The 57,671-nt window shown below is 56.3% G+C and carries 46 protein-coding genes and 3 pseudogenes (1 of these 49 running past the window's edge); 26 read left to right on the top strand and 23 right to left on the bottom strand.

Annotation, left to right across the window (positions count from 1 at the left end):
* Nucleotides 1–10: 10 nt before the first annotated feature.
* Complete coding sequence (locus tag ACR0J4_RS04290) at nt 11–1,363, top strand: aminotransferase class III-fold pyridoxal phosphate-dependent enzyme (protein WP_170642448.1); 1,353 nt, start codon at nt 11–13, stop codon at nt 1,361–1,363.
* Nucleotides 1,364–1,399: 36 nt separating this feature from the next.
* Here the strand turns inward: ACR0J4_RS04290 and hpaR are convergent, their stop codons facing one another.
* On the bottom strand, nt 1,400–1,840 hold the full coding sequence (gene hpaR, locus ACR0J4_RS04285) for a homoprotocatechuate degradation operon regulator HpaR (protein WP_170642445.1): 441 nt from the start codon (nt 1,838–1,840) through the stop codon (nt 1,400–1,402).
* A 105-nt stretch (nt 1,841–1,945) separates the two neighbouring features.
* Between hpaR and ACR0J4_RS04280 the strand changes: the two genes are divergently transcribed.
* The 12 genes and pseudogenes from ACR0J4_RS04280 (at nt 1,946) to ACR0J4_RS04225 (ending at nt 15,905) form a co-directional block, all read left to right on the top strand.
* Nucleotides 1,946–2,344: a 5-carboxymethyl-2-hydroxymuconate Delta-isomerase gene (locus tag ACR0J4_RS04280; RefSeq protein ID WP_170642443.1), complete on the top strand. Its 399-nt coding sequence runs from the start codon at nt 1,946–1,948 to the stop codon at nt 2,342–2,344.
* A gap of 3 nt (nt 2,345–2,347) precedes the next feature.
* Nucleotides 2,348–3,856 (top strand): 5-carboxymethyl-2-hydroxymuconate semialdehyde dehydrogenase, encoded by a 1,509-nt coding sequence (gene hpaE / locus ACR0J4_RS04275; RefSeq protein ID WP_170642441.1) that lies wholly within the window; start codon nt 2,348–2,350, stop codon nt 3,854–3,856.
* Nucleotides 3,857–4,012: 156 nt separating this feature from the next.
* Nucleotides 4,013–4,855: a 3,4-dihydroxyphenylacetate 2,3-dioxygenase gene (gene hpaD, locus ACR0J4_RS04270; protein WP_170380896.1), complete on the top strand. Its 843-nt coding sequence runs from the start codon at nt 4,013–4,015 to the stop codon at nt 4,853–4,855.
* Nucleotides 4,856–4,879: 24 nt separating this feature from the next.
* Nucleotides 4,880–6,361 carry an NAD-dependent succinate-semialdehyde dehydrogenase gene (locus ACR0J4_RS04265; protein ID WP_480668307.1) on the top strand — a complete coding sequence of 494 codons (1,482 nt, stop codon included), beginning with the start codon at nt 4,880–4,882 and terminating at the stop codon, nt 6,359–6,361.
* Between the two features lie 3 nt (nt 6,362–6,364).
* Complete coding sequence (locus tag ACR0J4_RS04260) at nt 6,365–7,762, top strand: pyridoxal-dependent decarboxylase (RefSeq protein ID WP_170642439.1); 1,398 nt, start codon at nt 6,365–6,367, stop codon at nt 7,760–7,762.
* Nucleotides 7,759–8,613 (top strand): fumarylacetoacetate hydrolase family protein, encoded by an 855-nt coding sequence (locus ACR0J4_RS04255; RefSeq protein ID WP_170642437.1) that lies wholly within the window; start codon nt 7,759–7,761, stop codon nt 8,611–8,613. Before ACR0J4_RS04260 ends, ACR0J4_RS04255 begins: the two co-directional genes overlap by 4 nt.
* A complete protein-coding gene (gene hpaH, locus ACR0J4_RS04250) occupies nt 8,610–9,410 on the top strand; it encodes a 2-oxo-hept-4-ene-1,7-dioate hydratase (RefSeq protein WP_170642435.1) in 801 nt (266 codons plus the stop codon). The genes ACR0J4_RS04255 and hpaH overlap by 4 nt, the downstream gene beginning before the upstream one ends.
* A gap of 14 nt (nt 9,411–9,424) precedes the next feature.
* A complete protein-coding gene (locus ACR0J4_RS04245; RefSeq protein ID WP_170642433.1) occupies nt 9,425–10,480 on the top strand; it encodes an aldolase/citrate lyase family protein in 1,056 nt (351 codons plus the stop codon).
* A 13-nt stretch (nt 10,481–10,493) separates the two neighbouring features.
* A complete protein-coding gene (locus ACR0J4_RS04240; RefSeq protein ID WP_170642431.1) occupies nt 10,494–11,231 on the top strand; it encodes a metallophosphoesterase family protein in 738 nt (245 codons plus the stop codon).
* Nucleotides 11,232–11,353: 122 nt separating this feature from the next.
* Nucleotides 11,354–12,016: pseudogene (locus ACR0J4_RS04235) on the top strand (IS6 family transposase).
* Between the two features lie 661 nt (nt 12,017–12,677).
* On the top strand, nt 12,678–14,891 hold the full coding sequence (locus ACR0J4_RS04230) for a hypothetical protein (RefSeq protein WP_170556500.1): 2,214 nt from the start codon (nt 12,678–12,680) through the stop codon (nt 14,889–14,891).
* Nucleotides 14,892–14,909: 18 nt separating this feature from the next.
* Nucleotides 14,910–15,905 carry a hypothetical protein gene (locus ACR0J4_RS04225; protein WP_170556501.1) on the top strand — a complete coding sequence of 332 codons (996 nt, stop codon included), beginning with the start codon at nt 14,910–14,912 and terminating at the stop codon, nt 15,903–15,905.
* Between the two features lie 29 nt (nt 15,906–15,934).
* On the opposite strand, the gene ACR0J4_RS04220 is transcribed toward ACR0J4_RS04225, so the two are convergent.
* The 5 genes from ACR0J4_RS04220 to ACR0J4_RS04200 all read right to left on the bottom strand — a co-directional run bounded on the left by ACR0J4_RS04220 (nt 15,935) and on the right by ACR0J4_RS04200 (nt 23,826).
* The gene (locus ACR0J4_RS04220; protein WP_170556502.1) at nt 15,935–17,395 is read right to left on the bottom strand and encodes a hypothetical protein; all 1,461 of its coding nucleotides are present in this window, start codon (nt 17,393–17,395) and stop codon (nt 15,935–15,937) included.
* 5 nt (nt 17,396–17,400) lie between these two features.
* Nucleotides 17,401–18,429: a caspase family protein gene (locus ACR0J4_RS04215; protein WP_170642429.1), complete on the bottom strand. Its 1,029-nt coding sequence runs from the start codon at nt 18,427–18,429 to the stop codon at nt 17,401–17,403.
* Between the two features lie 27 nt (nt 18,430–18,456).
* The gene (locus ACR0J4_RS04210; RefSeq protein WP_170642427.1) at nt 18,457–20,706 is read right to left on the bottom strand and encodes a GDSL-type esterase/lipase family protein; all 2,250 of its coding nucleotides are present in this window, start codon (nt 20,704–20,706) and stop codon (nt 18,457–18,459) included.
* A 10-nt stretch (nt 20,707–20,716) separates the two neighbouring features.
* Nucleotides 20,717–22,522, bottom strand: a complete 1,806-nt coding sequence (locus ACR0J4_RS04205; protein WP_170642425.1) for a peroxidase family protein — start codon at nt 22,520–22,522, stop codon at nt 20,717–20,719.
* Nucleotides 22,523–22,806: 284 nt separating this feature from the next.
* Nucleotides 22,807–23,826 (bottom strand): hypothetical protein, encoded by a 1,020-nt coding sequence (locus ACR0J4_RS04200; RefSeq protein WP_170556506.1) that lies wholly within the window; start codon nt 23,824–23,826, stop codon nt 22,807–22,809.
* Between the two features lie 235 nt (nt 23,827–24,061).
* On the opposite strand from ACR0J4_RS04200, the gene ACR0J4_RS04195 reads away from it, so the two are divergent.
* From ACR0J4_RS04195 to ACR0J4_RS04165, 7 genes and pseudogenes are all read left to right on the top strand, one after another.
* Nucleotides 24,062–24,778, top strand: a complete 717-nt coding sequence (locus ACR0J4_RS04195) for a hypothetical protein (RefSeq protein ID WP_170642423.1) — start codon at nt 24,062–24,064, stop codon at nt 24,776–24,778.
* Nucleotides 24,760–25,662 (top strand): hypothetical protein, encoded by a 903-nt coding sequence (locus ACR0J4_RS04190; protein WP_170642421.1) that lies wholly within the window; start codon nt 24,760–24,762, stop codon nt 25,660–25,662. The genes ACR0J4_RS04195 and ACR0J4_RS04190 overlap by 19 nt, the downstream gene beginning before the upstream one ends.
* On the top strand, nt 25,662–27,083 hold the full coding sequence (locus tag ACR0J4_RS04185) for a hypothetical protein (protein ID WP_170642419.1): 1,422 nt from the start codon (nt 25,662–25,664) through the stop codon (nt 27,081–27,083). The genes ACR0J4_RS04190 and ACR0J4_RS04185 overlap by 1 nt, the downstream gene beginning before the upstream one ends.
* A gap of 162 nt (nt 27,084–27,245) precedes the next feature.
* Nucleotides 27,246–28,976 carry a thiamine pyrophosphate-binding protein gene (locus tag ACR0J4_RS04180; RefSeq protein WP_170642417.1) on the top strand — a complete coding sequence of 577 codons (1,731 nt, stop codon included), beginning with the start codon at nt 27,246–27,248 and terminating at the stop codon, nt 28,974–28,976.
* A 13-nt stretch (nt 28,977–28,989) separates the two neighbouring features.
* Complete coding sequence (locus ACR0J4_RS04175) at nt 28,990–31,815, top strand: peroxidase family protein (protein WP_170642415.1); 2,826 nt, start codon at nt 28,990–28,992, stop codon at nt 31,813–31,815.
* A 1-nt stretch (nt 31,816) separates the two neighbouring features.
* Nucleotides 31,817–33,193, top strand: coding sequence for a hypothetical protein (locus ACR0J4_RS04170; protein WP_170556512.1), 1,377 nt, complete (start codon nt 31,817–31,819; stop codon nt 33,191–33,193).
* A gap of 341 nt (nt 33,194–33,534) precedes the next feature.
* Nucleotides 33,535–34,179: pseudogene (locus ACR0J4_RS04165) on the top strand (IS6 family transposase).
* Between the two features lie 133 nt (nt 34,180–34,312).
* Here ACR0J4_RS04165 and ACR0J4_RS04160 read toward each other — a convergent pair.
* From ACR0J4_RS04160 to ACR0J4_RS04150, 3 genes are read right to left on the bottom strand one after another with little or no spacing between them, the layout of a single operon-like run.
* On the bottom strand, nt 34,313–35,401 hold the full coding sequence (locus ACR0J4_RS04160; protein ID WP_170642411.1) for an adenylate/guanylate cyclase domain-containing response regulator: 1,089 nt from the start codon (nt 35,399–35,401) through the stop codon (nt 34,313–34,315).
* An 8-nt stretch (nt 35,402–35,409) separates the two neighbouring features.
* Nucleotides 35,410–35,781 (bottom strand): response regulator, encoded by a 372-nt coding sequence (locus tag ACR0J4_RS04155; protein WP_170556514.1) that lies wholly within the window; start codon nt 35,779–35,781, stop codon nt 35,410–35,412.
* A 2-nt stretch (nt 35,782–35,783) separates the two neighbouring features.
* Nucleotides 35,784–37,361 (bottom strand): sensor histidine kinase, encoded by a 1,578-nt coding sequence (locus ACR0J4_RS04150; protein WP_170642409.1) that lies wholly within the window; start codon nt 37,359–37,361, stop codon nt 35,784–35,786.
* Between the two features lie 346 nt (nt 37,362–37,707).
* Between ACR0J4_RS04150 and ACR0J4_RS04145 the strand changes: the two genes are divergently transcribed.
* The 4 genes from ACR0J4_RS04145 (at nt 37,708) to ACR0J4_RS04130 (ending at nt 41,119) form a co-directional block, all read left to right on the top strand.
* On the top strand, nt 37,708–38,091 hold the full coding sequence (locus ACR0J4_RS04145; protein WP_480668306.1) for a hypothetical protein: 384 nt from the start codon (nt 37,708–37,710) through the stop codon (nt 38,089–38,091).
* A 123-nt stretch (nt 38,092–38,214) separates the two neighbouring features.
* Nucleotides 38,215–39,315 (top strand): mandelate racemase/muconate lactonizing enzyme family protein, encoded by a 1,101-nt coding sequence (locus ACR0J4_RS04140; protein WP_170642407.1) that lies wholly within the window; start codon nt 38,215–38,217, stop codon nt 39,313–39,315.
* Nucleotides 39,312–40,352, top strand: coding sequence for an alcohol dehydrogenase catalytic domain-containing protein (locus ACR0J4_RS04135; RefSeq protein WP_170642405.1), 1,041 nt, complete (start codon nt 39,312–39,314; stop codon nt 40,350–40,352). The genes ACR0J4_RS04140 and ACR0J4_RS04135 overlap by 4 nt, the downstream gene beginning before the upstream one ends.
* Nucleotides 40,349–41,119: an SDR family oxidoreductase gene (locus tag ACR0J4_RS04130; protein ID WP_170642403.1), complete on the top strand. Its 771-nt coding sequence runs from the start codon at nt 40,349–40,351 to the stop codon at nt 41,117–41,119. Before ACR0J4_RS04135 ends, ACR0J4_RS04130 begins: the two co-directional genes overlap by 4 nt.
* A gap of 30 nt (nt 41,120–41,149) precedes the next feature.
* On the opposite strand, the gene ACR0J4_RS04125 is transcribed toward ACR0J4_RS04130, so the two are convergent.
* The 7 genes from ACR0J4_RS04125 to ACR0J4_RS04095 all read right to left on the bottom strand — a co-directional run bounded on the left by ACR0J4_RS04125 (nt 41,150) and on the right by ACR0J4_RS04095 (nt 47,913).
* Complete coding sequence (locus ACR0J4_RS04125) at nt 41,150–41,569, bottom strand: secondary thiamine-phosphate synthase enzyme YjbQ (RefSeq protein WP_170642401.1); 420 nt, start codon at nt 41,567–41,569, stop codon at nt 41,150–41,152.
* 112 nt (nt 41,570–41,681) lie between these two features.
* Nucleotides 41,682–42,545 carry a sugar phosphate isomerase/epimerase family protein gene (locus ACR0J4_RS04120; protein ID WP_170642399.1) on the bottom strand — a complete coding sequence of 288 codons (864 nt, stop codon included), beginning with the start codon at nt 42,543–42,545 and terminating at the stop codon, nt 41,682–41,684.
* Nucleotides 42,546–42,556: 11 nt separating this feature from the next.
* Nucleotides 42,557–43,447, bottom strand: a complete 891-nt coding sequence (locus tag ACR0J4_RS04115) for an NAD(P)-dependent oxidoreductase (RefSeq protein ID WP_170642397.1) — start codon at nt 43,445–43,447, stop codon at nt 42,557–42,559.
* 224 nt (nt 43,448–43,671) lie between these two features.
* On the bottom strand, nt 43,672–44,853 hold the full coding sequence (uxuA, locus tag ACR0J4_RS04110) for a mannonate dehydratase (RefSeq protein ID WP_170642395.1): 1,182 nt from the start codon (nt 44,851–44,853) through the stop codon (nt 43,672–43,674).
* Nucleotides 44,850–45,902, bottom strand: coding sequence for a Gfo/Idh/MocA family protein (locus tag ACR0J4_RS04105; RefSeq protein ID WP_170642393.1), 1,053 nt, complete (start codon nt 45,900–45,902; stop codon nt 44,850–44,852). Before ACR0J4_RS04105 ends, uxuA begins: the two co-directional genes overlap by 4 nt.
* Nucleotides 45,899–46,900: a Gfo/Idh/MocA family protein gene (locus tag ACR0J4_RS04100; RefSeq protein WP_170642391.1), complete on the bottom strand. Its 1,002-nt coding sequence runs from the start codon at nt 46,898–46,900 to the stop codon at nt 45,899–45,901. The genes ACR0J4_RS04105 and ACR0J4_RS04100 overlap by 4 nt, the downstream gene beginning before the upstream one ends.
* Nucleotides 46,897–47,913, bottom strand: coding sequence for a Gfo/Idh/MocA family protein (locus ACR0J4_RS04095; protein ID WP_170642389.1), 1,017 nt, complete (start codon nt 47,911–47,913; stop codon nt 46,897–46,899). Before ACR0J4_RS04095 ends, ACR0J4_RS04100 begins: the two co-directional genes overlap by 4 nt.
* Before the next feature lie 123 nt (nt 47,914–48,036).
* Between ACR0J4_RS04095 and uxaC the strand changes: the two genes are divergently transcribed.
* Nucleotides 48,037–49,380, top strand: a complete 1,344-nt coding sequence (uxaC, locus tag ACR0J4_RS04090) for a glucuronate isomerase (RefSeq protein WP_170642522.1) — start codon at nt 48,037–48,039, stop codon at nt 49,378–49,380.
* The gene (locus ACR0J4_RS04085) at nt 49,381–50,577 is read left to right on the top strand and encodes a mannitol dehydrogenase family protein (RefSeq protein ID WP_170642387.1); all 1,197 of its coding nucleotides are present in this window, start codon (nt 49,381–49,383) and stop codon (nt 50,575–50,577) included.
* On the opposite strand, the gene ACR0J4_RS04080 is transcribed toward ACR0J4_RS04085, so the two are convergent.
* The 7 genes and pseudogenes from ACR0J4_RS04080 to ACR0J4_RS04050 all read right to left on the bottom strand — a co-directional run.
* Complete coding sequence (locus tag ACR0J4_RS04080; RefSeq protein WP_170551864.1) at nt 50,564–51,427, bottom strand: sugar kinase; 864 nt, start codon at nt 51,425–51,427, stop codon at nt 50,564–50,566. The two genes, ACR0J4_RS04085 and ACR0J4_RS04080, sit on opposite strands and share 14 nt — an antisense overlap.
* A complete protein-coding gene (locus ACR0J4_RS04075) occupies nt 51,424–52,305 on the bottom strand; it encodes a DMT family transporter (RefSeq protein WP_170551861.1) in 882 nt (293 codons plus the stop codon). Before ACR0J4_RS04075 ends, ACR0J4_RS04080 begins: the two co-directional genes overlap by 4 nt.
* Nucleotides 52,306–52,308: 3 nt before the next feature.
* Nucleotides 52,309–53,232, bottom strand: a pseudogene (locus tag ACR0J4_RS04070) (NAD(P)-dependent oxidoreductase); the annotation flags it as partial.
* Between the two features lie 102 nt (nt 53,233–53,334).
* Nucleotides 53,335–54,339 carry a Gfo/Idh/MocA family protein gene (locus tag ACR0J4_RS04065; protein WP_170642383.1) on the bottom strand — a complete coding sequence of 335 codons (1,005 nt, stop codon included), beginning with the start codon at nt 54,337–54,339 and terminating at the stop codon, nt 53,335–53,337.
* Nucleotides 54,336–55,838, bottom strand: coding sequence for an altronate dehydratase family protein (locus ACR0J4_RS04060; RefSeq protein ID WP_170642381.1), 1,503 nt, complete (start codon nt 55,836–55,838; stop codon nt 54,336–54,338). Before ACR0J4_RS04060 ends, ACR0J4_RS04065 begins: the two co-directional genes overlap by 4 nt.
* Before the next feature lie 24 nt (nt 55,839–55,862).
* Nucleotides 55,863–56,813, bottom strand: a complete 951-nt coding sequence (locus tag ACR0J4_RS04055) for a phytanoyl-CoA dioxygenase family protein (RefSeq protein WP_170551848.1) — start codon at nt 56,811–56,813, stop codon at nt 55,863–55,865.
* 10 nt (nt 56,814–56,823) lie between these two features.
* A protein-coding gene (locus ACR0J4_RS04050) for a TRAP transporter large permease subunit (RefSeq protein ID WP_170642379.1) crosses the window boundary here: on the bottom strand, nt 56,824–57,671 show its 3' portion. 775 nt of this gene lie beyond the right edge of the window; 848 of the gene's 1,623 nt are visible here — the last part of the coding sequence; its start codon lies beyond the right edge, outside the window; its stop codon occupies nt 56,824–56,826.

The raw sequence follows: 57,671 nt of genomic DNA, 5'->3' as shown, positions 1-57,671 counted from the left end.
GACCCGAGAAATGAAAGACTCGAACTTTCTCAAAGAAAACAACGCGCGTTACTTCTGGCACCCGATGGCGCATCCCGCCGACAGTCAGAAGAATCCGCCCACGATTCTGAACGGCGGCGAGGGTGTCAGTATTGTCGATGTCGATGGTCACAAGGCGCTGGATGCGGTCGGGGGGCTATGGAACGTCAATCTGGGCTATTCCTGCGAGCCGGTAAAGCAGGCCATCGCAGATCAGCTGAATGCGCTGCCCTATTATTCGACCTTCCGTGGCACTAGCAACGACAAGGCAATCGAGCTGTCTTATGAACTGGCGCAGTTTTTTGAGCCCGACGGCCTGACCCGCGCTTTCTTTACCTCGGGTGGCTCGGATTCGGTTGAGATCGCGCTGAAAATGGCGCGGCAGTACCACAAGGTGCGCGGCGAGGCCGGGCGCACAAAATTCATCAGCCTGAAACAGGGCTATCACGGCACCCATTTCGCCGCCGCTTCGGTCAATGGCAATCAGAAGTTCCGCGCGGCCTATGAGCCGATGATGCCGGGCTGTTTCCATGTTCCCGCGCCGTGGACCTATTGCAATCCGTTCGACGAGACCGACCCTGAGCGTCTGGCGCAGCTTTGCGTCAAAGCGCTTGAGGCCGAGATTTCATTCCAGGGCGCGAACACGGTTGCGGCTTTCATCATGGAACCGGTCCTTGGGGCAGGGGGTGTAATCCCGCCGCACAAGAGTTTCATGCCGATGGTGCGCGAGGTCTGCTCGAAACACGGCATTCTGCTGATCTCGGACGAGATCATCACCGCTTTTGGGCGTACCGGCAGTGAAAGCGGCGCACGGCATTGGCGGGTGCAGCCCGACATCATGACCACGGCCAAAGCCATTACCAATGGTTACTTCCCGTTTGGGGCGGCGATGATTTCGGGTACTGTTGCCGAGGTGTTTGAAAATGACACCACGGGCATGGCGTCGGTGGATCAGGGCTATACCTATTCCGGTCACCCGGTTGGGGCTGCAGCAGCGCTGGCCGCGCTGTCCGAGATCAAGCGCCTGCGCGTCTGGGAAAACGCCGCCTCGCGCGGGGATGAGCTGTTTGCGGGGCTGCAAAAACTGGCCGAGAAATACGACGTGATCGGAGATGTGCGCGGCGGCGAGGGGCTGATGTGTGCGCTGGAACTGGTCTCGGATCGCTCGACCAAGGCACCCATCGCGAAGCACCTGCCGCTGCAGGTTCAGAAAGCGGCTTATGAAGACGGTGTGATGGTGCGTGTGTCCGGCAACAATATCATCCTGTCTCCGCCGCTGATCATCACATCAGAGGACGTGGCCAAGATCCTGTCTGCGCTGGATACCGGTCTGGCGACGCTTTAAACGTCACTTACTAGACTTCGCCCGTCCCGGGCGGGGTCAGACTTTAACCGCCTGCAACTCTTCAAGCAGGTCCAGAAGTTGGTTCAGCTTATCGCGGCCCATCTGCGCTTCGATATTGTTTGAGATCGCCAGCGACGTGGCAAGGTTGTCTTCCAGAACCGCGCGGCCGGCATCGGTGATCCGAACCATGGTGCGGCGCTTGTCTTGCTTGTCTTGGCGACGGGTGATCTGGCCATCGGTCTCCATCGTGCGCAGAATGCGGGTGAGGCTGGGCAGCAGAAGGCAGGCCTCGTGGGCAATTGCGCTTTGCTCAACCTCGCCCAGCTCGTCCAAAACCCTCAGGATGCGCCACTTCTGTTCGGTGAGCTGAATGTCATGAAGCATATCCCGGATCGGTGCCATGACGGTTTCCCGTGCGCGCAGCAGCGCAATCGGAAGAGATCGGGCGGTACTTTTTGTGTGGCTTTGCGTGTTCATGCGGCCTTCTAAATCGCCAATTCCGAAATTGCAAAGATTAACAAGGCAAGTTCTTGACAGTGAGATCACAAAAAAGTAAACATGTTAACCAATAAGGGAGGACACATGCCACATTTTCACGTCGAGTATTCCGGGAACCTAGAGGACAAGGTCGACATGGGTGGCTTGTGTGAGTGCATCCGAGCAACGGCCGCTGAGATTGACACCTTTCCGATGCCGGGAATTCGTGTCCGCGCTGTGCGGGTCGATCATTTTGCAATTGCAGACGGTAATCCGGCGCATGGCTTTCTCGATATCTCGATCCGCCTACGCGCCGGTCGGTCTAACGACGTAAAACAGGATGCCACGCAGCGTATTTTTGAGGCGGTCAAAGCGTATCTGGCACCTGCCTTCGAACAATATTCGATCGCGCTCTCGCTTGAGATGCGCGACATCGACCCGAAGCTTTCGCCCAAGACTGGTACGATCCGCGATCACCTTGGCGCCACCACGCAGGAGACCTGACCCATGAGCGCACTGGACACCAACATCGAAAAACTGGCGGGCTTTTTGGCGCAGTTCAAAGAGGCAGGCATAAAGAACCGTATCGCGGGTGAAGATGCCGCCGGGTCCGCTGGCGTATTTCAGTCTACCTCGCCAGTCGACAAGTCTGTGATCTGTGATGTTGCACACGGTACCGCAGATGACATCGACGCCGCGGCCGAAGCAGCCCATGCCGCCTTTGCAGAGTGGCGCGATATGCCTGCCAGCGAACGCCGCCTCATTCTGCTGAACGTGGCTGATGCCATCGAGTCGCGTGCCGAAGAAATTGCGCTGTGCGAATGCTGGGACACGGGTCAGACCCTGCGATTTATGTCCAAGGCGGCTCTGCGCGGAGCCGAGAATTTTCGCTATTTTGCAGATCAGGTGGTGCAAGCGCGGGACGGCCAGCATCTGAAATCGCCCACCCTGATGAATGTCACCACCCGCGTTCCGATTGGGCCGGTGGGCGTGATCACCCCGTGGAACACGCCGTTCATGCTTTCGACTTGGAAGATCGCGCCCGCTCTGGCTGCAGGCTGCACCGTGGTTCACAAACCCGCCGAGGATTCGCCCCTGTCAGCCCGCTTGCTGGTCGAAATCGCCGAAGAGGCCGGATTGCCCAAAGGTGTACTGAACACTGTGAACGGCTTTGGCCCCGACGCGGGTAAGGCGTTGACCGAGCACCCTATGATCAAGGCCATCGCCTTTGTCGGTGAAAGCCGCACAGGTAGCATCATCACCAAACAGGGCGCGGACACGCTGAAGCGGATGCATCTGGAACTTGGCGGCAAGAACCCGGTCATCGTGTTCGACGACGCCGATCTGGACCGCGCTTTGGATGCCGTGATCTTCATGATCTACTCGATCAATGGCGAGCGTTGTACGTCATCCTCGCGACTGCTGGTGCAAGACAGTATCAAGGAAGAGTTCGAAGCCAAGCTGATCGAACGTGTGAACAACATCAAGGTTGGCCACCCTCTGGATCCGGCAACCGAAATCGGTCCGCTGGTGACGGAAGAGCACTACAACAAGGTGACCAGTTATTTCGATATCGCCAAAGAAGACGGCGCGACTGTCGCAGCCGGTGGTGTGAAGCTGGGCGACGAAGGGTACTTCATCCGTCCGACCCTGTTCACCAATGCCACCAATCAGATGCGCATCGCGCGCGAAGAAATTTTTGGCCCCGTCCTGACCTCGATCCCGTTCTCGACCGAAGAAGAAGCTCTGCGGATGGCCAATGACACGCCTTATGGTCTGACCGGTTATGTCTGGACCAACGACCTGACGCGGGCGCTGCGCTTTACCGACAAGCTTGAAGCCGGAATGATCTGGGTGAACTCGGAAAACGTGCGCCACCTGCCGACGCCATTTGGTGGCGTCAAAGCTTCCGGCATCGGGCGCGACGGCGGCGACTGGTCGTTCGAGTTTTATATGGAACAAAAGCACATTGGCTTTGCAACCGGTCAACACAAGATCATGCAATTGGGGAAGTAAATTAGCGGCACTGTCACCATTAGGCGGGGACAAAGCTAGGATAGACAAAAACGCGCAGAAAACTGGTCCGGCACTTTCCGCCTACTGCAGGACCGAACGATGTCAGGTAGGTTCAACTTCGGTTGCCAGCCGTTACAAATGCGAGGAGGAACTGCCATGGGAAAGATTGTACAGGCCGCGAAGATAACGCATGTGCCAAGCATCTGGATGTCCCACACGATGCCGAAATACAAAGGCATCCGCCAACCTGCCATCGACGGCTATGCGCGCCTTCGTCAGGATGCGATCGACCGCAAGGTCGATACGTTTGTCATTTTTGACACGCACTGGATCACCAATCAGGGGTTCCATCTGAACACGAAAGAGCACCACAAGGGCCGTTTCATCAGTCATGAACTGCCGCACATGTTGGCGGATATGGAGTTCGACTATCGCGGCGATCACGAGCTTGGGGAAACCATCCTTGACGTTCTGCGCGAACGTGGCGAACGAGCCCTGGGGCATTCGCACCCCGATATGGGCATGGAGTACGGCACCTTGCTACCGATGCACTTCATCAACGAAGGCGTGAATGCGCGGGTTTTGCCCGTGGCGGTCAATCAATTCTCGTCCATCGCTGAAAATAGGGTCTGGGGTGAAGCCATTGCCGAAGGCATCCGACGCTCGGACCGGAACGTTTCGATCCTGGCTTCAGGGTCGCTGAGTCACGATTTCACGCCCAATGAACGCTCGGTCGACGGCCTTAACTCGGTAAACGGCGAGTTCAATCGCCAGATGGACATGCGCGTGCTGGACCTTTGGGAACAGGGCCGCTTCGAAGAGTTCCTCGAACTTCTGCCCGACTACGCCAAGAAATGCGCTGGCGAGTGCGCCATGAACGATACTGCCTTGCTGTTCGGCGCTCTTGGATGGGGCAGCTATAAAGGCAAGATCGACATCTACACCCCGTATTTCGGTAGCTCCGGGACCGGGCAAGCAAATGTCAGCTTCTCGGTCTAAAACCGGAAACACAGGGAAATTCGAATGACTGAACTGCCTCTTAACGATCCAAGCCTGCTTGCCGAAAGGGCGCGGGTCGGGTCCAGATGGGTTGATGCTTCAGACGGTGAGCGCGCGATTGACGTGATAAATCCGGCGACGGGTGAGTTGATCGGTCGCGTGCCCAATCTGGGTGCTGCCGAGACAGTCGAGGCGATTGCCGATGCGCAGCGCGCGCAGAAAGACTGGGCCAAACGTACCGCGAAAGAGCGCAGCCAAGTCTTACGTCGCTGGTATGATCTGATTTTCGAAAACCAGGATGATCTGAGCGCCATTCTAACCGCCGAACAAGGTAAGCCTTTGGCCGAAGCGAAGGGTGAGATCGCCTATGGCGCAAGCTTCATCGAGTGGTTCGCCGAAGAGGCCCGCCGGACCTACGGCGATGTCACACCTGGCCATGCGCCGGACAAGCGGATCATTACCGTCAAACAGCCCATCGGCGTTGTGGCCGCGATAACGCCGTGGAACTTTCCCAACGCCATGATCACCCGGAAGGCTGGACCGGCCTTTGCGGCGGGCTGTTCGATGGTGTTGAAACCCGCCGGCCAGACGCCGTTCTCGGCCATCGCGCTGGCCGTTCTCGCCGAACGCGCGGGACTGCCCGCAGGGTTGTTCTCGGTCATCACCGGTTCGGCGCGGGAGATTGGCGGCGAAATGACCTCGAGCCCGATCGTGCAAAAGCTGACCTTCACTGGATCGACCGAGATCGGCGCGATGCTTTATGCGCAATGCGCCCCGACGATCAAGAAGCTGGGGTTGGAATTGGGCGGCAATGCGCCGTTCATTGTGTTCGACGATGCCGATCTGGACGCCGCAGTCGAAGGCGCCGTGATCGCGAAATTTCGCAACAATGGGCAGACCTGCGTATGTGCAAACCGCATCTATGTGCAGGCCGGGGTCTACGACGCCTTTGCTGAAATGCTAGCTGAAAAAGTTGCGACCCTGCCAACCGGCAATGGGTTCGATGAAGGTATCATCTTTGGCCCTCTGATCGACCAAGCCGCCGTGGAAAAGGTAGCCGAACATATCGATGATGCAACCGCGAAAGGCGCAAAGGTCGCTCTTGGGGGCAAGCTCCACGCGCTGGGCGGCACGTTTTTTGAGCCAAACATTCTGACCGATGTGACCTCGGATATGGCGGTGGCGACTGAAGAAACCTTTGGCCCTGTCGCTCCCTTGTTCAAATTCGAAAGCGAAAGCGAGGTTGTCGCCGCTTCCAATGATACCGAATTCGGCTTGGCTTCATATTTCTATTCCCGTGACATGGCGCGTGTCTGGCGCGTATCCGAGGCGTTGGAATACGGGATGATCGGTGTGAACACCGGTCTGATCTCAACGGCAGAGGCTCCGTTCGGCGGTGTCAAAATGTCGGGTCTTGGACGCGAGGGATCTCGATATGGCCTCGATGATTTCATGGAGCTGAAGTACATCTGCATGGGTGGAATTTCCCCTTCTGAGGAGGCTTAGTGTATGAATTGGGACGAATTTTCTCACTGGGGGCAGCAAATCTCCAACTGGGCTGCTGACTACCACAAGACTCTGGCGGATCGTCCTGTTCGGGCGCAGACAGCGCCGGGGGAAATTGCTGCGCAGCTTGAGATCTCACCCCCGGAATCTGGTGAGCCGATGGAGACCATCATGGCCGATTTCGAGCGTATCGTGATGCCCGGGATCACTCACTGGCAGCACCCTCGGTTCTTTGCGTATTTCCCAGCGAACGCTGCCCCGCCTTCAATGCTGGCTGAGATGCTGGTGACCACCATCGCTGCGCAATGCATGCTCTGGCAAACCGCACCCGCAGCGACTGAGGTCGAAGGTGTAATGGTGGACTGGCTACGACAAGCGCTTGGTCTGCCGGATGGTATGACCGGCGTCATTCAGGACAGCGCGTCTTCGGCGACTTTGTCTGCGGTTCTGACGATGCGCGAACGCGCCACTGGGTACACGGGCAATCGCCAGGGGCTGAACACCAAAGGGGCGCTGCGGATCTATTGCTCAGACCAAGTGCATTCGTCGATCGACCGTGCTTGTTGGGTTGCTGGCATCGGCCAGGATAACTTGGTCAAGCTGCCGACACGGGGACCGACCTATGCGATTGACGTCGTCGCGCTTGAGGCCGCTATCCGCGATGACATCGAAGCCGGTCATGTGCCAGCCGGGATCATTGCGATCACAGGCGGCACGGGCGTTGGGGCCTGTGATGATCTGGAAGTTGTGGCTGACATCGCGCAGAAATACGACCTTTACACCCATCTCGACGCGGCTTGGGCCGGATCGGCCATGATTTGCCCCGAATTCCGCGAGGCCCTGTGGGGCGGGACTGATCGCTATGACAGCATCGTTTTCAACCCACATAAATGGATGGGCGCTCAATTCGATTGCGCCATCCAGTTTCTGCGTGACGCCACACCGCAGCTCAACACGCTGAAAATTGAACCCGAGTACCTCAAAACCACCGGTGCCGAGGTGACGAATTATTCGGAATGGACTATCCCGTTGGGACGTCGGTTCCGCGCGCTGAAGATTTGGTTCTTGTTGCGCTCTTACGGGTTGGACGGTCTGCGCACACGAATCCGAAATCACGTCGTTTGGGCCAATGAGGTTGCCGAGAAGATTGGCGCGATGGAGGGGTTCGAGATCACGACCGGGCCGATACTCAGCCTGTTTTCCTTCCGCTGCCCGGGTGACGATGCGATGCAGCAGCGTCTGGTTGATGCGCTGAATGATGACGGCCGGATTTATCTGACCCAAGGCATGTTTGATGGTCGCAAGATTATTCGTTTTCAGGTCGGACAATTCGACACAACACGCGACGATGTACTGATGGCAGCAGACGTTATTCGTGAGGTTTGGGAGACACTTAAATGAAATTCGCAACCTTCTCTGCCGATGGGCAGACTTTTTTTGGTGCGATCACGGACGTCGGCGCAATTGCGTTGAATGATGCTTTCCCACATCACGCGAGCCTTTATGAGGTAATCGCTACTGGAGCGCTTGATCAACTGGCTGCAGCCGCCGAAGGTAAGGGCGTGACCCACAGGGATTTCATCTACGAGATGGTGATGCCCGACGTCCGTCGCATTCTGTGCGTCGGCGTTAACTTCCCGGACCGCAACGCCGAATACAAAGACGGCAGCGCGCAGCCTAAATACATGTCGCTGTTCCCACGGTTCGCAAGCGGCTTCACCGGCCATAACCGCCCTCTGATCCGTCCGCCGGAAAACCATACGTTGGACTATGAAGGCGAAGTGGCGATTGTCATCGGCAAGACTGGACGTCGGATTTCACAGGAGGACGCCTACGACCACATCGCGGCCCTGACGCTGTGCAATGAGGGCACGATCCGTGACTGGGTGCGCCATGCCAAGTTCAACGTCACGCAAGGCAAGAACTGGGATAACACGGGGGCCATCGGCCCGTGGCTGGTGCCGTTTACCGACGCCGCGCAACTGGATGATGCCCGTATTCAGACCCATGTGAACGGCGAGCTGCGTCAGGACGACACTCTAAACCGCATGATGTTCCCGATCCGGCGCGAAATTGAATATATCTCGACCTTTATGACCCTGCAGCCGGGCGACATCATCGTCACCGGCACGCCGACCGGGGCAGGGGCGCGGTTTGATCCTCCGAAATATCTGGCTCCGGGTGATGTGGTTGAGGTGTCCGTCGAGGGCATCGGTACGCTGCGCAACACAGTTGAGGACGAACAGCAATGACGCCCGAAGATCATGCCCACGCAGCTGCTGATCTGCTGAGGGCTGAACGGACTGGAGAGCAGATTGGCCTGCTAACACTGCGCCACCCCGAGATGGGCATGGACGACGCCTACGAGGTGCAAAACGCCATCTATCGCCAGAAACTAGCCGAGGGGCGCAAGGTGATTGGCTGGAAGATCGGTTTGACCTCGAAAGCGATGCAATATGCGCTGAACATCGACATCCCCGACAGTGGCATCCTGTTTGATGACATGGCCTTTGAACACGGTGGAACGGTTCCGGAAGGTCGTTTCATCCAGCCACGGATCGAGGCCGAAATCGCCTTTGTGATGATGTCTGCCGTTGGAGGCAAAAACGTCACCCGTGAGGATATCATTGCTGCCACAGACTACGTAGCGCCCTCCATTGAAATCCTCGACACACGCATTCAACGCGTGGATCCCGAGTCCGGCAAAGCTCGCACAGTATTCGACACGATCAGCGACAATGCTGCCAATGCAGGTATCGTGCTGGGCGCGGAACGGCACGCCGTGGATGCTTTTGATCTCCGCTGGGTCGGTGCGCTGACCTTTCGCAATGGTGAAATCGAAGAAACCGGCCTAGGCGCGGGCGTTCTGAACGATCCGGTCGAAAGCGTTGTCTGGCTGGCCCGCCGCATGGCGCAATACGGACAATACATCGAACCCGGTCAAATCATCCTGTCCGGCAGCTTTATCCGCCCGGTGGAGTGCCCGTCGGGTACTGAAATCCATGCCGATTTCGGGCCATTTGGCTCGGTCGATATCAATTTCTCCTGAAAGGAACGCCGCATATGCCTGCGCCAAAGAATACGTTCAAAGCCGCTCTCAAGGCGGGGCAGCCGCAGATCGGCTGCTGGATCGGGATGGCCAACGCCTATACGGCCGAGATCGCAGCAACTGCGCAGTTCGACTGGCTGCTGGTTGACGGTGAACACGCGCCGAATGATCTGCGCTCGATCCTCGAACAGGTGCAGGTGATCGAAGGATCAGGTAGCACTCCGGTCGCGCGCCTGCCGATAGGCGAAACCTGGATGATCAAGCAGTATTTGGACGCGGGCGTGCAGAACCTTCTGGTGCCCATGGTCGAAAGCGGGGATCACGCGCGTGAGCTGGTTCGGGCTGTGCAATACCCACCGCATGGCGTGCGGGGCGTGGGATCGGCACTGGCGCGGGCCTCGCGGTTTTCAGCCATCCCGGACTACCTGAAAACGGCGGACGAGCAGATTTGCCTGCTGGTGCAGGTCGAAAACCAAAAAGGTATGGCTGCGTTGGACGATATTCTGGCCACCGATGTGGATGGGGTGTTCATCGGCCCATCCGATCTGGCCGCCGATATGGGCCATCTCGGCAATGCCGGTCACCCCGATGTGGTCGCGGCCGTTTTGGACGCGCTCGCCCGCATCGTGGCGGCGGGCAAGGCGGCGGGTATCCTGACCCTTGATCCGGCGATGCAGCGCAAATGCCTGGATCTGGGGGTCACATTCATGGCCACCAATATCGACGTGACCCTATTTGCAACTGCGATGCGCAACGCCGCCGAAGTCGGGCTGGGCCTGCTGCCGGATCAGACCGCCTCGGGCGTTGCGGAAACCGCAGCGGCCAGCAAAAATCTGCAGCAGCTGTGTAAACACTGGTCGCACAAGGCCGAGGTGTTTTTTGACGAAAAGAAGGGAAGCGTGGCCTTTGCGGATGGCGACAGCGTGACCCTTGAAGCGAATGACGACAGGCTGACGATTAACGCTGCGACCGGACCGCGCGGGGACTTGGAGCAGTGGAAAGGCGTGATCGAAGCCCACCTGGTGCGTTTTGCCTTTCGGGAAGAACTCCGTATCCAATGGTCTGAGTAAGAGCGCCAAAAAAATGCCAGAACCTATCTATGCCATTGGTGACATCCACGGTCAGTTGCACATGCTAGAGGACGCGCTGGCCCGCATCGAAAAGGACGGTGGGCCTGATGCGCAAATCGTCTTTATCGGTGACTACACGGATCGCGGCGCCCACAGTCGACAGGTTCTCGATCTATTGGTGAAAGGGCAGTCCGTAGGCAGAAACTGGACATTCCTGCGCGGCAACCACGATCAGATGTGCGCATTGTTCCTTGAGGACTACCCGCGAAACGACGCGCGTCTACTGGTCGGGTATCATTGGTTGCATCCCCGAATAGGCGGTGTTGAAACGCTAAACTCCTATGGCGTTAAGGTCAGCGAAGGGGATCGAATATATCAGGTCCATGCTCAGGCCAAAGCCGCCGTGCCGCAGGCCCATATCGATTTTCTGGCAGGTCTGTTGCCCTACTACCTGCGCAACAACGTGCTGTTCGTCCATGCAGGCATACAGCCCGGCATCCTCTTGCATCGTCAGGACCCCGACGACCTAATCTGGATCCGAGACGAGTTTCTGGACTGTCCGGACCCTCACCCGTGGCTGGTTGTTCACGGCCACACCCACGTCGCCAACCCTGAACACCATGGAAACCGTGTGAACATCGATACCGGGGCGGGATATGGCAAACCTCTTACGGCTGCGGTTTTCGAAGGATCGAAGTGTTGGCTGTTGCACGACGAGGGGCGCAAGCCTCTGACTTACATTGGCTCCTAGTAGGTTTCGGTAAACCAGAAGGTCTTGTCACGAGAACTTTGCTTGAGCGGAGCAGGGCGGTTGCATAGCATTTAGGAATGACTAAACCTGCCTCCTTCAAGTACTTCTAAACCAGCCCCGAGATCATCCGCCTGGCGGTGATGCTGTACATCCGTTTCCCGCTCTCGTTTCGGAGTATTTAGGACTTGTTGCACGAGCGAGGCATCGACGTGAGTCATGAAACTGTCCGGTATTGGTGGAACAGGTTTGGCCCAATGTTTGCTGCTGGGATCAGACAGAAGCTTTTTCAGCAGCTACGCGCATTATCCAAATGGAAGTGGCACGTAGACGAGGTTTTCGTGAAGGTGAATGGCAAGCGGCACTATCTTTGGCGGGCTGTTGATCATGAATGCGAGGTGCTGGAAGCTGTTGTTACCAAACACCGAAACAAGGCTGCAGCACTGAAATTCCTCAAGAAGTTTGTGAAGCGATACGGTAAAGCGAAAACCGTCGTCACGGATCGCTTCGCGTCATACCAGGCCGCGCTCAGAGAGCTTGGTGCTACGGAAAAACAACAGACGGGCAGGTGGCTCAACAACCGAGTCGAGAATTCACACCTCCCGTTTCGACGGCATTAACGCGCCATACAACGGTTCAGGCGCATGCCAAGTTTGTAGAAGTTCGCCTCCGTCCATTCCTGGGTCTACAATCACTTCAACCAGGAAAGATCGCTCACCCGCCGGGACACCTTCAAGCCGACACGCACTGCCGCTCTTGCCGAGTGGCGTCAAATTTGTTCCGGATAGGTTCGCGGTTTCCGCGGCACACTGAGACTGGTTCGAGTTTGTCGGACAGCAACCAATTGAGATCATCTATGAGGCTCGGCGGTTAGTCAGCCGTAGTTAAGCGGGTGATTAGGGCAGCGCCTGCAAGTTTGTCGGTGCAGCTGTTGCTTCGGCAAACCACGTTTGTTTGGCGGTCTCCGGACCGTCGCGGCGCGTTAAAAACTTGACTAAATCGGCAGTTTGAGAGAACCTAAGACCGTTAAAGTAAACGCATTTGGTTTACAAAATAAGGATTGTGACATGTACCATGCAGTCAAGTCCCAGAGCATCCGGAAGCTCCTTGTTGTTGAGGGCCCGTCGCTGATAATTTCGATTGCCATCGCAAACACGTTTTACAAGTTTGGTTCTTTTCTTCTGGAACTTCTGGCCTTTCTTCCGACCTGGTTTGTGGTGAGCTTCTTGATCTCACAATTGCTGACACGGTTGCAGCCAGAGAACAGATCCTAAGCCTGCGCAGGGCCGCGAAGAATATATAGTATCAAAGACTTTGGGGTTGACCGGTCAGCAAGCCGGGAAACCAGTAGAGATATTGAAACGACCGCTGTTTGTTTTTCGTCGGCAGCAAGGCAAGCCCTAGTTTCGGGCGCTTGAACATTTGTACTGAACAAAAGAGGGGAGCGTGATGAATTGGATACCACAAGGACCGCGACCCGCTACGGATGGCCAGTCTGAAGCTGTTGCCGACAACGAAATCGTAGGGGCCGTAAATGCCGTGGCTCCACATCCGGCTGACAGCGACATCCTCTATATTGGTGCCGTGAACGGAGGCGTATGGCGTACACGGAACGCGCTGGACGCACAGCCAGACTGGGTTAGTCTGATGCCAAACGAAGACTCTCTTTCGATCGGAGCCCTTTGTCTGGATCGCAACGATCCGACAGTGCAGACACTCGTCGCCGGCACCGGGCGTTTCAGTAGCATGCGCCGTGTCGGCGGGGCGTTGTTGGGCGTTATGCTGTCTGAAGATGATGGTGCCAGCTGGAGCATTCTGGACAATGGCGGGCTATTTCGCGCCCTACATATCAGGGCAATTCACGCCGCCGGAGATGTGATTATTCTTGCGGGAAACGGTGGGCGGGCTTCTTTGGCGGATGGAGTTTACCGTTCGGATGACAAGGGTCAGAGCTTCACTCATCTGTCGCCCGTCTCTCTGCAAACAGGTCCGTCATTCGCGGTCGCGGCATCTCCGGTTGATGCGGATTTGATCTATGTTCACGCTGGCAGGGCGATCTTTGTGACATCTGACGGTGGCGTGACGTGGGCAAAAATCAGTTCCAGCGTCATGGAGTCGTTCCTATTCAGTCCAACCAGTGTGCGCATAGCACCTGGGCCAGGCGATACGGTGTTTGTTGCGATTGCAGTGAATGGCCGGCTTGCAGCATTGTTCCACTCGGCTGACCGGGGAGCTAACTGGTCCAATCTGGATCTACCTACGACAACCGAAGGCGGCGGCAATACCTTTGGCCTGCATCCGGGCGGACAGGCAGGTATCCACTTTTCGATGGCCGCAGACCTGCAGGATGCCAACATTGTGTATATCGGAGGTGACCGGCAACCTTCGTTTGATGAGAACGCACCGCCGGGGCTTGCCTTGCCGCAGTTTCCCAACTCGATAGGCGCACAAACATTTTCGGGCCGTCTGTTCCGTGTCGATGCGAACCAACCGACCGGAGCACAAGCCAGCCCGATAACGCATCAGAACACCAATGCAAACAGCGCGCCGCATGCGGATTCCCGAACCATGGCCATAGCAAGCAACGGCGATCTGATCGAAGGTGATGACGGTGGTGTTTACCGCCGCACCGATCCGCATTCGAACCTTGGTGACTGGGTAACGATGATAGGGTCGCTGCAGAACACGGAATTTCATTCCGCCGCCTGGGATCCGGCGACACAGGTCGCATTAGGCGGTGCTCAGGACAACGGAACGTTGCGCCAACCCGGGGCTGGGACCGAAAGATGGCCGACTGTGATGGGTGGGGATGGCGGTGTCGTGGCAATTGCACCTGACACCACGAACGGCGGATCGGTCCGCTATTTCAGTTTTCAGTTTCTGGGAAATGCGCATCGGCAATTCTTCGATGCAAACGGGGTTTCGCTGGGGTTCCAGCGGCTTCAGCTGTTTGAGGTCGGAACGACGATGTCCCTTTCGCCTCAGTTCTATTCTCCGATCCAGACGAACCCGGGCGATCCTTTGCGTCTGGTCATTTGCGGAGCTAATGCCGTTTGGGAATCTTTTGACCGGGGTGATACTTTGCGTCTGGTCGGGCCGATCGGAGTTCAGGCAAATGCGGCGGCCTCTGTGGCTTATGGCGGTACAAACGACGCGGATGTGCTGTATGTCGGCGCAGGTTTGGATGTCTTCGTCCGGACCGGTCCTGCGCCAGCACAACTGCAGCAAACAACCAGGTTCAGTAACGGAGAGGACGTGACCGCTGTGGCATTGGACGCAAGCATGCCAACCACTGCGTTCGCGACTCTGTTCAACAGCATTCATCAGACAGTCGACTCGGGCCAGACTTGGGTGGACATAACCGATAACCTGCTGGCCGCCGGCGGGCGTACCATTCGATCGGTTGTCTGGTGCGGAAGCTTTGGAAATGGCCATCTGGTCGTGGGGACTAATGCAGGCATCTATGCTGCCGAGGCTCCGAACTTTAACGGGTGGTTTCGTTTGGCGGCCGATTTGCCTGCGGTGCCGGTCATGCAACTGCAATATGATGACGCCAATCAAGTGCTGCTTGCCGCGACACTTGGTAGAGGGGCTTGGACCCTCGATCTGTCGCAACCGCTGATCGCCCTGAACCCCGCGGCCAACACCGTGCAACCCAGCTGAGAGGAGGCGAAGAGGATTATGACTACAAGCATCGAACTCAGCTCTGGCATTGTCATCGATACCGAGGGCGGACGGGCCTATGTCATGGCCCCCCAAGGCGGCGTGACAGCAATATCACTGCAGGACGGGGCCAAAATCTGGCATTCCGAAAACGCAGATAAGCCGTTGCTGTTGAAAGAGAACCTTCTTCTCAGCCAGGCATTGCCGAAAGATACGGGCAACGGTGTCGCGATCCGCATGTTGCGGATCGATGACAAAGGGGCCGTGCAAAGCGAAAGCACGGTGCCACTGCCTGCCGGCGTACAATCAAGTCTAGCCGCGACGACCGACCGCGGTTTCAGCGTTTCGGCAGAGCCCATGGACGGCGAAGCCGTATTGCGCTGGGAATACCGTGAGCGGCCCCTGCGCGGGCTTGCGAGCGGCCCTGACGAAATGTTGCCCGACGAAATTCTGCCCGGAATGGGTCCTCCGACCGGAGCGCTGGGAGCATTTCCAGGCGCAACCCCTGCCGAGGCGCAAGATGAAGAGACTGTAGTCCGGGGGCAGGTCCGGTTGTCGCCGCAGGACGGAACAGTGCGTCCGATGGTCGAACCGACCGTCGAACGTGCGCTTCCCACCGTACCTCAGTTTTCGATCCGCCGTCCTGGTGCGGCTGGACAGCCAGCGGAAGAAAGCACAGCACCCAACCCTCTGCAGTTCCAGTCTGCTGACGGAATGACCTGGTTGGAAAGCGCACCTTTGGAAGGCGAAGGTATCTGGACAGTTTATCGCTGGAACCTGCACAACATTGGCCGCACCGAAGTTCTTGGGTCGGTTGACCTACCAGTTAGTTTTTCACCCTTTGTCGTATCCGATGGCAAGCTGTTTGTTGAACTGCAGCCATACGCACGTTTGCAGGATGGCGAACTTTCGGAAGAACCGATGCAATTGCGTGCATACGATCTTGAGACCGGAGAAAGGCTGTGGTCGGCTGAAATCAGGGATATCTACGCAGTTCCGGCTCCGCCGCCCTAAATCGGTTTTCTAGAACAGTTGAATGCTCTTTACCTAAGGATCAGATCGACGACCGAGCGCGGAGCTTCAAATAGCGTAACGCATTCGCGCACGAACGCTTCGCGCACCGAGGCGTCGGCGCGGCCGCTCCTCAAACCGGCCGCTGCTTCGTCATAGCGCTCCCGTTCTTCGGCGGCTTCAAGAATCGCGCGGGTCAATTCAATCTCGCGCTGCATGATGCGATCACCGCCATATTGTGGGATGCGCCATGCGAAGAATGGTTGGGTCCGTGAACGCAGGGCTGTGCGGCGCCAAAGACTCGGCGGTATCAGGTTCGGATGTTCGACGGAACTCGCCAGAAGCTCTAGCCAACTGTGTGACAGCATTGGCGGAAATTTTATCGTGTTCATTCCTTTGCCCAGACCGCGCAGAGCGACAATGTCTGGGTGCTGGTCGCCGAAAATACGTGCGGTGTTTTCGACAACTTCGCGATACAGACTGTCGTTATAGTCAACCGGACGCGGTATGCTGGCGGCTGAATTCTTTCCTTTGAGAAGTAACAACAGATGGGCCCCATACAGGCCGAGCATCGGGTTTTCAAACTTTCCGCCCACGTATCGCAGCAATTCGTTTGTTGCCGTCGACCTTTCATCCGCCAGCGCGAGCCGTGCCGCATCCGTCAGTCGGGCCATTTCGTCACCCATAAACATCCGGTCGCGAGAGATGTGAATCGAAATATCCACAAGTCGTTTATTTACGTTTGTAACGGTGCCTTCGATGTTTTCGATCGGCGGCTCATAAAGGGCGAATACATGGGTGCGCCAGCCCGGCAGGATGGTAATCATCTGCTCGATTTTGCTTTCGCCATCGGACAAAGACAGGGAATACATACCGGGTGCCGCGTTCAAAGATGCACCGGAATATCGGTCCGATGACAAATCACCCGAGAACCAAGTCGCTTCGGGTGCTATTCGGGGTCCTGCGCGGGTGGGACCCGTTTGGTCGCCCTCTTCTGTAGACAGGTCCAGAGGCAGTAGGCCCCGGCCACCACCGGTGCGTAGGCTTGCCCCTTCAGCCGGATTGTCCAGATTCATTGGCCCAAAATCGCTCCAAGGTGTCCACCAACGGGCCATGAAGACAAAAGATCCGCTGTGGACGGGCGCGCGCCGCTGACCCAAAGACAGGGCAATGGCAGGGGCTGCGTCAACAATGCCCTGTTCCGGCGGCGCAGCCTGTTCGGCTGCATACATATGAGTTTCGTGTGTCCGGTTCGTGCTGGCCAATGGGGCCGCAGATCCAAATTCGATCTTTGGTACGTCGAGAGTGGTATCCTCACGCAGAACAATGACTCGTTGCCATTCACTCCTGCCGGAAACTGCGCGCACCTTGTAAATGCCGGCCAGCAGATCCTGATCCAGCCGTCGGGCCCCGCGTCCGCGCAAGGCGAAATCCGCAGCAATCACGAAGATTTCGGTGGTTTCATCTGCAGCGCGTACACTCAGTTTGGGCATTGCTCTTACTCTGCTCTCTGCAAATCAATCTCGGTTTCTGCGCCGGTAAATTCAAATGCGCGTTCCCACCCGGTGCCGTCGGAAAGAACGTACAAACCCGGTGAAAGATCCAGAGTGATGCTATCTTCAATGGCATCTATCTGCGCCTCTTCCTTAAGTTTGGCATTTTCCAGAATCAGTGTTTTGCCGACCAATGGGCCGGGCAGCAAGATTTGGACGGATTTCAGAAAAGGCGGGGCGTTTTTGACCAGTATGACCGAGTCAAACGGACCAAAATCAGGTTCTGTCGAAACCAGAGGGTGCTGACGTTGATCGTCTGTCATCAGTTTCTGCATCGTTGCGATCAGATAGTCGCGCAGGCTTTCACTGGTTATAACCCGGTTGCCTTGGCCGTCGTCCACCGCTGCAGCACCGTCCAGCGCCATCTTCAAAGCATAGGAAAAAGCACCGTGGTCCTTGCCGTTTTCCATTGTGCGTTCAACAGCGCGACCCGCAAAACGCGCTGCATAAATCCCCAATGCCTGGATATTGTGGCTGGCTCGGTCTACCTCACGCCGCCAATGTATCGGCGCCGGCGAGGCTAGCCGCCCTTGATCCATACACGCGTCATAAAACAGGATGCATTCCTTGAACCGGGCGGCATCCATGAACCAGTGAAAATAGTCGGTGACAAACAAGTTGGTGAGGTTGTCCGGCGTCGCGTCGGCGAGGTAGAGCCCGCCTTCGGTCCGTCGTCTGCCATATCCATGACCGCTAACATAAATATACAGCCTTTCTTTCGCGGGCGCTTCCTCGGCGACCTTTATCAGGTCGTCAAGCTTATTGGTAAGGTCCGCCAGAGCGGGGCCAATTGGACCAGCGGCCGGGAAATCGTCTGATGTTACGTCAAAGATGTGAGCATCCGGTATCCCCTGAGATTTCAGCCACTGGATAAATGTTGTGGCATCATTGACGGGGCCTTTAAGATCCCGCGAACCCGAAGAAGCATTGCCTCCAAAACTGGGATAACGTTTGATCGCAATTACCAGAGCCATGGCATTTTGCGGCATCTTCCGTTGGCCTCAGATTGACGGATAGGCACGTCGGATCAGTTCGCGATCTGACGGGCTGAAGTCCGAATTGAACCCGGTTTCAAAGTCCCCAATCGTCCATTTATTGGGTATTGGGTACATCATGATTGAATGCGGGTCGATTTCTGTCAGGGTCAGGATAGTTGGATCGTAGTGATCTAGAACGTTGCGCCGGATCGTGGCCTCGTCCCAGAAATTCGGTGCGCCGGACAGTTCCTGCAAAACAACCGCTTCGTTCCATTCAATACCGCCATCGGGGTTTTGATGCTCGTGGATCAGCCCAAGGGCATGACCGAATTCATGCAACACCACCTCGCGAATTTCTTCCTCGTTGGACTGATCTGTCAGCCAGCCGAAATTCATCGTGGGTTTTGTCTGATCAGGCTCTGAAAAGCACTCGGTCCCCACCAGCGACCACGAGCCTGCGCCCTGAATGAACGAAATCCTGATATCCGCGTCGCCGTCAGTGACGAATTCGAATGTCAGTGCGGCCATATCGCCAGCAACCCAAAGCTGAGCGTAATGTTCAACCCGGGCTTTCAGGTGATCCGTCCCTTCAAGGAACCGCACTTTGATCTTTGAGTTAAAGGGCCATTTCGCGCTGTTCAGCAAGGCCGCTCTTGATCCTTCTAACGTTTCAACTTCGCTTGGATCCACGTTTTTCATAAAGGCCGCGCAGAACCGGTCTGGGTTGGCTTTTACAGTCTGGATACCGTGCTGAGCGACGTTGAGGCTGGCTTGCGCCGTACCTCCGCCATTCAGTTTCTCGCCCCACAGCGTGCAAGTTTCTTCCCAACTGGGTGCCAAGAAGCGACGCACGATGATTGCCGCGACCGGGGCTGCGACAAAAGCTGTCAGGCCCAAGGGGCCGCTAGCAAGCAGGCCCGCAATCGCCGCGGCCAGCGCGCCTTGTCCGATGTTGAAGGCATCCCGCAGGGCTTTGCGGTCTTCCTTGTCGGCATCGTCGGTTCCACACAGCAGACTGTGTAACTCTCGGTGTGCCCGCCCGAGGATTCTGGCACCCAGTTGGCGAAGCGTTGGGTACCCGCCGGCTAAGCTGGATTCAGGTACATTTGCGACGTCGTGCTGAATAGCCATTGCCGCACCCGAAGGTACGGCCCGTTCCAGCGACGCACGGCGTCCGATTTCGGACAACAGGATAGTGTCATCGAAATGGTTGGCGAGCGAAAGAACTGTATCGCCGAGAGCGTTTTCCTCGGGTGCGGGACGTCGCAGTGTGCCCATCGCGCCAATTGCCTGTGCGGGTTGTGCGCCAGAGGTTACCCGCTTGATAACCGCCTGGAATTTCTGCGCTACTTTGCCGAATGATTTGGAATTGGGATGAAGCTCATCTTCCCAACCAGGATCGGGTACGGTGCCGCGGCAATCCACAATGTGGAGCTTCCCGGCCAGACCCGGTTCATTGGCGAGGCTGAACAAAGCTGCGGCCCAACGGTCGATCAGGATGCGCACGATTTCACGCTGCAGGCCTTTGTCAGTGATGCCACGTGAGTCAAGCGGGCGGCCAAGCCAGCGACCGTTATCGGGGATGGCGTGATCATAGGTATGTGTCACGATCGGTGTTCCGGGCGCGGCTGCGGCCACGTGGTTTGTGATGTTGCGCATATGCTGTTTTACATCGGCCAGAATGCGGTCGAACATGTTCGTTATGTGGCCCTCAGCATCCAGACCGGGAGTAAAGGGGCGGACAATGGCGGCTAGGTTGCCGCCACCGACGAGATCATTGCCACCCCCGCTAAGAAGCACGACATGCGGGCGCTCCGCCAACACCGCCGTGACCAGCTCGTTTTGTGCAGAAATATCGTCCAGCTTATCTCCTGCTGCGCCGAGGCTCAGAATGGCGTGTTTTCGAGATAGATGGTCGATGACGTCCTGCAACAGGAAAGGGTATTGAAACCAGCTGTCGCCCTCGGATACGATTTTCAGCCCGTTCCAACCAGCTGCAATTTTTGCCTGGTAGGCTTGGCGTCTGCGTGCTCGGGAAACGTCATTCAACCCTCCTAGAGCCAATGCACCCTGCAAAGCGCTGTTCAGGCCGCTACCGCTGGGCGGGGGCTGAATCAACGCAGGGTTTACCCGCACGACCGGGGCGAATGGCCGACTGGCTGATGGATCGAGCACCATATAGGCCGCCAGATCTTCCTCTGAAACGGAAGGATCAAACAACTTTCGGCGCAGTTCGTCTGTTTGAATAGGGTCGGGCAGGGCGTTGTCGACCATAGGGCTCTCCTTACATCCAGAGTGCGGCGCGGATCATCGCGGGGATATCATCCACGACGATGCCGTCCGGTTTGGCGCCGTCCTGTGGATGCCAACGCCCGTTGTCGGACCCGGATTGATGCCAGTAAGATGAAGGATCACATAGGGTCAGACCAACCAGCGTTTCGGCGACAATGCGGCTGCCCAGTTGTCCCAGATGGGCTCCGTCAGCCTGAACCTCGGCCTCGCGAAGGACATAGAACCAAAGCGGAGTTTCGTTTTCGAAACCTCCGTCCGAAACGGCCTGTCCTGTATCGCCCGAAGTCAGCTCAGCGGTAGTCAGCGCGGTGATGCCGCCATAGCTGTCGGTGTTGAATTCCGCGATGCTGGCCTGAGCTGAAGGTAGGTTCAACCGATGGCCGCGGCGAAGATTTCGGCGGGCAAGGTGCTTGAAGACACCGGATGGTTCGTTGCGCATATCGGCAAGTGGCGGTGCCAACTGGGTGTCGATCTTGCGCGCAAAGTGGTCGGGCTCGCTCGGGTTGTCGAGTGTAAACCGATCCCACTCGATGATCCAGTTCGTTGGTAGCGTGGGGTTATTGCCAAGCCCTCCACCTCCGGTAAAGGCGAATAGCAGATCGAAGCCCGCTTGCGGCAATATCGGCGACGGTCCGCGGCCAAAGAAACGGTTGTGGTCATACGCGCCCCTCACCATCGAGTGGCCAAAGCGGAAGGCAGCAACAGAAAACTCGAATGGCAATGGAAGGTTTTCCGCAGGCAGAGAGCCTCCACTGGCTGTTTTCACTCGCTCGAAGAAAGCCGCATAACTTGCTGCACCGTTTGCGATGACTTCAGCCACCATGGAGGGGTCGCATACCTTGTTCAGGTAGATGTTTATCACAAGCCACTGATAATGCCAGCGCGTCAGCTTCTTGGCTTCTTCGAATACGGCCTCTTCTCCGGTGGGGGCACCCGCCTGCCCCCTAAGCCAGACGACAACGCGGTTATGGAACCGCAGGAACGCGGCGTGGAGTTGCGCAACCAGAAGGTTCTCATCGTTGCGTGCGTCTCCGATAACTGCTGCGCGCCGGTTGATCACGCCATTCGAAGCAAACGCGTTTTCGATTGGAGTTCCCAGAATATCGCTTTCCTGTAAAGTTCCTTGATCCAACAACGTGCCGAGCCTGAGCAAGTCGCAGGCGTCATCCGCAGGCAGCGGGGGACGACCACCAACGTCAGTGGGCACGTCAAGACGCATCATGGCTGGAAATCCGGGCGACCGCATGGCGTCTTTCAGTTTGACTGCGGCAGGTCCATTGTCTGGTCCGTCACCATATAGGCTGTCCAGTCCCAGCGATCCTTTTCGAAGGTTCAGCAGGGACGCCGTCACGGTACTTCTGGGCAATGGGTCCAGGGTTCCTCCGGCGGGTGGTTCGATTACAGACTGATCCCCCGAGGGATCCATGTTGGCTGTAATATCATGATCGATAAACTGGCCGAGGTAGGTGAGTACAGGGGGAATATGGCTGTCTGCATGAGGTGGATCATTGTCGGCTTCGACCATCGCATCCGCCAACGCGTCCAGCTTTCCAATCGTCGTATCGTCAGTCGAAATTTCGGGCGCGTCGGGGAAGAAGTAACCAAAAGGTCCGCCCGGCGTTGAACCATCCTGCGGCATGGCCATAGCCCCGGCAGGAGCAGCGACCGGCGAGTTTGCCGTAGCCTGGGCATAGGATACGGCATCGGTGCGCACCGACGGCGCCAGACCTGCCATAGCCCCGGGGGCGGCTTGTGTGGATAGGATAATCTTTTGACCGTGACCGAGCGTGAAAAGCATTTCAGGATACCTCGCTAAGCGGCGAAGCCATCCGATTGCTTAAGAGATTTCATCTCAAAATAGAAATTGGTGTTTGTGACGAAACTAGTTAAACCGAACGACTTCCTTATATGAAAACAGACCGAACTAGGTTCTCTCGGTCCGAGTAAATACTAGCAGAAAATCGGTACAACTGAAAGTTGACCATGAAAAATAGGCAGTTTCCCGCCTCAAAACAGTTGGTTGCAGTTTGGTGGACTGTTCGCAAATTTTGGCGCCAAGTCAAATGGTTGCGCATGGCGCAATCAAACTGCCAACGGTGTTATGCCCCCGGCAAATGAAGCCAGAATCGGAGCGACAAGTGCAAATCCGGCACGCAGGATTTCGCCCGTACCTTCCTTAAGCCCATGAGTGGCTTTCCAACCGGCGATATCAAAGGTTTCTTCGGTTCGCGAGCGCCCGCGGGCCCGCAGGGCAAGTCTTTTTACGCGGCTGTCCAGAACCAAAGCAACCGGAAGATAGAAGCTGAGCAGCAACAGGCAAAAATAGGTTCCGGTAAACAATGCAGACGCTTTGACCAGCGACCCGTAGGCGGCCTTTCCGCTGTCCTCTATAAGGGGCATGGGCCAGTACATCCAGCTTGAAGCAAAAAACATGCCGAAAGTCAGAATGAGGCTGGACAGGTACAATTGCTGCCGCATCTGATGCATGTTGGCGGCCAGTTCTTCGGCTCTCTCTTCGATATCAGGGCTGTCTCTGGAGGCCAGACACAGGATCATACCGGCAATCAGTGCCCCAACGGACAGACCAGCAAGTGCATTGACGATGTCCAAAACCCGGTTGAACATTGAAAATACAGGGCTTTCACCGCAAGTGCCCAACAGCCAGGTGTCATTCGCGTTCATGCAACCGGGTAGCGAACCATTGGCCAAGGTCGTTTCAAAAACCGTTTTGCCGACCTGATAGTAAATCCGGGGCGCGGTGGATGTTGTAAACTGCTGGATTGTTGGCGTCAGTGCCAACAAAAAGACAGCCAAAGTCGTTACTATGGCGGCCACCCTGGTTTGCTGTTCCATCGGTCGCGCCAAACTGCGGGCCAGCACGGCAACGGCGAGAACGGCAAGCGCCGCAAAGAACCAAGATGCTGCAAGAAATCTGAGCCGGCCTACCGCTTCAAGCCATGTGTTCTGATCGCTCAGGATCTTAAGCGGGATATCCAGTTCCGATGCGATCATGTGATCTTGGATCAGCTTGTGAACACCGAATATCAGAACTGGAAGCAAAACAATCGAAAAATATCGCAGTTTCACCCGGCGGTTAGACATGTTCAACCTCATGAATTGCCGAAAACCCCTCTGAAATCCTTAACACAATTTCTGAAGTCAATCACCGCTTGACGGTCGACCATGTCGGAAGTCGCCGTTTTGAAGGACCAGACGACCCGTTTAAGTACAGCGCCCAGATGCTTGGCATGAGTTGAGTTCAGGAGGAATTCTTCTGAATTTTGATTTGTTGTGATAAGATTGGCCAAGTCCCAGGATCGCAAGTTCTGACAAAACCATGGGTGTTGACGGAGCAAATAACCAGGAAAACGCTTCTGAAAAATCAGAGGCTCTACTCCTTTACGCCCGCAGCGGTGGGAACGCAGAGCGACCAGCGTCGCCCGAACCCAGAAGCAGACGGACCGGGGCCTGGTTCGCAGAACTTTTATCTTCGCTCATCAAAACCTCGGCCGCATTTTTTCTAGCATACCTGTTGGTTCAGAGCGTTGAACTGGATCTTAAGCGAGCGCAATTTACTGCGGACACGGCGGATAAGCTCAAGACCTACATTCTAGACCTAAACAGTGATGAGTTCGCGAATAGCGCTGAAAAATCCAAGGCGACCGCGCTCGCGCTAGGGGGCTTCGGCAGTGTTGCAGCATTTCCGCTGGTCCAATTCATCGACCATGGAAATGAGTTTCAGGTCAGCTGGGGAAAGTTGGGATTGGAACAGGCGGGACTGACAACTAACGACGAAACCTGCGAGGTCATCATCCGCGGGATTGATGATCCGACCCAAACTTTCAAGTGGGGGACGCGTAAGGCTGTTTCCGAAATCGCTGGCAGCGTAGGTTGCCTCGACGCTGTGGAACCGCTCGAACGCCTCGGCGCGGATTTGACAGATGCAGGGGTGCCCGCTGATGCGCAGCCGGAATTTCAAAAGGCAATTCAGGCGGCTTTGGCGCAAATCGAAAGAGCAAACCAAAGGGCGCAGAAATGGTGGATGTTCTGGTGAATTGCAAACCTTCTAAACAGAGCTTCTCGCAGATGTGCAGGGGAGTTGTGGTGGGCTTGATAGTAATCTTTCTTTTGGGTGAGGACGCGCACGCGGGGCTTCAGGGTTGCCCGGATGACACGGCAAGAAACGACAAATTGCTTATAGGTTCGATGGATATGGTCAGCCCGATCAGCGAACGCAGACGGCGCGCCTTGCTTGCTGCATTCGAAATGCACTTTGACAAGGCCGACGCCTCGCTTGGGTCTCTTGCAAAGGTGATCTACTGCCCGCAGCGTCGGTTGCGGGATCGAAATACCTATGATGCCGACGTCACAGGAGTTCTGAACGACGAACGGGTATTGCTAGAAGTCGGTGCCAGAGTCAGCGGGGGTGACATCATCGTGGCCTATGTGGTCATTCCCCTGCGCCACTACGGTTTCCATAACGTCGAGCCGCCCCGAATGCAGGGTTACCACGAGGCCCTCTACGAGCAGGCCCAGATCGATGCAGGGCTGGATAAACTGTTTCGGGGCAATGCCGAGTTGCGTCTGTTCTCTGCTTTGGCGCTGGGATTGCGGCACGAAAGGGCGGCTGACTCTGCTGTTCATGCCCAAGAGCAAAAGACAATGTTGTTACGTTCTCGTGCGTTTTATTGTGATGCGATCGGAACGCTAGAAGCAGCAAAACCAAGGCCTGACTACCTTGGATTGGAGCCGGACGAATGGCAGGCGCTGGGCAATTTCGCTCGAGAAGGGGCGGATCGTGTTTATCGACAGACGCTGGACAGTTTTGGTGACCAGAGTACACTTCCAATTCTTCGAGAAATCCGCGGAAGTGACGCTGACGACAAGGGGCTCTGTGTTGATCCGCTTCCATCTCAAACCGATGGAGGAGGTCAATAATGGAACACGCAATCAGGTCATTTATTACGCGTGCAGGTTTGGCCGTTTCCATTGCTCTGTTGTCTCTTGCGGGCGTTGTGTCGGATTCACGACCCGTTCAGGCTGGTGGATTTACCGCGTGCGAGTATCCGTTTGTTTTTGAGGGCTCTGCAGCAAATATAGTTCCTTTGGAGTATCTAGCGACCTCGGCCGATGTGTCGTCAGGTGACGGGGACCGACTGGCGAAACTGCAGAAGACGGCACGACGGTTCAGCTGGCTTTTCAAACTGGATAGCTGGCATCAGCCGACCTATGGCAGTCTTGGAGTGGTCGCACATATGTTCTTGGATGGTGTTTGCGATCCTGACGTTGTTCTGGACCGGTTATTGTCAGGCGGGGCGTCGCAGCCATTGCGTGAGGGGCAAATTCTGGTTTTCTTGCAGGGTCGCATTTTTTTGGAAGAGGACCAGATTTTCGTTCAGTCCAGACTCCGGGGGTTTCGCCGTCTCACGGATCAATACGAAGCCGTGCAACCTCTTTCTAATAACTTTGCCGAAGAATTTCTGCATGCTTACCTTGGCCAGTCCGGCGAGCCGATGTCAATTTCGATACCTGCGCTAGACGTGACTTTTGCACCGCGCGTGATTTCCGAAGAGTTGTTCCGACGCATCGACATTACGTTTATCGAGGCCAGCAAAGTCTACAGTAGTCCCGATCTTGAGGCCTCCAGCGACGAGCTGCTCTTTGAGCCGAACCAGCGAAGAGCATTCAGTGTTGAAATTGGGGCCGAACCTGGTTGGATCAAGGTGGACGACATGTTCGGCGGCCATCCCAACCAGGGATACATTCGCATCAACCCAGAAGCCTCGCATCTGTTCCATAGTAGCTTGCCCGAACTTGATTTTCTGAATGGTGCGCTTGGGTTTCTAAGGCTGCGGCAAAACTGGTTGTCCGATGAGTTTCCGCCTGTGTCCGACGGGACAGCTCAAATGGCACAGGCCGCGCTAGAGCGTTATCTGGAAAATGAGTTGACCCTCAATGAACCGGAACTCAGGGCATTGGCCCATGCATTGATAGGGTTCATTCAGGCTTCGGAAGAAAAAGACTGGATGGCTGCGCGCGTATCCTTTCTTGAGGCGGCGACGTTGTCCCCGACCGATACCCACTACCGCAACGCACTGGGCGTGACGGATGCCATGCTATGCTGTTCGCACGATGTCTCACCTCCTTACCGAGATCCCGCAAGATGGTTCGCAGATGCCCTGTCCGTAAACCCGGAAAACGGAGAGTCGCTGAGCAATTTGCTTCACTTCCTAGAGTACCTGAACGAAACAAATCAAAAGCCGGATGGGATTGATACGACCAATTTGCCGACAGCCCTGGACGTGGTTCGAAAGGTCGCTGACCAGAATCCGGAACTGATGTCAAAAGGACAGCGCTAGGACGCGAAGGGGACCTAAATTCGCCCCGGCTTTTCGATTGCGCTGCCGGAATTAGTATCTTGCCTGCCACCTATGCACGAGTTTACGGGCGCTCTGTTTCTTAAAAAGACAATTTCTGCTATGATCGCAGCATATTGTTGAAAGTTTATTGGGTGGTATTGAATGCGTGTTTACGAAGCGGTTGTCGCCGCGCTTGAAACCATTGGGGTAGACGCCGCTTATGGCGGTGCCGGCGAAAATGCAGCCGGTTTGATGCTTGCGCTCGACGCATCGGAAAAGATCAGACCCATCGTAGCCAAAAATGAACAGGGAGCGTCGTTCATGGCCTGCGGTCATGCGATGTTTACCGGAAATCTAGGCGTGTGTTTTGCCACTGCCGGTCCGGGTGCGTTCAACCTTATTTCAGGCATGTGCGTGGCTTTGACCGACAGCTATCCTTTGTTGGCGATCAGCGGGTATTCGACGGTGGCATGGCAGGGAAGGGGGGGATTGAACGAAACCTCTGGCCTTGCCCGCACTCCGGATTCGCGGATGATGTTTCGTGCTGCCACAAAAAAAGACCCGCAGTCCGGCGAACCGGCAGATTTTCTTGTAACCGACCCCGATGACTTGATCGATACGTTGCAAAAAGCCATCGACATCGCATTTGAAGGTCGTCCTGGCCCAGTACATGTTGCCGTCGCAGAGGACATAACCGACCCCAAGATCGAAGTGTCCAACTTCAGGCCTCTGCGCATGCCGCAGATAGGTGTGACGCCTGATCCGGCTTCGCTGGATCGTGCTGCGAGCGTTTTGGAACAGGCGATCAAAGCTGAGAAAAAAGTCGTGATGCTTGCCGGATTTGGGGCGATCCTGGCCGGAGCCAATGATGTCACCAAGGCTTTCATCGAGCGGTTTCAGATACCGTTGCTGACGACAATGGATGGAAAAGGGATCGTAGCCGAGGAAAACCCATTGGCTATAGGGCTCTATTGTGATTCAGGGCACAAGGCAGCGTGGGATCTTTTCGACGACGCGGATGTGGTGCTTGCGGTCGGCAACTCATTTGCGCAACATGCGACATTCGATTTTTTCGACAGATTGTTCGAAAACAAGACCCTGCTTCACGTCAACATTGACGCAGGTGAGTTTGACAAGTTCTACAAAACTGATCACGTCGTTTTGGGGGATGCGAAACAGACCTTGCAAGGTCTGTATGATCGTCTAGACGCCTCGGTAGGTCCTGTGCCGGAACGGGATTATCGGCCCAAGGATTACGATGAACGCTTCATCATTTCCCCGCAAAAGCAGCTGCATCCGGGCGAAATGGTTCAAAAGATTTCGCAAATGCTGCCGCCGGGCGGTGTTGTGTTGGCAGACGCGGGCGCACATGCGGCCTGGGCAGGCTACTATCTTGAGTTGAAGGAAGGCCAGAATTTCAGAAAACCCGGAACCTATGGTCCGATGGGGATCGGGGTGTGCGGAGCGATCGGTGTAAAGTATGCCGAGATGAATCGTTCGGTCGTAGCTGCTGTTGGTGATGGTTCTTACCTGATGACCGGGTTCGAATTGATGACGGCCGTGCAATACAACATTCCAGTGGTTTGGGTCATTTTCAACGACTGCGAATTCAAGCTGATCAAGCTGTATCAGCTGTCTGCTTTCTTCAAGACAGGGCTCGTCGAATTCGATAATCCGGACTACGCCGCCTACGCCCGAGCCTGTGGCGCAGATGGATACGTGGTCAACAAACTCGACGAGTTCGAGAAGGCGTTTGCGGCGGCTCTGGCAAGCGGCAAACCGACCCTCATTGACGCGCGGATTACACGTCTGGCGTTGCCGAATTATTCACCCCATCCCGAAGGTGTGCTGGCCGCGATCTGGCAAGGCATTCGTTCAAGGTTCGGATTGTAGACAGGAGGCCACCATGGACGGTAGCTCGGATTCCCTGCGAAAATGGCGCGAAGTGTATGTCGGAGGCTCGCCCGAGGCAGAGTTGAAAGAGACAAAACAGCTTGCCGAACTGATGATGGCAGCACAGCAGAAGTCTGCAAAGGCTGGCAAAGCGCCCAAGGTCGAGCGCGCCTTTCATAAAAAGGCAATCGCCGCATTTGAAGGCGCTGAATTGAGGTTTGTCGACGACCTGCCAGAGGACCTTGAGGTGGGTTTCGCGACACCCGGCAAACGGTATCCAGCGATGGTGCGGATTTCCAACGCATCGTCGCAAACCCAATCCGATGAAGAAAAAGACCTGCGTGGATTGGCAGTACGCGTTCGCGACGCTGACGGCGTTGACCATGACTTACTGGCCACGAATTTTCCTGTTCCCCACGCGCGCAATGCTCGCCAGTTCGTGGTCTTCGCACATGCGGTGTCCGGTGGGAGGTTGTCAAAGCTAGTGGGGTTGGTGCGCCTGTGCTTTGTTCTGGGCTTCTCTGAAACACGCCGGATGCTTGACAACGTGCGGACCGCACTCAGGGAATGTGACAGCGTAGCGTTGGAAAGCTACTGGAGCCGCGGGGCCATTGCCTGGGGAAACGAAGCGGTGCGATACGTTTTCAAACCGGCACCGGATGCGCCGGGGGTGAAGGGCACCCACTCTGGCGCGTCGCGTCTGTCTTCAGAATACGCCACTCGTCAGGCAGATGGTGATGTGGTGTTTGACCTGTTCGTTCAGCGGTTTGTTTCAGAGGATCAAACTCCTATCGAAGACGCGGCGCATGAATGGGACGAACGGGTCAGCCCGCCTATAAAGGTGGCGGAATTGGTAATGCCTCAGCGCGATCTGTCGTCACCGCAGGCCCTAGCCGAGGCGCTGAAAATTGAGCTACTGGGGTTCAATCCGTGGAATACAGCGGAAGAGTTCCGTCCTTTGGGAAACTTGAACCGCGCGCGCAAAGCAGCTTATGACGCATCTGCCTCGCACCGGCAGGGCAAACGGTTCAAGGCCGCACCGCCTCCAATTCAAAATAGAATATTCGGAACGGCCGCGCGATCCGTACTGCGCGCCGTTAACCGCAGAATCCCGTGGCACAAAATTCCGTTTCTTTTGGTTCAGCTACTCAACCTCGACGCGCTCAGGTATGATTTGAGGCAAAAGAATCTCATTGACACCGATCCGGAAGAAACCGTGCCAAGCGCGCGCGCGGTGCCGCCCGAACCTGCCCCCGAATATCGCGTTTACCGCACTCATGACGGCACATATAACGATCTGTCGGATCCGACGATGGGTGCGGCGGGCGCAACCTTTGGCAGAAACATGCCACCGCAGGCCCAGCCAGACGGCAGCCCCAACCCAATTGAGGTAGCCCGGAAGCTGATGGACAGACAGGCCTTTATCCCCGCCAAAATCCTGAACATCCTGGCGGCCTCGTGGATTCAGTTTCAAGTCCATGACTGGATATCGCACGAGCGGCGCAAACTGGGCGAGGATGATGACGTCGTTCCTGTCCCAGATGGCTACCCTGATTGGAAGAACCGCCCGGACGGAGAGCCGGAACGTAATATGCGCATCGCCGGAAACATCCCGAAAGAGGGGGCAGATGATCCGATCCTGTTTGCAAACGAGAACTCTCATTGGTGGGATGGCTCGCAAGTTTATGGCGTCAATTCCGAGGCCGCGAAAAAACTTCGTAACGGACCCAAGCTAAAGCTGACCAAAGACGGCTACCTGCCTTTGAATGTGAAGGGATTTGAGCTGACCGGCTTTAACGAAAGTTGGTGGCTGGGGCTGTCGACCCTGCACACGTTGTTTGCCCGAGAGCACAATGTTCTTTGTGACGAGTTGCAGCGCGAATACCCCAACATGGACGAAGAACGGGTGTATCAGACCGCCCGCCTCATCGTGTCGGCGCTGATCGCGAAGATCCACACGGTCGAATGGACGCCAGCCATACTTGGCACCGAAGCGCTGGATATTGGAATGAACACCAACTGGCACGGCCCGCCTAAGTCGTGGTTGACGCGCTTGGGCATCTGGTTGACTGACGTTCACGCGCTTAAAGGTATCCCGGAAACTGAGCCTGATCACCACTCCGGGCGCTACGCCCTGACGGAAGAATTTGCGACGGTTTACCGAATGCATCCATTAATTCCGGACGACTACATTTTCTATGATTTTCAATCCGGCAAGGAAAAAGCGCGCCGTGGCTTTCTGGAGATTCAGGGCGAAGAGACTGACGAGCAATTGCGAGAGCTTGGCCTGCGCGATTGTCTTTATTCTCAGGGTATTGCCCATCCCGGTGCGATCACATTGCACAACTTTCCGAAATCCCTACAAAACCTCGAACGTTTTGATGAGCTGATCGATTTATCGGTGGTAGACATCGTCCGCACGCGCGCCCGTCACGTACCACGATACAACGCTTTCCGCGAAGGGCTGCACATGCCTCGTGTTACCAACTGGGATGACCTGACGGCCAACCCCGAGACCAATCAAATACTAAAGGATCTCTATGGCGATATCGACAAGGTCGATACGGTGATTGGCCTGTTGGGAGAAACCCCGCCTGACGGATTCGGATTCTCGGACACGGCGTTTCGTGTCTTTATCCTAATGGCGTCGCGCAGGTTGCAGTCGGACCGCTTTTTGACCACAGACTTTCGACCGGAAATCTATACGCCGCTTGGGATGGAGTGGGTGGCGAAAAACGGTATGAAATCCGTTTTGCTGCGGCATTTCCCCGAGTTTGCAACAGTTCTGCCAAAGAATGCGACGGCCTTTGCGCCCTGGAATGTGGTTGAGGGGGAATGAAATGCCGAAGGACAAAGTTCAAAATGGGCTGAACGCCTTTCTGAATGCCCCGCTGGCGCAGACGTTGTGGAACCGCAGAACCAAGCGTGTCAGCCGCGGTTCGAATGTAGTCGCCGGTTCGCTCAGTTGGGAATCTCAGAATGAGCGCTCGCCACTTTCACCGCTGCAAGAGGCGATCCTGATTGCCGCAACCGGCGTTACGGGCCTGACCATGCCTGACCGGCCGTTTTTCGACGACGAAAGCGGCGATCCGATCATGTCGAAGCCGAACCTTGTGATGGAGGGGCGCACCGCTGGTAGCCCGGACAATGCACAAGGTACGCATTTCTTTATGATTAATGACAGTGGTACCTACTTTCTGCGCAGGCTTGAACCTCTTGAAGGTGGGACCGAAAGCTGGACGCCCGAGGTATTGATCCTGCGTGCAGAACAGGCAAAAGTGCAAATTCTGGACCGGCGTGTTGACGTGCCCGAAGGGATGCGTGATTTTCCGGCTTACCTCGATTCGAATCGCTTTTTGTCAAACACTCCGGGTTCGACCATTTTCTTCCCGGTTGTGGATCTATCTCACCAATACATTAACGCGTTGATGTACATTCTAACGCAGCCTGACAAGGCGCGGCCAGTCATCGTGGATGACCGAAATTTTTATCGGCCCGCTGGTGTCAAAAAGTGGATCGACAGGGGTTTTCTGAACCCGGATATCAAGATTCCGCTGGGAATCTTGGGCCAAATGCGCACACAGATCGAGGCTGATCTACTGGTGCAAAACTTGTTTCTTGTGACCGAGGCTCTGGGTCTGGGCGGCTGGATTCACGCCGCGATATCTCCACCGGTTCTGATGGGCGATCCGAAGTTCAGCGACAGATTCGGTACGATGTTGGGGTTTGACTATGTGACACCCAAATGGCGACTGATGGATCTGCTACGCTGGCATACTTTGCCGGTTGCGGCGATGAAGCATGTCCGTGCCCATGCGGTGGGATTGCGCCATCATGGAGAGCACCTGATCAAGGGTAAATGTCCGCCTTATTATTCGTCTATGTCCGAGGCAGTTGATGCAGTTGTTGAAGGCAAGTTCGGTTCCGACGGTATTTACAAGAACGACGCGCTGTTCAACCAAATCTACAAGGGCGATTTTGGTGCCAAGTATCTGGAAGAAGCGGGTGAATACGAGCAGGACATAATCGAATGCGCCCGCGATATCTGTACGTACGTTTACGAAACACACGGGCGATTCCCGGCTCATTGCGAAGCAGTTCACGCACCTGGTGTTTGGCTTCAAACGCATCGGGTCGAGAACGAATACTACGACGCTTATTTCCAGAACGGCCTAACATCCGCCCAACGCGCTCACGACCTGAATTGGCCGAGCTGAATTGGAAAACCAGTCTTGAATTTGACTTTACATTGGTGAGTACCTCGGAGCCGTTGCAAACTCACACTAGCAAATCGAGCCCTGCTGTCACCGTGCCCTCAAATATTGGGGATGTGTAGCAAACTATGAGGCCTAATTGACGAACACGCAAATTCGGTTTTTGTTCTCAGAGATTTAGTCCTCCAATAGGTTTCAACTTGATTTCTTAGAAAGGCTGCCATGGCCTTGTCAGAGGAACTTGGGTTGAGCGGGGCAGGGGTGTTGCGTAGCCTCCGATTTTGAAAAGATTATCGCCTTTCAAGTATTTCAAAACCAGTCCCGAGATCATCCGCCTTGCAGTGATGCCATACATCCGTTTCCCGCTTTCGCTTCGGAATGTCGAAGACTTGTTGCACGAGCGAGGCATCGACGTGAGGCACGAAACTGTCCGATATTGGTGGAACAGGTTTGGCCCGATATTTGCTGCTGAAATCCGAAGAAAGCGTGTTCGGTAAATGAGAGCATACTTCAAATGGAAGTGGCACGTGGATGAGGTTTTTGTGAAGGTGAATGGCAAGCGGCACTATCTTTGGCGTGCTGTTGATCAAGAAGGTGAGGTGGTGGAAGCCGTTGTCACCAAACGCCGAAACAAAGCTGCAGCGCTGAAATTCCTCAAGACACTGACGAAGCGACACGGTAAGTCGGAAACCGTCGTCACGGATCGCTTCGCATCGTACCGGGCCGCTCTCAGAGAGCTTGGCGCTACCGAAAAAGAAAGGACGGGTAGGTGGCTCAACAATCGCGTTGAGAACTCGCACCTGCCATTCCGACGAAGAGAACGCGCGATGCAGCGTTTTAAGCGTATGCGAAGTTTGCAGAAGCTCGCCCCCGTCCATTCCTCGGTCTACAACCATTTCAACCAAGAAAGATCGCTAGCCAGCCGAGACACCTTCAAGCTGACTCGAGCCGCCGCTCTCGCAGAGTGGCGCGAACTCAGTGCGGCATAAAGGGCAGCGCTACTGGCCTAGCTGAGACTAGTTAGAATTTGTCTGACGGCACCTTCGAGTGTTCCTCGTTGATTGGAATAGACGGCAGCTTTATCAGCCTAGCTGACGCTGGTTCAAATTAGTTGACAGTACCTTAGCTGAGAAGCTGAAACACAGGAACCGTTCCGGTTAGTCCTTTGAATTCTTGATCCCTCAAAAATCGTGTTTTCTTGGATGTTCCTAACGCTTCGACAACCGACGCATCGACTAGTGTTTCGGCAGCGCGCGCGTGCTCACATAGGCGAGCTGCAAGATTTGGCACTTCTCCAATGGCCGCATAGTCAAACCGGCCTTCAAATCCGATACAGCCAATAGTGGTTTCACCCTTGGCGATACCGATCCCGAGACCCAAGCTCGATCCCTCCTTTTGAAAGGGTCCAAGCGCGTTTGCGACCGCAACATGCAGCTCGCTCGCAAAGGTGGCAGCCTGGCCTGTAGGATCGCGTGCCCGCAGCGGGGCATTAAACAGAACAACGATGCCGTCGCCCAAGAAACGTTCAAGTGTGCCCTGGTGTCGTTCAATCAGTGGTCCAGCGCAATTGTGAAATACGTTGAGGGCTTCCAGCACTACTTGAGGATTAGAAGCTTCCGTAAAGGCCGAGAATCCCCTTAGATCCGCAAACAAAACGACGATGTCCGCTCTTCGGTTCTTAAGAATAGCGCTGTCATCACCAACCGAAATAATTTCTTCTGCCACTTGCCTTGGTAGAAAGCGGCGCAAACGATTGAACCGCTCAATCTGACCAATCTGTTGATTTACTCGTTTTTCGAGTTCCTTGTTCCAGCTCTGCACTTCGTCATGCAAAGCTTTTGTTCGGAGCATGGAACGTACACGAGCAATGAGTGCAATTGTGTCAACTGGTTTGGTGAGATAGTCATTTGCACCAGCCTCAAGCCCTTGCACCACATCTTCAGTGTTCGAACGAGCTGTTACCAGAACCACCGGAATAAAGGGGAGTATGGGATCCATTCTCAATCTTCGACAGACTTCGAAACCGTCCAGCTTAGGCATCATTACGTCTAGCAAGATCAAGTCGGGCGACAAATCAGTAGCTTTTTCTATAGCGTCTTCGCCATCTACGGCCTCGGCAGTACTATAACCATGCGCGCTAAGTCGCATTGTCAGCAGGTTGCGATTGTCCTGCTGGTCATCGACAATCAAAATGAGTGGTGGGTCTTTCATTTTTTCATTCAGACCTGTCCAACAAAGGTAATGACTTTGGCCAACAGAGCACGCGGACTGTAGGGCTTGGTAACATAGTCATCACATCCGGCTTCCCGTGCTTTTGTTTCGTCGCCAGACAAAGCAAAGGATGTTACCGCGATGATTGGTATGTTCGCGCCTATTGGATGCTTCTTTATCTGGCGGGTGGCATCGTAACCGTCTAATTCTGGCATCTGGATATCCATCAAGATTAGATCGGGCTTTTCAGCAATCGCTCGGTCTACACCTTGCGCTCCGTTTTCGGCCTCCAGCACTTCGAAGCCGTGACTGCCTAGAAGGTCTCGGAGTATGCGTCTGTTGTCAGCCTGGTCTTCTATGACAAGTATTCTTTTCGACATGCTCAGCTCCTCGTGGCCTGGACGGGGAGTACAACAGTGAAAGTCGAACCGTTGCCAAGGCTGCTGGCGACTTCAATTCGCCCACCGTGCATTTCTACGATCTTTTGAGAGATAGACAGACCGAGGCCAGTACCCCCGGCAGCACGCGTAGACGAGGCGTCAGCTTGCTTGAATTCTTTGAAAACCTCATCAATTTGCTCTGCGGAAATTCCAACTCCCGTATCAGTTACGGTTACTACAAACCGTTGATCACGACGCGCCAAGTTTATTTCGACGTAACCCTTGTCAGTGAACTTTACCGCATTTCCGACGATGTTAAGTAAGACCTGTCTAATACGACCCGCGTCGCCACGCCCAGTGGGGAGTCCGCCTTCTACTTTGGTGCGGATTTCTAGTCCCTTGCTCGCTGCTATAGGCTCAACCGTGGAAACAACGTCTTTGAGGATCTCAGACATCGAATATGTGTCCAGTGTCAGTTCGAGTGCTCCGGCTTCAATCTTCGAAATATCCAAAACATCGTTGATCAATGACAGTAGCATTTTGCCGTTCACTTGAACCCGATGCAGTGGATCGTCGATTTTTTTGGGCACCGGACCATAAATTCCATCCCGGATCATTTCGGTGTATCCGAGGATCGAATTCATCGGAGTTCGCAATTCATGGCTCATATTGGCGAGAAATTGCGACTTGTGCAGGTTCGCAGTCTCAAGCTCATCGTACAACGTGCCCAAACGCGCTGTCATACGATTGGCGCTGCGGGCGAGATCTCCGAGCTCGTCGGTGCTCTTGATATTGGCTCGGGCGGTAAAGTCGCCTTGAGCAACTTTTCGTAACGTGACACGGATTTGCTCTATCGTGCGGATCAAAGATTTACTGAGCAGGAAGCCAAGCAAAATCGCAATAACGACTGCAATCCCAGCCGAAGCAAGCACCATTCGCCACGATTGATCAAATGCGTTTTGGTTAATCAAAGCTTTCGAGCGCATACCATCGCGCAAAAGCAGGTATCGTTTCTCAATCAGATTGTCCACAGACTTAATTATTGGGACCAGCTGCAACTCGAACATTGATTTGGCAACTACAATCTGCCCAGCTTCATATCGCTCAACGATATCAAGTCCTATTCGTTTTATTTCTTGAGTCTTTCGCGACACATCAGCGATTTCATCCTTCGAAAAAAGGCTGAGATCCGGCTTATCCCTAGTCTCAATGAGATGGCCAAGCGACTGAATAACATGCAGCTTATCTTTAAAGAAGCCTGCACTGTCGCCAAGCATGGTGTTGCCTCCAGTCTCGGCAAAAATTGCTGTTCCATTCAACCAGATTTCTTGGAGACTGCTTTCAAACACCTTTAGATTTGATAGCCGTACCTGATCTTGAAGCAACTCAGCAGTTCGAAGGTTCGCTTTGCGCAACTCAGATAGCCCGGTGAACGCCAGTATTAGCATTAACCCGACAATACCAAGTAGCGCGACGAGCAACTTGGTTCTTATCTTGATGTGAAACCCGCTGGGCGAATTGGTAGAGGTTACATTTGCGCTATCTACGGCTTTCACGAAATCAGAAGTTTCGGCAGTCATGCAATCGGTCCCGACAGTATTGATCGGATGTGCAATTGATTAATTATGCATCAGAAATGCCAGATCACAAAATCATTGAAGAAGCTCGGGCAAGTTGAATAGTTATGCTTACGGGTAATAGCGTCTTGTGAATGGACCCTCCGGCTCGTTGCCGGCACTTCCTTCTACCAATATGAATTCCCGCTATTGGCAAGTACACCGCACAAAGCTGCGGTGTTTCCGCATCTGGCTGCCACTTTTGGGGTGAGGTCGATGTCACTCAATATGCGTCTGACAGTACCTTTGGCGCAATTCGGCCTCGGTGACGGTTTGGATCGCACTGCTAGCTTGGATCCTGTTCGGGCTGATGCGCCATGTAAACTTTGACAGCGCCTACAGTTTCTCGTGTTTGCTGAACTACAACGCGATGTTCATTGCGATCGCGCTGGGCATATGTTTCGTGATCATGACTGGGAGGAGTGATCTGTCGGCCGGATCCGTTGCGGCCTTTACGTCGGTTGTTGCGACGTATCTCAGCCCAAACGCAATTCAGGTTGCGCTGCCGGGGGCTCGCCGGAGTCTTTCTGGCCTCGGGTTTTGGAGCCGGACAACCCTTAGAGGGCATCGGATGGGAATTGTCGGCCATCGCGTCCGTCGAGGTGGGCGGCACTTTCTTGACGGGTGGGATGGGTTCGATCCCTGTGACGATGGCCGGTGCGCTGCCGTTGGTCTTCAACGTTCCAAACTTTGAAAACGGCCAGGGTACCATCAGTTTCAGTGCCCACGGGCAGATGGTAGTACGCGGAGGCTTTCTATTTGCGGTCATCCTTTTAAAGTCTCGGGTTATTGCCAGGCAGCAGAAGGTCTTGGGTTCATGAATCGCATAGAAAGTGTTTCAGCGCGGCTGTTCAACGTTCCGCTCGCAGAGGTCTTGGTCGATGCCAAACATGGGGATCACACGTTTTTTCAGTTGATCACAGTCACCATTCAAACCTCGGATGGAGTCGAGGGGGTCGGGTATACCTATACGGGGGGCAAGGGTGGTCATGCCATTCTGGCGATGATCCAACATGACCTGGCACCGTTCCTCGTAGGACAAGACGCTGAACAGATCGAAAGCCTGTACGACGCCATGCAGTGGCATGTGCACTACGTCGCGCGGGGCGGGATCGCCTCGTTTGCCATCTCAGCCGTGGATATTGCATTGTGGGACATTCGCGGCAGAACGCAGAATGCGCCATTGTGGCAGATGGCGGGCGGAGCGTCTAAACGGTGCAAGGCCTATGCCGGCGGGATCGACCTGAATTTCTCGCTAGAGAAACTGCTGCGGCAGACCGAAGGCTACCTTGCGCGCGGGTTCAACGCGGTCAAGATCAAGGTCGGTCAACCAGACTTGGCCGACGATCTTGCACGTGCCCGGGCAGTGCGCGAGATGCTGGGGCCGGACCGGTTCTTCATGGTCGATGCGAATTACTCTATGACCGTCGAACAGGCCATCGTGGCTGCCAGAGGGTTTGCCGACTGCGATATTTTGTGGTTCGAGGAACCGACTATTCCAGACGACTACAAAGGTTATGGCCGAATTGTCGAAGCGACGGGCGTTCCCCTCGCCATGGGTGAAAACCTGCACACCATTCACGAATTCGAATACGCCTTTGATGACGCGAAGCTGAGTTTCATCCAACCCGATGCCTCAAACTGCGGTGGGATCACCGGCTGGCTGCGCGTGGCCGCGCTGAGCGCACAGCACGGCATTCCGGTTTGCAGCCATGGGATGCAGGAGCTGCACGTCAGCCTTGTTGCCGCGCAACCTAACTCAGGCTGGCTAGAAGTACACTCATTCCCGATAGACCAATACACGACCCGTCCGCTGGTTGTGGAAGACTGTCTGGCCGTGGCCCCGGATACCCCGGGGACCGGAGTGGAATTCGACTGGGACAAACTGAATGCGGAACACAGGGAGATGCATATATGACGACCCAGACGATCTCTGCGGCATACTACAGGGGCGATAAGAGCTTTGCTGTAGAGCAAGCCCAAGCGACGGATCCGGGTCCCGGCGAGGCTGCCATTCGCGTTGCCTATTGCGGGATTTGCGGGACGGATATGCACGTCTACCACGGCAACATGGATGCCCGTGTCGGCCTGAACCGGGTGATTGGGCATGAGATGTCAGGTGTCGTCGAAGCGGTGGGCGAGGGCGTCGATACGGTTGAACCCGGCCAGAAGGTCGTTGTCCGACCGCTTGATCACTGCGGAGAATGCCCCGCTTGCAAACGTGGGCATCAGCATGTCTGTCAGAACCTCAAGTTTCTCGGCCTCGACACCGATGGCGCCATGCAAGAGATCTGGACCGTTCCAGCCCACACTTTGCACGTTCTGCCGGATGACTTGCGCATGGATCACGCGGCGCTGATCGAGCCGGTCGCTGTTGCCTGCCACGATGTGCGGCTGTCCGGCTTGCAAACAGGAGAGGACGTTGTCGTCATTGGCGGAGGCCCGATCGGCATTCTGGTTGCTATGGTTGCGCGGGATGCGGGTGGAAATGTCGTGATTTCCGAAGTGAACCCGAACCGTCTTGCGATTGCTGAAAAACTTGGCTTTGACACGATCAACCCAACCGAAACCGATCTGGTGTCCACAATCAACGCGCGCACGGGCGACAAAGGTGCGGATGTGGTTTTCGAGGTGTCGGGAACGCAGCCCGGTGTTGATGCGATGACCGCCGTTGCCGCGACGCGGGCTCGGATCGTGATGGTCGCGATCCATGCTCAAAAGCCCCAGATCGACCTGTTCCAGTTCTTCTGGCGAGAGCTGCAACTGATCGGTGCTCGGGTCTATGAGCCAGAGGATTACGAGAAAGCCATCGCAGTTGTCGCCTCGGGCGGAGTAGACGCGGATGTCGTGATTACTGACATCAGCCGTCTGGCAGACATTCAAGCCGCGTTTGAAGCACTGGATAGCAGTCCAACCGCAATGAAAAGCCTGATCGAAGTAGGACCCCGTTCATGAGTGTTTTGCAAAGTTTCGACCTGACGGGAAAGACGGCTCTTGTGACAGGGTGCAAAAGCGGTATTGGGCGGGGCATGGCCGAGGCATTGGCATCGGCCGGAGCCGATATCATCGGAGTGTCCGCCTCGCTCGAGCTGTCCGGGTCGGATGTCGAAAAAGCCGTGACTGCGATCGGGCGCAAGTTCCGGGCTTACCAATGCGACTTCTCGGATCGCGCCGCGCTGCATGGGTTCGTTGAACAGTTGAGGGCCGACGGGCAAACCCCTGATATCCTTGTCAACAATGCTGGCACAATCAAACGCAAACCCGCCGCCGAACACCCGGACGACTGGTGGGACGAAGTGATTGAGGTCAACCTGTCCTCGCAGTTCGTTCTGTCTCGCGAGATTGGCAAGGACATGCTGGTGCGCGGCTCTGGGAAGATCATCTTCACTGCATCGCTGCTGACATTTCAGGGCGGCATTACTGTGCCGGGTTACGCGGCCTCGAAAGGTGGGATTGGACAGCTGACCAAGGCCTTGGCCAACGAATGGGCTGGGAAGGGCGTGAATGTGAATGCGATCGCGCCTGGCTATATCGCGACCGACAATACCCAAGCCCTGCGGGATGATCCGGTCCGGTCGAAGTCGATCCTCGAACGAACACCCCAAGGCCGTTGGGGTACGCCTGATGATTTTGCCGGACCGGTGGTCTTTCTGGCCTCTGCCGCGTCTGACTTCGTCAACGGTGAAATCCTTGTAGTCGACGGGGGCTGGATGGGGCGGTAGCACTGCCAACGCCCCATTTAATCCAAAGTCTCATGTCCCGATGTAGTGCACCTTCAATCGGCGTGTCTTGGCTGCTTCCCGATGTTCGAACAGGTATAGGCTTTGAACGCGGCCCAGCGGAAGCTGTCCCTGTTCGACCGGGATGGATATCTGAGTTTGCGTCAACAGCGCCCGCAGATGCGACGGAGCGTTGTCGTCCTCGGTCGGACGGTGGTGATACTTGCCTGGTGACTTGGGTACGAGTTTTTCGAAGAACGTCTCGATATCCTTGACAACCTCGGGATCAGCATTTGCCTGCACCAACAGCGCAGCACCCGTGTGGACGCACCAAAGGGTCAGCAGGCCCGAGACAAATTCATGTTCGGACACTGCACACTGAACCATCCCGCTGATGTCGGTGATGGATTTGCCGGGCGTTTCAATGGACAGGTCGAAAAACTCTTGCTTCATCCAGCTGGCCCCTTTTTTGATTTAAGGCGAACGCGCCCAGCTTTCTACACTCCGCTTGGCGTTCAGTAGCGGGGTTCAAGTATATGATTTTGAACGCATATTGACTGTGCCCTTATGCAAACAGACTTTTGAACTTGTCCACACACAGACGAAAACCTTCTTCGAAGTTTCCGTTGCCGGGGTGATAAACACTCTCGAAGGAAATGACGCCATCAAAGCCGTCCGATCTGAGCGCGTCCGCGATGGGTTGGAACAGAGGCGCAAGCTGACCTTCCCCCATACGGCGCACTTCCAGCGTCGCCCTCGGCGTGTCGACCTTTACGTCCTTGATGTGAATGTGACCCAAGTAGCCGCCACGCAGTTCTTCATAACCGTCCGGGTATGCCAGTTCATGGCACCAGCAGTTGTTTCCCGGGTCCCACAGCACTTTCAAACTGTCTTTTGCGTCTAACTCGTCGATCAGTTTGCGGGCTGTATAGTTGGAATTGACCAGCGTACCGTTTCCCGTTTCCACGACGAGAGTCACGCCCTCAGCTCTTGCCAGTTCAACCGCCGGCGCGACCAGCGGCGGCATCGAGTCCCATACCCCATGCGCCACGTTCCACTTCTCGGCGCCGTTTTGTCCCCAGAGTATCTGCTCCTTTCGTTGCGTCATGATCCGAACGAGCGGAGACCCAACAACATGAGCCATGTCAATCACGCGTTTCAAAGCGTCCATGTGCCGAGTGTGCAGGTCGTCGCCGGGTCTGTTGGCAGCTGTCATCCCTGCAAAGATATGGCGCGACAGACACGACACAGGTTTGCCCCGGTCGCGCAAGAGCGCGTCTATCTCGGCAATTTCCTGCGGGGAATGGTCCCCGACCTCCGTATCGCCAACGAACTGAAGCTCCGCATAGTCCAGACCGAATTCGTCCATTACGTCCACGGCATGCCGCAGATCGCGGGAAATGCCGTCGCAAATTACACCTAATTTCATGTCCGGTCCCCTCAGCGATGCAATTCAGCGCCAACGATCTCTTCGATGACGCGGGTACATACCCAGTTGTCGCCGTTCGGGTATTTGGTTTTTCCGGCGTGAAAGATCTGCATTGCGGACGAGGCAGTATGCATGGGAACGCCCAACGCACCGGCCAGTGCCAGAGAGATCGTCAGATCCTTATGCATGGTTGCGATATGACTGCCGGTGGCTTCGAACTTGCGATCAATGATGTTTTCAAGGGCGGTATTCACGACGCCGCACCCAGCGCTAGAGGACGAGAACACATCAAGCAATGCCTGACCGTTGACACCGGCTTTGGCCGCGAGAGCCGCAGCCTCGAACGTGGCGGAAAAGATCGATCCGATAAGGGATTGTAGGCAGGCTTTCACGGTTTGCCCGTCGCCTGCGTTTTCTCCGACCCGATGAATGGTTGCCGACACTGCCTGCATGACTTCGGCGTTTCGGTCCAGCACATCCGAAGCTCCGGCAGCCATCATCGTCAATGTGCCGTTCTGCGCGCCGGGAAAACCACCCGAAACCGGGGTGTCGATCAGGTGGATGCCCGAACCCTCCATGTCTTGCCCGATAGCGCTTGCTTCGGCCGGGGTAATGGTCGCCGACAGGATGACCGTTCCGCCTTTGGCCATGTTCGCAACTAGGCCATCTTCACCCAGAATGACATCGCGGGCCTGATCTCCATTCATCACCATGACAAACACAGCGGTGGCGCGACGGCCGACTTGTCCCACGCTTTCCTTGGTCAAGCCGCCCATGTCGGTAAATGCCGTCATGCGCGTCTCGCTCAGGTCGAAACCGGATGTTTCAAAGCCATTCTTGATCAGGTTTTTGGCAAGGCCGCTGCCCATGTCGCCAAGACCGACTACGCCTGCTGTTTTCATTTAGAAACCTCCCGTTTTTCCGCCATTTCCGTATGGCAGACGTTTCGAAAAATGATGCCCAATCGCATCGGTTTTCGCGGGAGTTTCACGCGTCTTGAGCAGACGTCGGGCGAGTCCGGAAGACACCCCGCTGCCCGTTTACGTACCGTAAGTAAACGAAGAATGCGGCGCTCAGGCAAGGAAAGAAGTGTTGCGGGCGGAAAGAAACTGTCTGATCCGACGCGTTACGAGAATGCCGCCATTATGCCGCGTAGTTCTGCCAGCCCGCGCATTCGTCCGATCAGCGGATAGCCGGGAGTGCTGTGTCCGCCCAGATCGCTCAGCAGTTCTTGTCCGTGGTCGGGCCGCATCGGAATTTGCCAGTCGCTCCGCCCTTGGGATTTGCGGCGTCGTTGTTCGTTCATCAACTCGCGAATGGTGCCGACCATGTCGGTGTCGCCCTCCAGATGCGGGGCCTCAAAGAAATCCGGCTTCTGGCTGTCTGATCCGGCGATGCGTTGGGTATTCCGCAAGTGAACAAAGTGAATCCGGTCGCCATGCCTACGCACGAAATCCGGCCCGTCGAATTCAGGGGACACTCCCAGCGATCCGGTACACAAGGTTGCGCCGTTCGCCAGCAAATCAACCGCATGCAGAACGGCGCCGTAGTCATCGGTGCTGGACATGATCCGCGGCAGACCGAGCAACGAGAACGGCGGATCATCCGGATGACAGCACAAGCGCAAATCCAGTTCTTGGGCGACTGGGGCGACCTCAGACAGGAAGTCAATCAGGTTTGCGCGAAGCCGGTCACGGTCGATATGTGCATATGTCTGCAACAAAGCGCGCACGTCCTGCACGCTCCACTGATCGTTGGCGCCGGGCAGCCCCGCAGTGACATTGTGTTGCAATTGGGCCTTGGATTCATCCGACATGCGCAAGAAGCGATCCCTGGCCGTTTGCTGGACATCGCTGGAATAGTCTTCGGTCGCGCCCGGACGTTCGAGAATATAAATGTCGAAAGCGGCAAAATCGGTTAGGTCGAACAGCATGGCCGTTCCGCCATGCGGCTGCGGGGCGCGAAGGGCGGTGCGCGTCCAATCCAGGATTGGCATGAAGTTGTAGCAAATGACTTTGATGCCACGGGCGGATAGAGCCCTGAGGCTGGATTTATATGCCTGCAGATGTTCGGTCATGTCTATGGATTGCGTCTTGATCGCTTCGGAGACGGGCAGGCTTTCGACAACGTCCCAACTGTACCCGGCAGCGGCCAGAACGGCCTGCCGATCGGCGATGCTCGGTTCGTCCCAAGGCTGTCCCGGCGGGACGTGATGCAACGCAGTAACGATGCCCTGAACTCCGACTTGATGGAGATCGGCCAGAGCGATCGGATCATCGGGTCCGAACCAACGCCAGCATTGTTTCATGGCAGCCATCCTTCATACAGCGGGTGATCGGGCTTGATGGAAAGGGCAACACGCTGCCCGGTACGCGCCGCGTGATAGATCGCCGTCACAAGGCCGATGGATGCAGCGCCGTCCCGCAGCGTAACGGCCGAATTTGCCTCGGACCGCAGCGCCTTGCCGACTTCGGTAAAGAACCCTTCGAAACCTGTTGGCTCGGCAGCGGCGGCTGCAAGAGCCTCGTCGATAGCGGCTTGATCCACCGGGTCCCGCGCAACGAATGTCCAGGGCGTTTGACCCGGGGCATAGGGTTCCGTGCCTGAGGTGGCGGTCACCTTTTCAAAGACGAACCGCAGGCGGGTTTCGTCCGTGGCGGCGCCTAGTGTGATATTGCTTGTGCACAATGCTCCGGAAGTCATGCCAAAGCAGATCGCTGCGCAATCTTCGGTCTCGATCGGGTTGACCCGCGTTGTAGCCATTGCGGACACCCAAGCGATATCACCCGCAATATGAGTCAGCAGATCATGGTTGTGGATGGCATGGCCAAGCACTGCGCCGCCGCGTTCACCGGCCCATGTTCCCCGCCACGGAACCGCGTAGTAATCTGCCCCTCGGGACCAATGAGTTTCAAGCGCGGCGGTTTGGACCGCTCCGGTCAGGCCTGCGCGTTGCAGGTGGCGCAATTGGGCCAGTGACGGACCCCACCGGTATTGAAAAACCGGAAACACATGCTTGCCCGCGCTGTGGGCGGCTGCCGTGATCCGATCCACATCCTGCATCGAGGTCGCAAGAGGCTTTTCGCAGACAACGTGTTTTCCTGCGGCCAGTGCGGCAAGGGTGGTCGGTACATGCAGATGGGGCGGCAGGCAGATGTCGATGACATCAATCGCCGGATCATCCAGTGCGTCCTGAATGTTGGTGAGAGATCGAAAATCCGAGTTCTGTCGAATCCGTTCGATCCGGTCCGTATTCTGGTCGACCACAGCGGCTACGCGGAAGTCGCGGTCAAGCCGTTCCAGTGCGCTCAGATGTTGCGCACCGATACCTGCGCCAAGGATCGCAACGTTGATCATCCGCGTTCCGCCATTTCCTGCGCGTGCAGTGCCAATTCCATGACCGTAAAGCAGTGGGTCTGCGTCATCGCGGTTTCCGTCCGGTTGCGGATGTCATCGGCGAGGCGCGAAAAGTAGGGAAGGCCGGCGTCAGATGCGTCGATCTTTTGGCAGGTTTCACCATTGACGAGGATCAGATGGTCCGCCCCTGAGGCCCCACCCACATCAACGTATTTCCGCAATTCGATATAGCCTTCGGTGCCAAGGATCGTCAGACGACCATCCCCCCAGTTTGGCAGTGCATCCGGTGTATACCAGTCAACCCGGATGTACCCGGTGCCATTCTCGCTTCGTAGATTGACCTCGCCAAAATCCTGCAATCCGGGATCGTTGGGGTTTGCGTAGTTTGCCACATAAGCGTTTGTGATTTCTGCGGATTCCGAACCTGTGTAGTGCAAGAACTGATCGATCTGATGCGAGGCGATGTCGGTCAGAATGCCGCCATAGCGTTCACGCTGAAAAAACCATTCGGGCCGGGTTGCCCGGTTCAATCGGTGGGGGCCAAGTCCGACCGTCTGGATCACGCGCCCGATGGCACCGGCCTCGACCAACTCGGCCGCTCGGGTGCTGACGGGCGTTTCAAACCGTTCGGAAAAATTCACCGACCAGATGCGGCCGGTGTCCTTGACTGTTCGCTTGATCTGGTCGAGTTGTTCGAACGTCGTGCAGCCTGGCTTGTCGGTCATGACATCCATGCCGTTTTGCATGGCCCGGATCGTCAAGGCAGCTCTATCTGCCGGGATTGCGGAAATCAGCGCTAGATCCGCCCCACTGGTTAGGGCGTCTTCCAGTCGGGCCAGCCGCGGAATATCGGGAAACCTTTTGACGTAGCCCGGCAGCGTTTCCGGATCGCCTTGTGTCCAGTAGCCAACGCAGTCCACGCCGATTTTACGCATGTTTTCCGTCATGCCATAGATATGTCGGTGGTCCAGGCCAAGGGCGACGCAGGTCAGGCTCATGAGATGACTCGTGTTTTCTGGCCGGTTCGATTGGCGATCTGCATCGCGTCGATGACGGCGTGGGTCAAAAGGGCATTGCGTCCGGTTGCCATGGGCCGCGTTCCACCGGCAACGGCCTCAGCGAAATCCTCGATGACCGACTGGTGCCATGCATGGGTGAACGCCATGGGATCGGCCCCTCCGCCTGTGGCGGACCTTTCGCCAACATTGGATTTCTGACCATCCAAAGTGGTCAAGGTCATGACTCCTGACTCCAGATGCGCCTTGGCGCGCGTGCCCTGGATCGTGATAGATTCAGCGGCCCCAGGATATTCGGCAGTAGTCGCCATCAAAGTACCCACTGCGCCGCTATCCATTTCAAAGAGTGTACCTGCCCAATCTTCGGCCTCGAGATCGTGCAACGGAGTTTTTCTCATCATGGCTTGAATGTCCGAGATCGGCCCCAGCAGCCACATCGCGAGGTCAAGCGTATGGATTGCCTGCGAAATCATGACACCGCCTCCGTCACGTGCATAAGTGCCGCGACCTGGCTCGTCATAGTAGCTCTGATCACGCCACCAGGGGACACGGATCTCCACGGTGGCGATCGTGCCCAGTTCCCCCTGTTCAATGGAGGATTTCAGCGCCTGCGATGCGGCGCGGGCACGGTGCTGAAAGACGATGCCCAGCGGCACACCAGACACCTCGCACTGCTCGACAATGGCTGTCGCGGCGTCCAGCGTTCTTTCGATAGGCTTTTCCATCAGGATAGGTTTCGAAGCGGTCGAAAGAACCCGAACCAACTCTGTGCGCTGATCAGGCGGGGTTGCAATGATCGCAAAGTCGACGTTTGAGTCGTTTGCGATTTCCTCGACCGAACTGAACGCGCGGGTGTCGTTTCGCTGCGCGAAATCAGCTGTTTTTTCAGGATTGCGCCCTAGGACGCCGGCAAGATTGAGGCCTTGCTCCGATGCCTGAATGGCAGCGACATGCGTGCCCGAAACCATCCCCAAACCAATCAGCGCAATATTCATTCATTCCCCCGGATCACCCTCTCAGTCTGCGGGTTCGAACGGGAAAGATGCAACCATTAAAAACTGTGTTAACAATTGCGGGCAGCAGCATCGGAGGCAGAATTGACTGGTAATTTGAATGGGATGGCAGAAGACCTGTACCTGGGCATCAAGGACCTCCCGATCGTGTCTCCGCATGGTCACTGCGATCCGGGGTGGTTTGCAACCGATGCGCCGTTTACCAACCCGGCAGAGCTGCTTGTGGTTCCCGACCATTACGTGTTCCGTATGCTCTATTCGCAGGGCGTACCCTTGTCCGAACTTGGCGTTGGGGAAGAGGGGCGAAAGAAGGATCCTCGCGCCGTTTTTCGCACCTTTGCCGAACACTGGCATCTGTTTCTGGGAACGCCGTCCCGGATATGGATGAACTACGTGCTGCATGAAACGCTGGGCGTGTCTGAGGAGTTGTCTTCGCGCACAGCAGATCTGATCTACGACAAGATCGCCGAAAAGTTGGCGCAACCCGATTTTCGTCCGAGGGCTTTGTTCGACAAGTTTGGAATTGAGGTTCTGGCCACCACGGATTCCGCTCTCGGCGGCCTCGCGGAGCATCGGGATGTCCGTGAAAGCGTTTGGGGCGGGCGGGTTATTCCGACGTTCCGCCCAGACGGGGTTTTGGATGGGGCGGACCCGGAGTTCTTGCAAAACCTGAACAAGTTGGCCGAGCTGACAGGCTGCGATCTGGGCAGCTATGATGGCTACCTCAATGCGCTGCGAATGCGGCGGGCTTACTTCATCCAGCTGGGCTGTACGGCCACCGACCACGGTATCGAACGCGTGCAGACTGAGTGGCTGGACGACCCGGATGCGCTGTACCAACGGCTGAGACGGCAGGACGGGACTGAACATGATGCTCGACGGTTCTACGGTCATATGCTGATCGAAATGGCGCAGATGTCTGTCGATGATGGTCTGACCATGCAGATACATGCGGGTAGCAAGCGCAACACGAACGACGCAGTAATGCGGGACTTCGGACGTGACAAGGGGGCCGACATCCCAATCGCGATGGATTGGGTCACGGGCCTTGAGGCGCTGTTGAACCGGGTCGGAAATTCGCCGGAACTGCGGATCATTCTCTTCACATTGGACGAAAGCACCTATGCCCGTGAACTGGCGCCAATGGCGGGGCATTGGCCGTGCCTTCGGATCGGTCCGCCTTGGTGGTTCCACGACAGCCCAGCCGGGATTGCGCGGTATTTCGATCAGGTCGTTGAAACGGCCGGATATTATAATCTGGCCGGGTTCAATGACGACACGCGGGCTTTTCTGTCCATTCCTGCACGGCACGACCTGTGGCGACGGGGTGTTGCGATTCATCTGGCCGAGCAGGTTGCGCGTGGTTACTTCGGTCGGGACAGTGCCGAGCATCTTGCACGGTTGCTTGCGGTCGATCTGGCGAAACAGGTTTACGGATTGCAAAGCTAGATGGGTACTATTCTTCACTTCGGCCTTGGAAACTTCGCCCGGGCGCATTTGCTGGACTACACCGATCAAGCGGGGGGATGGGACGTTGTCGGCGTCAGCCTGCGTTCATCCTCGGTTCGGGATGGATTGGCCCGACAAGGTTTCGAGTACGATTTGTGCGTACAGGGGCAGGGCGTCCGGCGCATCAAAACTCTGCGTGACGTTCTGGTCGCGCCCAATGATCGCGCAGCGATTTTCGATGTGATGGCGGATGCCGAGATCATCTCGGCGACCGTCACCGAGAAAGGTTACCACTTGGACGCCGCGGGCAATCTGAACCTTCAGGACCCGGCGATTGCCGCCGATCTGGCGGGGCAGGGGCCTGCGACACTGATCGGGTTTCTGGCTTTTGGCCTTGCGGAACGGCGCAAGCCAGTAACGGTGCTAAGCTGCGACAATCGCATGGAAAACGGCAAAACGCTCGAAACGGCAGTTGCCGATTTTGCGGAAGCAGCCGGTCTGGACATGGATTGGGATGCTGTTCGCTTTCCTAACGCGATGGTCGACCGGATCACCCCGGCCACCACGGACGCCGTTCGCGCAATCAGCGGCGATCCTATGGCTGTTCCGACCGAGGCGTTCTCGGAGTGGGTGATCGAAGATAGTTTTGCAGGCCCGCATCCGGATTGGCCAAACGTGCAACTGGTCGATGACGTGGCTCCGCACGAGGTGCGAAAGCTGCGCATGCTGAACGGGGCCCATTCCCTGTTGGCTTATGCCGGGTTGGAGCGGGGCCTGACCTATGTCCACGAAGCGGTTCGAGACCCGGTTTTACGTCCGCTGGTTTCCGAGTTGATGAAGGACGCGGGTGCAACGCTGCCTGCAGCGCTACAAGCACAAGCTCCGGATTATGCCGAGGCTCTGTTGCAGCGCTTTGAAAACCCCGAGCTGGCGCACCGTCTGGACCAAATCGCGATGGATGGCAGCCAGAAGCTGCCGTATCGGTTTGTTCCCACACTCCGTGAGACCGGATCTCAGGCGGCGATTGCGGGGATTCGGGCCTGGATCTCCTATTGCATCTCCGAAACTGCGAAAGGTAAGGCGCTGAACGATCCTTGTGCGTTGGAAATCGCCTCGGCCGTCAAGCAGGCAGATCCGATAGTACCACTTTTGGGCCTTGTCGGAGCTGAGGATCTCGCGCCACTTATCCGGGAATGATCGCGCCGCGGAACTGAACAACGGTGGACGCCAGATTGTGTCCGACCATCAGGGCCTCGGCCTGCGATTTTCCCGTAAGCAAGGCCGCGAGGTACCCACCGTTGAAACTGTCGCCCGCCGCTGTGGTGTCCAGCACACTTTTGGCAGGTTCATAGGTTTGGTCAATGTTCTGACCGATGGACAGAGGGCCGTTCTCTCCGCGTTTCAAGGCACCGACACCGTGATGATCGGTAAATCGTACCGCCACCTGATCTGCGCTTTCCCCGAACAGCGCCATCTCGTCGTCAATGGACGGTAGGGCAATATCCGCACGCTGCCAAAGCCTTTGGTTGATCTGCCGGGCGTGTTCGACGCTGTCCCAAAGACGAGGACGAAAGTTGCTGTCATAGACCAACCTGACTGAAGAGCCTTCGAGCCAATCCAGAAGCGCAAGCCTCACAGATTGCGGAAGAATGGCCACCGAAATCCCTGACAAGTACAGCACATCGTAACCGTTCAGAAGGCTGAAGTTGTGATCAGCAAAAAGCTGGCGGGCGGCCGCCTCGCTGCGCCAATAGGTAAAGCTGCGTTCACCGTCCGCAGATGTCGTGATCGCGTATAGTCCCGGAGAGGCGTTCGGAATGATGCGGATGCCAGATGTCCTGATGCCATGACTGGCAATAAAGCCGGCGATGCGCTCCGAGAATGGATCGTCGCCCAAACATGTCACATACTCCACCTGCAGATCCGGAGCGGTGCGGTGCATGTAGATGGCCGTGTTCAGCGTATCGCCCGCGACGCCCACCTTTGCGCCGGTCTCTAGCATGGACAACTCGATCATTGCTTCACCGATGCAGGCAATTCGCGTCATTTCTTTTCTCTTTTCCAGATGATGAGCCCGGCGGCCATGATCAGCGCAGCCCCTGCCAACGTGAATGCGTCCGGTACCGTGTCAAAGAAAAGGTAGCCCCAGATCGCAACGTAGATCAGGAACGAATAGGTGAATGGCATCAACTGGTTCGCCGTTCCGAACCGATGCGCGTTCGTCAGCAGTTGATGCCCGCACCAGCCAAAGACGCCAAGACTGATCAGGACTATTAGGCTCCACGTGTTTTCCGGCTGGACCCAAAACCAGATGGCGAAGGGCAGCAGGACCACTGTCCCAGTAAGCCCGAGGTAGAATTGCATGGTGTCCACCGCAACAACCCCGGAAAGCCTGCGCGTCATGATCGAGTACAAAGCCAAAGCGGTGGCATTGTAGACGATCAGCAGCATGGTCAGATGAAAGGCCGAACCAAACGGCCGCACGACAACCAACACCCCTAGGAAGCCCAGAATGATAGCCGCCCAACGCCATGGTCCCACTCTCTCCTTCAACACGAAAACGGACAGGAAGCACACGATGACCGGGCTTGAGAACATGATTGCCGACACGACGGTCAGAGGCAAAAACCGCAGGGCATAAAAATTGAAAACGGTTGCCGAGATCAGCAGCAAGGCCCGGCTAATGACCTGCCATGGATGGTCGGTCTTGAAACGGCTGGCCTCAATCCCGCCCTTGGCGATCACACCTACTGAGATCACGAAGTGCCCTGCATAGCGCATGAACGCCAACTGAAATGCCGGCACGCCGGCCAATGCCAACCACTTGGCCCCAAGGTCAACCAGCGAAAAGAACAGCCACGCCGTCAGCATCAGCACGATGCCAAGGCGCGGCAGGTCCGCATTGGGGTTGGCGGTGACGGCCATCGATCAGGTGTTGAAACGCTTGACGTAATAGTCAACCATCTGGCTGACCATATCATCCGCCTGACCGTTGTCGCGCGCGTCATTCAGCGCCGAAAGCGCGCACTGCGACATCACGCTGGTAACGCCTGCATCGCGCGCCATACGGTCATAATACCCGAGGTCTTTTGCCGCGTTCTTGATGGCAAAGGCCAGCTGGTTTGGGTCATTCTCGACGCCGTAGGCTTTGACGAAATCCATCATTCCGGAATGCAGCGGCCCAGCGGCCATAACGTCATACACCTGCTTGCGGTCAACTCCGGTGATATCTGCCATGGCGAAGGCTTCGGCCATCGCGTTTGCGACGGTCATTCCGAAGAAGTTGTTGATCAGCTTGATCGTGTGTCCGGAGCCAACGGGGCCAAGGTAGAAAACGTTTTCGCCCAAATCCTTCAGTGTAGGCTCGGCCTTGTCAAAGGCGGCCTTGTTGCCGGACGTCATGATGTTGAGCTTACCTTCTAGCGCGTGCGAAGGCGTCCGACCAAGCGGCGCATCCAGGTAGCTTCCGCCAGCTGCGGCAACCTCCTCGGCCAAGGCGCGTGTGCTGCCTGGAAGCGAGGTGCCAAAGTCGATGACGACCGCCCCGGGTTTCAATCCCGCAATCACTCCATCTGCGCCGCGCATACGGCCCTCGACCTGTTCCGAGGTGCCCATGCAAAGCATCACGATGTCGCTGGCCTGAGCCAGCTCTTGGGCGTTTTGCATCTCGCGGGCGCCCCGGTCAATCGCGGCGTCCAGGTATGTGCGGTCGCGGTTTCCCAATACAGCGACCGAGTATCCTTGGTCCAACAGTCGGCTTACCATGGCTCCGCCCATTAGTCCCAAGCCGATAAACCCGATTGATGGTTTGCTCATTGGTTTCCCTTTCCGTGAATGTGTCTGGTTTTCATTCTTGTGGCTGGTGCGGGCGGCTTTGCAGTTTGAATGCTCATATTGCCCGGCGGATAATCATTGGTCTTTGTGTGGTCCGGTATTTGCCGGGCCGCATGTCCATCAGGCCGGCGCCCGCGCTCGAGCTGTTCGCGCCTTCAGCCCCTGTTCGATCCATGATGTGACCTCAAGCGTCCGGGCTGCATCCTCGACATCGATCAGTGGAGGTGCGCCGTCGATCACGTCAAGGAAGTGATCCAGTTGCGCCTCAAGTGGTGCGCGTTGTTGTTCCGGTCGTGTAAGTTGGTCTTTCTGGGCCGCAGTGCCCCAATCCTTTCCACGCCACAGGGTCATGGAGGGAAAACTGACAGCGCCGCTGGTTCCCGTGATCCACATCATGTCCTGACGGGTCGTGCCTATGTTCGGGTTCTCGCCGGTTCCGGCCTCAAACCCCCAAGGGCTAGGTGCGGTGTCGGCAAAACCAATGGTGCCCGTCGCGCCGTTTTCGAACGCGATCGCAACAGCCCCGCTTTCTATCCGATCTGATCCGCGGATTGACGCGCCGGGCAGGGCGACGACATCTGAGATTTCCCCGATCACAAAGCGCAAGACATCGATATCATGCACCAGATTGATCATGACTGGACTGCCATCAGACGTCCGCCAGTTCTGTTCAAAATAGCTCTCGGGTTTGCGCATGGCCCATAGCAACGACACGTTGATGACTTGTCCGATCGTACCTTGCGCGATCACCTCTTTCAGGTGCTGCAAGGTTGTGTGATATCGCCGATGGTGGCCTACAAGGCTGCGGACATCGGCCTTGCGAACGGCCGTCCTAAGGCGCTGGGCATCATCGATCGATGCGGCAACCGGCTTTTCGATCAGCATGTGCCAACCGCGGGATGCGGCCAGAATGCCATGTTCGGCATGCAGGCGGGTCGGCGTCGCGATGATGACGCCATCCACCGGGTCCTGCACCTCGTCCATACTGGAAAAACGCGGCGCGTCTATCTGGATTGAGCCATCTGGATCGGCCAACCCGACCAACACGCAGCCGGGATGCTCGATCACGGCGCGCACGTGGCGGATACCGATCAATCCACCACCAGCTACAAGGATCCGTTTCACATCACTGCTCCGATTTGCCAGGGAACGAATTCGTAGTCACCCAGGCCCTGCGCCTCTGACTTGGTCCGTGCGCCCGATGCGACTTGCAGAAGCCGTCGGTATATTTCCTGTCCTTTTTCTTCGACGCTGGCACCTTTGGTCAGAATGTCGCCCGCATCAACGTCCATGTCTTCGGGCATGCGCGCTGCCAACTCAGAGTTAGAAGCGATTTTCAACGTAGGCGCCGGTTTCGACCCAAAGGCAGAGCCGCGCCCCGTGGTGAAACACACTAGGTTGCAACCGGCTGCGATCTGCCCGGTCACCGAGGCCGGGTCATATCCGGGGCTGTCCATGAAGGTGAAGCCTTTGGCGGTGATGGGTTCGGCGTATTTGAATACACCGGTCAATGGGGTGGTTCCGCCCTTCGCCGCTGCACCCAGCGACTTCTCAAGGATGGTCGTCAGACCGCCTTGCTTGTTGCCGGGGCTTGGGTTGTTGTCCATCGAACCGAGATTGCGGGCGGTATAGTCCTGCCACCAATCGATCAGTCCGATCAGTTTCTCCCCAGTTGCGCGACCAAGGGCGCGGCGGGTCAAAAGGTGTTCGGCTCCGTAGATTTCGGGTGTTTCCGCAAGGACTCCTGTGCCACCTTGGGCGACCAACAGGTCGCAGGCATATCCGAGCGCCGGGTTCGCGGTCACACCGGACCAAGCGTCCGATCCACCGCATTGCAACGCAACCATCAGTTCGGAAGCAGGGGCTTCGCTGCGCCTTGCATCATTGGCAATGGGTAGCATCTGGTTGATCTTGCTGATGCCCATTTCCACGGTCCGGCGCAATCCCGCGACGTTCTGAATGTTCATCGTTTGGAAGGTGGGGCTCTGCTTCAGCCCATACGCGTCCAGCAGCCAGTCGATCTGGTTCATCTCGCAGCCCAGACCGACCATCAGAACAGCAGCGTGGTTGGGATGTTTCGCAAACCCCCACATGACCCGTTGAAGAGCTTCGAAACCGTCGCCGGAATCGGCCATTCCACAGCCCGTTCCGTGGACAAAGGCCACCACGCCGTCGACGTTCGGAAACTCGGCCAGCTTGTCCGGCGTAAAGTGGTTGGCGATCATGCGGGCCGCAGTCGCGGAACAGTTCACGGTGGTCAGAACCGCGATGTAATTGCGCGTGCCGACCCGACCGCTGTCCCGGTGGTAGCCCATGAACGTATCGACCGATGTGGCAGGTTTCGTGGGTCTGTGATCCGTCGCAAATTCGTAGTCCACGCTGGTGTTGCGGAACTCGACATTGTGGGTGTGCACATGGTCGCCGGGTTCGATCGGTTGGGTGGCGTAACCGATGATCTGGGCGTATTTTCTGACGGGATCGCCGGGTGCAAGATTCCGCGTGGCAACCTTGTGTCCCGAGGGGATGCGCGTATTAGTCATGATACCCTCGACCATACTGCCGACGTCCAGGGGCCGAGTTGCAACCACCACGCTATCCGTTCGATCTAAACGTACAAAAGTCATAGTCAGCTTTCTTGGGGGCAGCAGCTAGGCGCAGAACGGCGAGTCCGATGTCCACCGGTGAATATCTATATGCGGTTGTCCAGACAGCCTTGCTCGCGCCGCTTCCCAATTGGACTTGCAGACGCGCCAATCTCGTAGCTCGGTTTCGGGGCGCGATCTGGACCTTGCGACGAAGCTGGGGAAATGGTCTCGACCAGTGGGCTGGCCCACCGCACTAAAGCGGATGTCGAAAGACCAGCGGAACCGGTCCGTTTCATTGACCAGCGAAGCATGTGGCGTCAGAGGGTGAAACAGGATGATCCCGCCTGCTTTGACTGGCAGAGGCACAGCTCGGCCTTCGTCAATGAAGCCGTCAGCAATGCCTGTCTGCGTTCGCGCACAATGTGGTAGAATGGATTGGTCCTGTGCCTTTGGCAACACTTGCAGGCAGCCGTTTTTGACCGTTGCATCGTTGACGGCAATCCACACCGTGACCATGTCGGTCTGGTCCGCATCCTCCAACGCAACCGCCCGGTCCTGATGCCAGTCCGTTGCGGTGATGTGTGCGCGAACCTCGTCCTTGGACAGCTTGAGAGCAGGGGGCTTCAACCGAACGTGCTGGATCGGATTGCTAACCAGCTCTGGCCCGATCAACTGCTCGACAATGTCTAGCATGGGCCGGGCCGTCAGCAAGTCGAACACCGCGGGCCCAATATGGAACGGTGTGTCCGCCATGATCCGATCGCCAGGCAACGAAATGTCCAGCGGCTGGAAATAGTCGCAACCGGCCTGATAGGCGGACAGAAGTTTGTCCCATAAGGTCATTCCTGACGGTTCGTCCTTGACCAGCCCGTTTTCGTACCAACCGTCATAGAGCCGGTTCAGGACATCCGAGTATTCGGCCTGTACCCGATCCAGCACATCTCTGGGAATTACATCCTCGACCACGAGGTATCCGTCCGTCTGGAACTTGCCAATCTGATTTTGTGTCAGCATGGGTGCAACCTCACAACAGCAGCGCGATGATGCCCGGCCAGATCAGAAGAACGGAAAGCGCCAGCAATTGGATCCCGATGAATGGCAGGAAGCCGCGGAAGATATCCGTCAGACTGATATGCGGCGGAGCCACCGATTTCAGGTAGAATGCGGCCGGGCCGAAAGGTGGCGAGAGGAAGCTGACCTGCATATTCATACAGAACACGACGCCGAACCAGATGGCGACATGACTCGGCTCCAACTGGCCAAAGACTCCGATTTCCTCGATGGGAAGGCGCAGGACGATCGGCAGAAAGACCGGAATGATCAACAGCACGATGCCGACCCAATCCATGAATGCGCCCATGAACAGCAAGATCAGCATCATCACGAGGATGACCAGCATGGTCGGCAGCTCCTGGCCGACGATAAGGTCGGCCACGTATTGGGGCCCGCCAGCAATGGTGTAGGCACCCGCCAGCGCGGCGGCCCCGATCGTAACCCAGATGATAGTGCCTGTGGATTTTAGCGTTCGCATCAAGCTGTCCCAAACCAGCTCGAACGATCCTTCGCCCCGCAGGATGGCGATGATCAGAACGGCGAAGGCGCCCATGCCTGCAGCCTCGGTGATGCCTGTGATCCCGCCATAGATCGAGCCGAGCACCACGCCGATGACAACCAGCGGCGCAACGAGGCCTTTGCCCATTTCCCACCCGATTTTGGCACGCTCTCTGCCAAAGACGAATAAGATCAGCAGAAGGGCGACGATCGTAATACCGGCAAACCAGGGCAGGTAGTCAGCTGTCCCCAATCGCGCTGGTTCACCTTGGCTGGCAGCGTTCGACCCTGAGAGCTCGAAAAACGCGGCCCGGATAAACA

Source organism: Ruegeria sp. B10, from assembly GCF_056539825.1.
Note: the sequence above shows the minus strand (reverse complement) of the source record. Positions and strands in the feature narration are given on the sequence as shown.

Bases quoted from the DNA above. Each gene is read 5' to 3' on its own strand.
- ACR0J4_RS04290 (WP_170642448.1), top strand. From the start codon at position 11: ATGAAAGACTCGAACTTTCTCAAAGAAAACAACGCGCGTTACTTCTGG.
- hpaR (WP_170642445.1), bottom strand. From the start codon at position 1,840: ATGAACACGCAAAGCCACACAAAAAGTACCGCCCGATCTCTTCCGATT.
- ACR0J4_RS04280 (WP_170642443.1), top strand. From the start codon at position 1,946: ATGCCACATTTTCACGTCGAGTATTCCGGGAACCTAGAGGACAAGGTC.
- hpaE (WP_170642441.1), top strand. From the start codon at position 2,348: ATGAGCGCACTGGACACCAACATCGAAAAACTGGCGGGCTTTTTGGCG.
- hpaD (WP_170380896.1), top strand. From the start codon at position 4,013: ATGGGAAAGATTGTACAGGCCGCGAAGATAACGCATGTGCCAAGCATC.
- ACR0J4_RS04265 (WP_480668307.1), top strand. From the start codon at position 4,880: ATGACTGAACTGCCTCTTAACGATCCAAGCCTGCTTGCCGAAAGGGCG.
- ACR0J4_RS04260 (WP_170642439.1), top strand. From the start codon at position 6,365: ATGAATTGGGACGAATTTTCTCACTGGGGGCAGCAAATCTCCAACTGG.
- ACR0J4_RS04255 (WP_170642437.1), top strand. From the start codon at position 7,759: ATGAAATTCGCAACCTTCTCTGCCGATGGGCAGACTTTTTTTGGTGCG.
- hpaH (WP_170642435.1), top strand. From the start codon at position 8,610: ATGACGCCCGAAGATCATGCCCACGCAGCTGCTGATCTGCTGAGGGCT.
- ACR0J4_RS04245 (WP_170642433.1), top strand. From the start codon at position 9,425: ATGCCTGCGCCAAAGAATACGTTCAAAGCCGCTCTCAAGGCGGGGCAG.
- ACR0J4_RS04240 (WP_170642431.1), top strand. From the start codon at position 10,494: ATGCCAGAACCTATCTATGCCATTGGTGACATCCACGGTCAGTTGCAC.
- ACR0J4_RS04230 (WP_170556500.1), top strand. From the start codon at position 12,678: ATGAATTGGATACCACAAGGACCGCGACCCGCTACGGATGGCCAGTCT.
- ACR0J4_RS04225 (WP_170556501.1), top strand. From the start codon at position 14,910: ATGACTACAAGCATCGAACTCAGCTCTGGCATTGTCATCGATACCGAG.
- ACR0J4_RS04220 (WP_170556502.1), bottom strand. From the start codon at position 17,395: ATGCCCAAACTGAGTGTACGCGCTGCAGATGAAACCACCGAAATCTTC.
- ACR0J4_RS04215 (WP_170642429.1), bottom strand. From the start codon at position 18,429: ATGGCTCTGGTAATTGCGATCAAACGTTATCCCAGTTTTGGAGGCAAT.
- ACR0J4_RS04210 (WP_170642427.1), bottom strand. From the start codon at position 20,706: ATGGTCGACAACGCCCTGCCCGACCCTATTCAAACAGACGAACTGCGC.
- ACR0J4_RS04205 (WP_170642425.1), bottom strand. From the start codon at position 22,522: ATGCTTTTCACGCTCGGTCACGGTCAAAAGATTATCCTATCCACACAA.
- ACR0J4_RS04200 (WP_170556506.1), bottom strand. From the start codon at position 23,826: ATGTCTAACCGCCGGGTGAAACTGCGATATTTTTCGATTGTTTTGCTT.
- ACR0J4_RS04195 (WP_170642423.1), top strand. From the start codon at position 24,062: ATGGGTGTTGACGGAGCAAATAACCAGGAAAACGCTTCTGAAAAATCA.
- ACR0J4_RS04190 (WP_170642421.1), top strand. From the start codon at position 24,760: ATGGTGGATGTTCTGGTGAATTGCAAACCTTCTAAACAGAGCTTCTCG.
- ACR0J4_RS04185 (WP_170642419.1), top strand. From the start codon at position 25,662: ATGGAACACGCAATCAGGTCATTTATTACGCGTGCAGGTTTGGCCGTT.
- ACR0J4_RS04180 (WP_170642417.1), top strand. From the start codon at position 27,246: ATGCGTGTTTACGAAGCGGTTGTCGCCGCGCTTGAAACCATTGGGGTA.
- ACR0J4_RS04175 (WP_170642415.1), top strand. From the start codon at position 28,990: ATGGACGGTAGCTCGGATTCCCTGCGAAAATGGCGCGAAGTGTATGTC.
- ACR0J4_RS04170 (WP_170556512.1), top strand. From the start codon at position 31,817: ATGCCGAAGGACAAAGTTCAAAATGGGCTGAACGCCTTTCTGAATGCC.
- ACR0J4_RS04160 (WP_170642411.1), bottom strand. From the start codon at position 35,401: ATGAAAGACCCACCACTCATTTTGATTGTCGATGACCAGCAGGACAAT.
- ACR0J4_RS04155 (WP_170556514.1), bottom strand. From the start codon at position 35,781: ATGTCGAAAAGAATACTTGTCATAGAAGACCAGGCTGACAACAGACGC.
- ACR0J4_RS04150 (WP_170642409.1), bottom strand. From the start codon at position 37,361: ATGACTGCCGAAACTTCTGATTTCGTGAAAGCCGTAGATAGCGCAAAT.
- ACR0J4_RS04145 (WP_480668306.1), top strand. From the start codon at position 37,708: ATGCGCCATGTAAACTTTGACAGCGCCTACAGTTTCTCGTGTTTGCTG.
- ACR0J4_RS04140 (WP_170642407.1), top strand. From the start codon at position 38,215: ATGAATCGCATAGAAAGTGTTTCAGCGCGGCTGTTCAACGTTCCGCTC.
- ACR0J4_RS04135 (WP_170642405.1), top strand. From the start codon at position 39,312: ATGACGACCCAGACGATCTCTGCGGCATACTACAGGGGCGATAAGAGC.
- ACR0J4_RS04130 (WP_170642403.1), top strand. From the start codon at position 40,349: ATGAGTGTTTTGCAAAGTTTCGACCTGACGGGAAAGACGGCTCTTGTG.
- ACR0J4_RS04125 (WP_170642401.1), bottom strand. From the start codon at position 41,569: ATGAAGCAAGAGTTTTTCGACCTGTCCATTGAAACGCCCGGCAAATCC.
- ACR0J4_RS04120 (WP_170642399.1), bottom strand. From the start codon at position 42,545: ATGAAATTAGGTGTAATTTGCGACGGCATTTCCCGCGATCTGCGGCAT.
- ACR0J4_RS04115 (WP_170642397.1), bottom strand. From the start codon at position 43,447: ATGAAAACAGCAGGCGTAGTCGGTCTTGGCGACATGGGCAGCGGCCTT.
- uxuA (WP_170642395.1), bottom strand. From the start codon at position 44,853: ATGAAACAATGCTGGCGTTGGTTCGGACCCGATGATCCGATCGCTCTG.
- ACR0J4_RS04105 (WP_170642393.1), bottom strand. From the start codon at position 45,902: ATGATCAACGTTGCGATCCTTGGCGCAGGTATCGGTGCGCAACATCTG.
- ACR0J4_RS04100 (WP_170642391.1), bottom strand. From the start codon at position 46,900: ATGAGCCTGACCTGCGTCGCCCTTGGCCTGGACCACCGACATATCTAT.
- ACR0J4_RS04095 (WP_170642389.1), bottom strand. From the start codon at position 47,913: ATGAATATTGCGCTGATTGGTTTGGGGATGGTTTCGGGCACGCATGTC.
- uxaC (WP_170642522.1), top strand. From the start codon at position 48,037: ATGGCAGAAGACCTGTACCTGGGCATCAAGGACCTCCCGATCGTGTCT.
- ACR0J4_RS04085 (WP_170642387.1), top strand. From the start codon at position 49,381: ATGGGTACTATTCTTCACTTCGGCCTTGGAAACTTCGCCCGGGCGCAT.
- ACR0J4_RS04080 (WP_170551864.1), bottom strand. From the start codon at position 51,427: ATGACGCGAATTGCCTGCATCGGTGAAGCAATGATCGAGTTGTCCATG.
- ACR0J4_RS04075 (WP_170551861.1), bottom strand. From the start codon at position 52,305: ATGGCCGTCACCGCCAACCCCAATGCGGACCTGCCGCGCCTTGGCATC.
- ACR0J4_RS04060 (WP_170642381.1), bottom strand. From the start codon at position 55,838: ATGACTTTTGTACGTTTAGATCGAACGGATAGCGTGGTGGTTGCAACT.
- ACR0J4_RS04055 (WP_170551848.1), bottom strand. From the start codon at position 56,813: ATGCTGACACAAAATCAGATTGGCAAGTTCCAGACGGACGGATACCTC.